This is a genomic window from Geodermatophilus poikilotrophus (assembly GCF_900111455.1).
Taxonomy (GTDB): domain Bacteria; phylum Actinomycetota; class Actinomycetes; order Mycobacteriales; family Geodermatophilaceae; genus Geodermatophilus; species Geodermatophilus poikilotrophus.
Genome location: NZ_FOIE01000002.1, coordinates 527,663 through 583,130, shown reverse-complemented (window position 1 = coordinate 583,130; position 55,468 = coordinate 527,663). Strand labels below are relative to the sequence as shown.

Sequence of the window (55,468 nt, the reverse complement as noted above, 5' to 3'; positions counted from 1 at the left end):
GACGGCCGTCGCCGCCTCCTCCACGGCGGCACGCCAGCTCGTGGAGACGCACGGGTCGCCGTCCTCGGGGGCGAGCCGGCCACCGGTGACGTGGAAGACGTCGCCCCGGGGTACCGGCCGCAGCGTCCGGCCGCCCGCGCGGAGGAGCATGAGCGCGCTGGTGGCGCTCGCCGCCGTCTGGGCCAGCCCCAGGAGGAGCTCCGACGAGGAGTCCGACCACGTGGTCAGGTTGATGCTCCCGGCCAGCTCGCCGGTCACCGGCTCGAGCACGGGCGCGGCCGCGCACGTGTAGCCCCGCAGATCGGCGCAGTAGTGCTCCGCTGCGCGCACCAGGGTGGGCGCCCGGTCGGCGAGGGACAGCCCGAGCCCGTTGGTCCCGGCGTTGCGCTCGTTGTAGGAGAACCCCGGCGCCAGGTGCACGCGGTCGAGCGACCGCCGGATGTCGGGGTCGTCGCCGAGCCGGGCCAGGACGAGGCCCGTGGAGTCGGCCACCATGAGGCTGACCGGTTCGTTCGGGATCGTCGCCTGCAGGTCGGTGAGGACCCGGTGCGCGCACTCGTACAGCAGGGACCCGGTGTCCAGCGAGCCGGTGAAGACGGGGATGACCTCGTCCGGGGGGACGCCGTAGTGCTGACTGCGGTGCCAGGACGCCCGCACGCGCGGCGCCGCGGCCAGCCCGGCCGGCCGGTCGGTCAGCGCGGCCGGCGGCGCCGGGGAGTCGAGTGAGCGCCCGTCCACGACGACCTCCCGACCTCTGTGGCCTGCGCCACACGCAATGTACGCGCCGATCGGGGCGGGTCGGCGTCCCAAAGTGAGACAACGACCGCCTACTCACCACCCGTCGGGCTGCCTAGCGTCGGCCGAGCAGGGTGACTGCCCTCACACCGAGCTGACGGAGGCCGGCATGTACCGCAAGGACGGCGAGAGCTACTACGTCGTGGACTCCCACATCGCCCTGTGGGACGCGCGCCCGGAGAACCAGCGCAACGTCCACGGCAAGCAGTTCATCGACTGCTTCTACGACTACCACCGCAACCTCAGCCCGGAGTCCGAGACCTGGGGCTACGAGGAGTATCTGTACCAGGGCGGCGAGCGGCTGATGCGCGACGTGTTCGTCGACGGGATCGTCGACCACGCGATCTTCCAGCCGGCCCGGCTCGCGGAGTTCTACCACCGGGGCTTCGGGCAGACCGAGGAGGCGTTCGCGCTCGCCCAGGCCCACCCGGACAAGCTCACCTACAACCACTACTGGGACCCGCGCGACGGCGAGAACGGCCTGGACCAGCTCCGCGCCAACGCCGAGCGGATGCAGCTCAAGGGCGTGAAGCTCTACACCGCCGACTGGCACGGCGAGTCCCGCGGGTGGAAGCTCACCGACCCGATGGCCTACCGCTACTTCGAGCTCTGCCGTGAGCTGGGCATCAGGAACGTCCACGTCCACAAGGGCCCGACGATCCGCCCGCTGGACCGGGACGCCTTCGACGTCGCCGACGTCGACCACGCGGCCACCGACTTCACCGACCTGAACTTCGTGGTCGAGCACTGCGGGCTGCCGCGCCTGGAGGACTTCTGCTGGATCGCCACCCAGGAGCCCAACGTGTACGCCGGCCTGGCGGTGGCCATGCCGTTCATCCACACCCGGCCCCGCTACTTCGCGCAGATCATGGGCGAGCTCACCTACTGGCTCGGCGAGGACCGCATCCTCTTCTCCAGCGACTACGCGCTGTGGACGCCGAAGTGGTTGGTCGAGCGCTTCGTGGACTTCCAGATCCCCGAGGACATGACCGAGTACGCCCCGCTCACCACCGCGCTGAAGAAGAAGGTGCTCGGCCTCAACGCCGCCCGGCTCTACGACCTGCCGGTGCCGGCCGAGCTGCAGCTGCCCGACGCCGACGAGACCGCGACCGGCCCGCGCGAGCCCGCGGCGGCCGACCTCGCCTCGGTCTGAGGAGGGACGCCGATGACCGCCGTCCTCCCCGACCTGGCCGTGACCGAGGCCGAGGTCCGTGCAGCGCTGGGCACCGTCGTCGACCCCGAGCTGGACGAGCCGATCACCGACGTCGGCTTCGTCCGCTCGGTGTCGGTCGAGGGTCGTGCCGTCGAGGTGCACCTGCGGCTGCCCACCTCGTTCTGCGCGCCCAACTTCGCCTGGCTGATGGTCTCCGACGCGCACGGCGCGGTGTCCGCCGTCCCCGGGGTGGAGTCCGTGGTGGTCGAGCTCGACGACCACCACGACTCCGACCTGATCAACCGCGGCATGGCAGCCGGGCTGGGCTACCGGGGGACCTTCGGGCACGAGGCCGAGGACTCCCTCGACGAGCTGCGGGCGACCTTCCAGCGCAAGGCGCACACCGCGGCGATGGAGCGGGCGGTCACGGCGCTGCTCCGCACCGACCCGGCGGTGGACGTCGCGGCGCTCACCCTCGGCGACCTGCCGGCGGGGGAGCGCACCACCGACGCGCTGCTGCGCCGGCGGGCGACCCTCGGCCTGCCCGTGCACGACGCCGCACCGGTGCTCGTGCACGACGACGGCACCCGACCCGCCCCTGCGCAGGCGGAGCTGGTGCTGCGCCGGGCTCGCTCGGTGCGCATCTCCGTCGACGGCAACGCGCACTTCTGCCGGGGTCTGCTCACCACCCGCTACCCCGGGTCGGAGGCCGACCAGGCCCCGCGACCCGAGGACCGCCCCCTGCTCCCGCTCACCGTCTCGAAGGGAACCCACCCGTGAAGGCCGTACGCGTGCACGAGTACCACGCCGACCCCTCGATCGACGACGTCCCCGAACCGCAGGTCCAGGGTCCGCTCGACGTCGTGGTCAGGATCGGCGGCGCCGGGGTCTGCCGCACCGACCTGCACATCCTCGAGGGCCAGTGGGCCGAGCTGCAGAACCCGGACCTGCCCTACGTGATCGGGCACGAGAACGCCGGGTGGGTGCACGAGGTCGGGGAGGGGGTCACCAACGTCGCCGTCGGCGACACCGTGATCCTGCACCCGCAGCCCAGCTGCGGGCTGTGCACGGCCTGTCGCGCCGGCCGGGACATGCAGTGCGACAACGCCTTCTTCCCCGGGCTGTCGAACGACGACGGCGGCATGGCCGAGTACCTGCGCACCACCGCCCGTGCCTGCGTGAAGCTCGACCCGTCGACCAACCCCGCCGACGTCGCCGCACTCGCCGACGCCGGCATCACCGCCTACCACGCCGTGCGCAAGGCCCTGCCGCTGCTGCACCCGGGCACGACGGCGGTCGTGCAGGGCGCCGGCGGTCTCGGCCACATCGGCATCCAGTGCCTGGCCGCGCTGTCGGGCACCCGGATCGTCGTCGTCGACCGCAACCCCGACGCGCTGGAGCTCGCCCGGCAGATCGGCGCGGACGAGACCGTGGTCGCCGACGGCGACCAGGTGCAGGCGGTCCAGGACCTGACCGGCGGGGGCGCGGACGTCGTCTTCGACTTCGTCGCCGAGCAGGGCGCGGAGATGGACGGCTGGCACATGACCGGCCCGGCCGGCTCGTACTACGTCATCGGGTACGGCGGCGAGCTCCGGATCCCGACGCTGGACTTCGTCGCCGGTGAGAAGAACATCGTCGGCAACATCGTCGGCACCTACACCGACCTGGCCGAGCTGATGGTGCTCGCGCAGGCCGGGAAGGTCACCCTGCACACCCAGCAGTACCCGCTGGACCGGGCCGTGGACGCGCTCCGCGACCTCGACGCCGGCAAGGTCCGGGGCCGGGCGATCCTCGTCCCCTGACGAAGGACCCCTGCCGCCCACGGCGCGCAGGACCAGGTGCGGAGCCCGGTCCCCCGCGGACCGGGCTCCGCACCTGTCCAGCCAGGACCCCGGTCGGCCCTCCCGCGGCGCCCGTCCCGTCTGGGAGGCTCATCGAGCCGTCCCGACCCCTGAGGAGCGCTGTGTTCACCAAGGTGCTGGTCGCCAACCGAGGCGAGATCGCGGTGCGGGCCTTCCGCGCGGCCTACGAGCTGGGCGCGCAGACGGTCGCCGTCTTCCCCTGGGAGGACCGCAACTCCGTCCACCGGCTCAAGGCCGACGAGAGCTACCAGATCGGCGAGGAGGGGCACCCCGTCCGCGCCTACCTGTCGGTCGACGAGGTCGTCGGCGCGGCGCAGCGGGCCGGGGCCGACGCCGTCTACCCCGGCTACGGCTTCCTGTCGGAGAACCCGGACCTGGCCGAGGCCTGCGCGCAGGCCGGGATCACCTTCGTCGGCCCACCGGCGTCGGTGCTGGAGCTGACCGGCAACAAGGCGCGGGCGATCGCCGCGGCGCGCGACGCCGGCCTGCCGGTGCTCGCCTCGACCGAGCCCAGCGCCGACCTCGACGCCCTGCTCGCCGCCGCCGAGCAGCTGCCCTTCCCGGTGTTCGTCAAGGCGGTGGCCGGCGGCGGCGGGCGCGGCATGCGCCGGGTGGAGGACCCGGCGGAGCTGGCCGGCGCGGTGCAGGCGGCGATGCGGGAGGCGGAGTCGGCGTTCGGCGACGCGACGGTCTTCCTCGAGCAGGCGGTCGTGGAGCCCCGGCACATCGAGGTGCAGATCCTGGCCGACGGGCAGGGGAACGTGGTGCACCTGTTCGAGCGGGACTGCTCGGTGCAGCGCCGGCACCAGAAGGTCGTCGAGCTCGCCCCGGCGCCGAACCTGGACCCCGCGCTGCGCGAGCGGATCTGCGCCGACGCCGTCGCCTTCGCCCGGGCCATCGGCTACGTCAACGCCGGCACGGTGGAGTTCCTCCTCGACCGGGAGGGCCGGCACGTCTTCATCGAGATGAACCCGCGGATCCAGGTCGAGCACACGGTCACCGAGGAGGTCACCGACGTCGACCTGGTGCAGAGCCAGCTGCGCATCGCCTCGGGGGAGACCCTCGCCGACCTGGGCCTGTCGCAGGACACCATCCGGCTGCGGGGTGCCGCGCTGCAGTGCCGGATCACCACCGAGGACCCGGCCAACGGCTTCCGCCCGGACACCGGCCGGATCACCGCCTACCGCTCCCCGGGCGGCGCCGGCATCCGGCTGGACGGCGGCTCGGCGCTGGGCGCGGAGGTCGGCGCGCACTTCGACTCGATGCTGGTGAAGCTGACCTGCCGCGGCCGGGACTTCGGCATCGCGGTGGCCCGGGCGCGCCGGGCGGTCGCCGAGTTCCGCATCCGCGGCGTGGCCACGAACATCCCGTTCCTGCAGGCGCTGCTCGACGACCCGGACTTCCAGGCCGGGCGGGTCACCACCTCCTTCATCGAGCAGCGTCCCCAGTTGCTCACCGCCCGGAGCTCCGCGGACCGCGGCACCCGACTGCTCACCTACCTGGCCGACGTCACGGTGAACCGGCCGCACGGGGAGCGCCCGCACCTGGTCGACCCGGTCCAGAAGCTGCCGCACCTCGACCTGCGCACGCCGCCGCCCGACGGCTCCCGCCAGCGGCTGCTCGCCACCGGCCCGGAGGCCTTCGCCGCCGAGCTGCGCGCGCAGACCGCGCTGGCGGTCACCGACACCACCTTCCGCGACGCCCACCAGTCGCTGCTGGCCACCCGGGTGCGCACCAAGGACCTGCTTGCCGTCGCCGGGCACGTGGCGCGCACCGTCCCGCAGCTGTTCAGCCTGGAGGCCTGGGGCGGGGCCACCTACGACGTCGCCCTGCGCTTCCTGCACGAGGACCCGTGGGACCGGCTGGCCGCGCTGCGCGAGGCCGTGCCCAACCTCTGCCTGCAGATGCTGCTGCGCGGCCGCAACACCGTCGGCTACACGCCCTACCCCGAGGCGGTCACCGACGCCTTCGTCCGCGAGGCCGCCGCCACCGGCATCGACGTCTTCCGGGTGTTCGACGCGCTCAACGACGTCGCCCAGATGCGCCCGGCGATCGACGCGGTCCGGGAGACCGGGACGGCGGTCGCCGAGGTGGCGCTGTGCTACACCGGCGACCTCTCCGACCCCGGCGAGGACCTCTACACGCTGGACTACTACCTGCGGCTGGCCGAGCAGATCGTCGACGCCGGCGCGCACGTGCTGGCGATCAAGGACATGGCCGGCCTGCTGCGCCCACCGGCGGCCGCGACGCTGGTGACCGCCCTGCGCGAGCGCTTCGACCTGCCGGTGCACCTGCACACCCACGACACCGCAGGCGGCCAGCTCGCCACGCTGCTGGCGGCCTGGAACGCCGGGGTCGACGCCGTGGACGGCGCGGTCGCCTCCATGGCCGGCACCACGAGCCAGCCGCCGCTGTCGGCGATCGTCGCGGCCACCGATGCCACCGAGCGGGCCACCGGCCTGGACCTCGGCGCGGTCAACGACCTGGAGCCGTACTGGGAGGCCGTCCGACGGGTCTACGCGCCGTTCGAGTCCGGCCTGGCCGCGCCCACGGGACGGGTCTACCGGCACGAGATCCCCGGCGGGCAGCTGTCCAACCTGCGCCAGCAGGCAATCGCGCTGGGACTGGGGCAGCGGTTCGAGGAGGTCGAGGACGCCTACGCGGCGGCCGACCGGCTGCTGGGCCGGCTGGTCAAGGTCACCCCGTCGTCCAAGGTGGTCGGGGACCTGGCGCTGCAGCTCGTCGGTTCCGGCGTCACCGTCGAGGACTTCGCCGCCGAACCCGGGAAGTACGACCTGCCCGACTCGGTGATCGGCTTCCTGCGCGGCGAGCTGGGCGACCCGCCCGGCGGCTGGCCCGAGCCGTTCCGCAGCCGTGCGCTGGAGGGCCGCCGTCCGGCCGAGCCGCCGGCGGAGCTGTCGGCGGAGGACGAGCGCGGGCTGGCCGAGCAGCCCCGGCAGACCCTCAACCGGTTGCTCTTCCCGGGACCCACGCGCGAGTACGAGGCGCACGTCGACTCCTACGGCGACGTCTCGGTGCTGCCGACCAAGGAGTTCCTCTACGGGCTGCGCCCCGGCGACGAGCACGCCGTCGACCTGGAGCCCGGGGTCACCCTGCTCGTGGGGGTGGAGGCCGTCTCCGACGCCGACGAGCGCGGCATGCGCACGGTCATGTGCACCCTCAACGGCCAGCTGCGACCGGTCTCGGTGCGCGACCGCTCGGTCGACGCACAGGTCAAGGCCGCCGAGAAGGCCGACCGCAGCGACCCCGGCCAGGTCGCCGCACCGTTCGCCGGCGTGGTCACCCTGCAGGTCGGCGAGGGCGACACCGTCGAGGCCGGGCAGCCGATCGCCACGATCGAGGCGATGAAGATGGAGGCCTCGATCACCGCGCCGGTCGCCGGCACGGTCAAGCGGCTGGCCATCAGCGGCGTCCAGCAGGTGGAGGGCGGTGACCTGCTGGTCGTCCTGTCCTGAAAGCGGACCCCCCTGCCCCCGCTACTCGCAGGCGCGCGGCGGGACCCTGCCGGGGGCCGCCTCTCCTCCCCACCCTCGCAGGCTCCGAGAACCGGGACGCCCACCGCGGCGCCGCGTCGCCCGGCCGCGACGGTGTGTGAGTGCCGGCCCGGGTGTCGCGGTCCGGGCGGACCCGGTCGTTCAGTTCGGTCCGGGGTTGGGCAGGCAGGCAGAGCGCAGCCGTGCGCGCCCGACCGGTCCGCACGCGCAGCGTGGACCGCCGCGGCCCGGCCCTCCGGGGCCGCCGGGAGGGGGCGGGAGCCAGGCAGCAGCACGGGACGGAGCGCGGTGTGACCACGGCCGACGGGGGACGACAGACCCTGAGCGGCCGCTACGAACTGCAGCAGCTCATCGCCACGGGCGGGATGGGGCAGGTCTGGCGCGGTCGGGACACGATGCTGAACCGGCCGGTCGCGGTGAAGGTGCTGCGCAGCGAGTACGCCGACGACCAGACCTTCCTCGCCCGGTTCCGCGCCGAGGCCCGGCACACCGCGGCCCTGAGCCACCCGAACATCGCCACCGTCCTCGACTACGGGGAGGCGACGGCGGAGGACACCGGCGAGAACGTCGCCTTCCTCGTGATGGAGCTGGTCGACGGCGCGCCGCTGTCGACGCTGCTCGCCGAGGAGGGGCCGCTGGACCCCGATGCCGCCCTCTCGGTGCTGTCCCAGGCCGCCGCCGGGCTGGCGGAGGCGCACCGCGCCGGCGTCGTCCACCGTGACGTCAAACCCGGCAACATCCTGGTCCGCTCCGACGGCAGCGTGAAGCTCACCGACTTCGGCATCGCCTGCTCGGCCGGGAGCGTGCCGCTGACCGGCACCGGCCAGGTCATCGGCACCCCGCAGTACATGTCGCCCGAGCAGGCCGCCGGGGAGCGGGTCAGCCCGGCCAGCGACGTCTACGCGCTCGGCCTGGTCGGCTACGAGTCGCTGACCGGACACGCCGCCTTCGCCGGCACCAACCCGGTGAACGTGGCGCTCAAGCACGTGTACGAGGACCCCGACCCGCTGCCCGACGAGGTCCCATCCGACGTCCGGCACCTCATCGACGCCGCGCTGGCCAAGGACCCGCAGCAGCGCCTGCCCGACGGCGACGCGTTCCTGCACGCCATCGAGGAGACCGTCCACGGCCCGTCCGGCACCGCGCCGCCGACCCGGCCGATCGCCCCGGCCGCCGTCGCCGCGGCCACACCACCGGCGGCGCACAGGGTGGCGGCCGGCGCGCCGCCGCGTCCCCACGACGACGACCGCGGCTCCCGCCGCCGGCCGCTGCTGCTGGTGCTGGCCGTGCTCGCGGTCCTGCTGCTCGGCGGCGGCGTGGTCGCGCTGGTCGGTGGGCTCGGCGACGACGACAGCACGGCTGTCGCGCCGTCGACGGCTGTCGCGCCGCCGTCGGCTGTCGCGCCGTCGTCGGCCGTCGCGCCGTCGTCGGTGGACCCGGGTCTCGTGCTGACCGCCGCGGAGTACGTGGGGCGTCCGGTCGAGGAGGTCGCCGCCGAGCTGACCGGGCTGGGGCTGACCGTGGGCCAGCAGGCGCAGGTCGACCCGGGCGCCACGCCGGGCACCGTCACCGCGCTCGACCCGGCCGGCACCGAGATCCGGCCGGGGGACCGGGTGGAGGTCCTCGTGGCGGCGCCGCCCACCGCCCCCGAAGAGGAGCCCGCGCCCGCCGGGGACGCACCGGTGACGACCCCTGAGGACGCACCTCCCGCCCAGGACCCCGCCCCGGCCGAGGACGCCGCTCCGGCGGAGAGCTCCGCCCCGGCGGGGGAGTCCTCCTCGACGGAGGACCCTGCTCCGGCGGAGGGGTCCACGTCGGCGGAGACGCCGGCTCCGCCGTCCGGGAACACCACCACGACAGCGCCCGAGCCGTCATCGGAGCCGTCATCGGAGCCGACCTCGCCGACGGACAGCAGCGAGGCACCGCTGCCCCCGGAGGAGCCCGCGCCCACCGACGACAGCACGGACACCGCTACGCCGAGCACCTCGTCGGAGACCGAGCCGGGCGCGGACACCGGCACGCCGAGCAGCTCGCCCGGGAACGGTCCGGCGGCCGGGGACGGCGCCGGCGACAGCACGGTCCCGGAGTCGACCGGCGCCGGCTCGTCGAGCGCCGGCCCGACCAGCTGACCGGCGTCAGGCGACCAGCACCACGACCAGCGTACGCGGGCCGTGCACGCCCTCGACCCGCTGCAGCTCGATGTCGCTGGTCGCGGACGGGCCGCTGACCATCGTCAGCGGGGCGTTCGGGTCCAGCCGCGGCAGCGCCTCCGGGACGCCGCCGACGACCTGCCCGGCCTCGACCACGCAGACCAGGCAGTCGGGCAGCAGCGAGATCGCCCGCCGGCCGGACAGCGGGCCGCCGTCCAGGACCAGCGTGCCGGTCTCCCCGATCGCCACCGCGATCCCGGTCAGCGTCGCGGCGAACGCGGCCAGCTCGACAGCGGGGCGGCCGTCGTCCTCGCGGGCGCCGTCCGGCCGCCAGCCGGTCGGCACCCCGGGGGCGACGACGACGGAGCCGGGGTCCCAGCCGGCGCCCAGCCCGGTGTCGAGGGCGGCGGCCACGGTGGCCCCGATCTGCTCCGGTCCACAGCGCAGCACGGAGGCCTTGTAGTCCTCGAGCCGGTCGACGAGGACGTCGAGGAGCTGCTCGGCCGGGCGGTCGTCGGTGGTGCGGTAGTCGCGGGGGACCACCACCTCCGGCCGGTGCTCGCCCAGCGCGGTGCGGATCCGGCCGAGCACCTCCTCGCGGGCGGTGGTCACGACCGGCCTCCGTGCTCCCGCGCCCAGGCCTGGGTGAAGGTCTCCCGTGGCGGGGTGGGCAGGTCGCGGCTCCGCGTCCAGCTCGAGGCCGGTGGTGGCAGCACCGGCGGCATCGTCGGCTTCCCGCGGGCGAGGAACCGGCCCAGGCCCGCGGCCCGCTGGGTCAGTCGCCACAGCCACGGGTGCGACATCGCCGTGGCCAGCGCCCTGAATGTGGCCGCCTCGGGGGTCGTCCTCTCCTGCGCCTCGACGTGCTCGGCGCGCAGGTGCACCAGGATCGAGGGGATGTCGATCGCCACCGGGCACGCGTCGTAGCAGGCGCCGCACAGCGACGAGGCGTACGGCAGCGAGGCGTTGTCCTCGACCCCGGTCAGCTGCGGGGAGAGGACGGCGCCGATCGGGCCCGGGTACACCGAGCCGTAGGAGTGCCCGCCGGTGCGCTCGTACACCGGGCAGACGTTGAGGCAGGCCGAGCAGCGGATGCAGTGCAGCGCCTCGCGGCCCACCTCGTCGGCGAGCACCGCCGTCCGCCCGTTGTCGAGCAGCACCAGGTGGAACTCCTGCGGGCCGTCGCCGGGCGTGACGCCGGTCCACATCGACGTGTACGGGTTCATCCGCTCCCCGGTGGAGGAACGGGGCAGCAGCTGCAGGAACACCTCGAGGTCGCGCCAGGTCGGCACCAGCTTCTCGATGCCCATGACGGTGATCAGCGTCTGCGGCAGGGTCAGGCACATCCGGCCGTTGCCCTCGCTCTCGACGACGGCGAGGGTGCCGGTCTCGGCGACGGCGAAGTTGGCGCCGCTGATGGCCACCCGGGCGCGCAGGAACCGCTCGCGCAGGTGGGTGCGGGCGGCCATGGCCAGCCGGCGCGGCTCGTCGGGGAGCTCGCGGTCGGCGTCGGGGCCCTGGAACTGCGGCATGGTGCGCAGGAAGATCTCCCGGATCTCGGCGCGGTTCTTGTGGATCGCCGGCACCAGGATGTGGCTGGGCGCGTCGTCCCCGAGCTGCACGATCAGCTCGGCGAGGTCGGTCTCGTGCGCCGTGATGCCGGCGTCCTCGAGCGCCTCGTTGAGGCCGATCTCCTGGGTGGCCATCGACTTGACCTTGACCACCTCGTCGGCGCCGGTGGCCTGCACCAGCCGGGTGACGATCGCGTTGGCCTCGTCGGCGTCACGGGCCCAGTGCACCGTGCCGCCGCGGGCGGTGACCTGCTCCTCGAGCTGCACCAGCAGCTCGTCGAGCCGCGCCATGGTGGCGGTCTTCAGGGCCTTGCCGGCCTGGCGCAGCTGCTCCCAGTCGGGCACCTCGCCGACGACCTTGGCCCGCTTGGCGCGGATGGTGCTCGTCGCGTGCCCGAGGTTGGCCCGCAGCTGGCCGTCGCGCAGCGCGTCGCGGGCGGCCTCCGGGAAGGAACGGTCGCCGCGCAGGTGGCCGACCCCGCGGGGTGCGGTGGGCAGGCCGAGGAACGTCGTCCCGGACCGGGGCGCTCCCGGGGCCAGGGAGGTCTGGTCGGTGTGCAGGTCCTGGGGGGTGGTGGTCATGCCGACACCGCCGGTCGGGTGGTCTGCTGCGGGCTCACGGCGTCCTCCGTCGAGGCCAGGATCTCGGCCAGGTGCACGGTGCGCGTCCCCGACCGCAGCCGGGAGAGCCCACCGCCGATGTGCATGAGGCAGGAGGCGTCACCGGCGGTGCACACCTCCGCGTGGGTGGACAGCACGTTGGCCATCTTGTCGGTCAGCATCGCCGTCGAGGTGTCGGCGTTCTTCAGCGAGAAGGTGCCGCCGAAGCCGCAGCACTGCTCGGCGGCCGGCAGCTCGACGAGCGTCAGCCCGCGGACGGCCCGGAGCAGCTGCAGCGGCCGGTCGCCCACCCTGAGCAGCCGCAGCGAGTGGCAGGTCGGGTGGTAGGTGACCCGGTGCGGGTAGTAGGCGCCGACGTCGGTCACCCCGAGGACGTCGACGAGGAACTGCGAGAGCTCGTAGGTCCGCCCGGCCAGCGCCTCGGCCTCGGCGGCGAGCTCCTCCTCGCCGGCCCGGCGCAGCACCATGGCCTGTTGGTGGTGGATCGAGGCCACGCACGACCCGGACGGCGACACGACCGCCTCGGCGCCGGCGAAGGCCCGCACGTGGTTGGCCACGATCGGCACCGCCTCGCGCCGGTAGCCGGTGTTGACGTGCATCTGCCCGCAGCAGGCCTGTCCCGCCGGGACGACGACCTCGTGGCCCAGCCGCTCGAGCAGCCTCGCCGTGGCCATCGCGACCTGCGGCGCCACCGTGTCCACCAGACACGTGGCGAACAGCGCCACCCTCATGCCGCTCCCTCCCGGTCGGCCGCGACGTCGCGGCGCACCGTGCTCGACTCGTCCCGCCGCTCCGCCGCCTGCCCGCAGAGTCCTGCCGTGGCCGGCAGCGGCGGCGACGTCGATGTCGTCATACCCCACGAGAGCGGGGTCGGGGGGCACCGGGACCCCGCTCTCGTGCCGTCGTCTGCAGCGGGCGCCCTCGCCGGGTCAGTCGCGGTGGCGCCGGCGCTCGATCGCCTCGAGCACCGTCTTGCGCCCCTTGCCGAGGTCGCGCTCGGCCCGCTCGGCGCGGTCGAGCTGGGAGTCCCCGGACATCTGCCCGACCCGCCTGCGCGCCTCGGCCGCGTCGACGTCGACCAGTTCGGCGGCCTTGCGGGCCTCCCGAGCCGCGTCGGTGTTGGCGACGTGCTGGTCCTCGCCGCTCTTCTTCCGGCGGTCGGTGGCCCGCTTCTCCTGGTCGCTCAGCAGCTGCCAGGCGGCGTCGGGGAGGTAGCGCGACGTGCCGTCGGGTCCACGGGCGCGGTCGCCGCCGTCGGCGGTGTGCCACTCCTGCTCGGTCCACTCCTGCAGGTGCTCCTGCGACGCCGTGCGCTCGCCCTCGTGCCGGTAACCGCCGCCGTGCGCCTCGTACTCGCGGGTGAGCAGCTGGCTCTTGCGGGCGCTCCACTGCCCGGGTCGCCCGCCGCGGTCGCCCGCCTTGATCTCCTCCTTGAGCCGCTCGCGCAGCTCCGGGTCCGTGTAGTCGTCCGCGTAGTCCTCCGCCGACTTCCCGCTCATGGGCGCCGGGGTACCCCCGGTGCAGCCGGTCCACCCACGCCGCCGGGACCGGTGGGTGCCGGCGGACACCCGCGGGTGCCCGGATCAGGTGCGGACGGGCTACCGCCCCTGGCAGCAGCGGCTCGCCGTCGTCCCCGACGGGGACCTGTTCACGGCACTGCGCGAGGGGACGGCGTCGGTGGTCACCGACACCATCGAGACGTTCTCCGAGACCGGGATCCGGCTGACCGCGGGGGAGGAGCTCGAGGCGGACGTCGTCGTCACCGGCTTCGATCTGAGCCTCTCCGGCGGGGTCGCGTTCACGGTCGACGGCGAGCCGGTCGACTTCCCCGGACGCGTCACCTGGCGCGGCGTCATGATCAGCGGTGTGCCGAACATGGCCTACGTGTTCGGCTACTCCCGCAACAGCTGGACGCTGCGGGCCGACCTGGTCAGCGAGTTCGTGTGCCGGCTGCTGGCGCACATGGAGGAGCAGGGCGCCACGACGGTCGCCCCACCCTGCGCCCCGAGGACGCGGACATGCCGTTGCGGCCGTAGGCCGACCAGCAGAACGTCAACGCCGGCTAGTCGTGCGCTCGATGCACCTCGTGTTCAAGCAGGATGACCGCGAGCCGTGGACCCACCTGCTGGAGTACGCGCGGGAGCGGACGACGCTGCCCGCCGTCGATCTCGACGGCAAGTCCTTGCTCTACAACTGAGCCGGGCCAGCGATCCACCGGCGGGACGCCTCGCGTCCCGCCGTCCACCCTCATGCCGAGACGTCAGGAGATCCCCGTGCCGGTCGACCCGCACATCGCAGCGATGCTCACCATGATGCAACAGGCGGGCCTGCCGCCCATGTACGAGGGGAGCCCCGAGGCGGGGCGCGCCCTGTACCTGCAGCTCACCCACGGTGCCCGCACCCCGGAGCAGCTCGTCCCCGTGGCGGGCACCGAGGACCGCACCGTCCCCGGCGCCCAGGGTGAGCTCCGGGCGCGGGTGTACCGGCCCGAGGGTGAGGGCCCCTTCCCGACCGTCGTCTTCCTCCACGGTGGCGGCTGGGTGATCGGCGACCTGGACACCCACGACAACATGGCCCGCAACGTCTGCCGCGGTGCCCGGGCGGTCGTCGTCGCGGTCGACTACCGGCTGGCGCCCGAGCACCCGTTCCCCGCCGCGGCCGAGGACGCGGTGGCCGCGGCCCGCTGGGTGGCCCAGCACCGCGCTGAGCTCGGCGGGGACGACCGGCTCGCGGTCGCCGGCGACAGCGCCGGCGGCAACCTCGCCGCCGTGGTGGCCCAGCAGCTGACCGCTGACGGCACCCCGCTGGTCGGCCAGTTCCTCATCTACCCCGCCGTCGACGCCGAGGGCGAGTACCCCTCCCGCGTGGAGAACGCCAAGGGCTACTTCCTCGAGAAGGACACCATGGACTGGTTCTACGGCCACTACGCCGGGGCCTGGGAGGACGCGAGGGACGCCCGCTTGTCCCCGCTGCACGGCGCCGACCTCTCCGTCCTGCCCCCGGCCGTCATCGTCACGGCGGAGTACGACCCGCTGCGCGACGAGGGCGAGGCCTACGGAGCAGCGCTGCAGGCCGCCGGCGTCCGGGCCGACGTGCAGCGCTACGACGGCATGATCCACGGCTTCTTCGACATGGGGACGGTCTCGCCCGCCGCACAGGCCGCCGTCGACGAGAGCTGCGCGCGCTTCGGGGACCTCATCCGAGGTTGAACCGGCGGAGGTGCCGGCCGTGACCGGTCCCGACCGGCGGACCTGCCGGTCGGGGCCGGGCACGGTGTCGCGAGGGGCACTGCGACGCCGGCTCGCGGTCAGTCGGTGCCGGCGCCGGAGTCCCGGCCGGTCAGCACGCGGGTGACCGCGGGGGAGGGGCGCAGCTCCACCGGCCGGCCGGCGAGCTCGGCGGTCTCGACGTGGTCGAGCAGCAGCTCGCACCCGGGCTCGGACAGCGCGGTGACCGAGCGGGCGTCGATGCGGTCGATCCGCGCGGGCTCGCGGCCGTAGCACCGCCAGAACGCGTCGACGGCGGCGGCGTCGACCGCGCCGGCGAGGCAGAGCAGCCGACCGCCGGTGGTGTTGAGCAGCCGGACGACGCCGCGCCGGGTCGCCGGGCTCTCGGGGGTCTGCGGGCTCACCGCCCCAGTGTGCGGCGAACCCGGCCGGCCCGGCACCGCGCAGCCTGACCCCGGCGCCCGGGTGCCGGTCGCGGAGGATGGACGCGTGGAGAACCGCGTCGACGTCGCAGACCCCGGGACGGCGGAGCGCTTCGGCGCCGAGGTCGAGGCGGCCGCCCGCAGGCTCGCCGGGGTGGCCGAGCGGACGCCGCTGCAGCGCAGCGCACGGCTGTCCGGCGCCACCGGCGCCGACGTCTGGGTCAAGCGGGAGGACCTGCAGGTCGGCCGCTCCTACAAGATCCGCGGCGCCTACAACACGATCAGCCAGCTCGACGCCACCCGGCAGGCCGCCGGCGTGGTGTGCGCCAGCGCCGGCAACCACGGGCAGGGGGTCGCCTATGCCTGCCGGGCGCTGGGCGTGCACGGCTCGGTCGTCGTCCCCGGGACGACGCCGCGCCAGAAGCGGGACCGCATCGCCGCGCTCGGCGGGGAGACGGTCGACCTGGTCGTCACCGGCGACTCCTACGACGAGGCCGCGGCCGCCGCGCTGACCCTCGCGCGGGACACGGGGGCGACCCTGGTGCCCGCGTTCGACGCCGTCCCCACCGTGGTCGGCCAGGCGACCGTCGCCCTGGAGCTCCTCGAGCAGCTGCCCACGCCGCCGGACGTCGTCGTCCTCCCCGTCGGCGGCGGTGGCCTGCTGGCCGGCTGCGCGACCTGGCTGCGGCGGCACAGCCCCGCGACCCGCGTCGTCGGGGTCGAGCCGGCCGGGGCGGCGAGCATGGCCGCGGCGCTGGCCGCCGGGACGCCGGTGGAGCTGCCGCAGCTGGACACCTTCGTCGACGGCGCCGCGGTCCGCCGGGTCGGCGACGTGACCTTCCCGCTGGTGCGCGACGCGGGTGCCGAGCTGGTCGCGGTGCCCGAGGGCCAGATCTGCACCGAGATGCTCGACCTCTACCAGGTGGACGGCGTGATCGCCGAGCCCGCGGGGGCGCTGGCGACCGCCGCGCTCACCGGTGGGCTGGTGCCCGTCGGGCCGGGGCAGACGGTGGTCTGCCTGCTGTCGGGCGGCAACAACGACGTGAGCCGCTACGGCGAGGTGGTCGAGCGCTCGCTGGTGCACCGCGGCCTCAAGCACTACTTCCTCATCGAGTTCCCGCAGGAGCCCGGTGCGCTGCGCCGCTTCCTCGACGAGGTCCTCGGCCCGGACGACGACATCGTGCTGTTCGAGTACGTCAAGCGCGACAACCGGGAGACCGGGGCCGCGCTCACCGGCATCGAGCTCGGCAGCGCGGCGGACTTCCCGGCGCTGCTGGCGCGGATCGAGGCCAGCCCGCTGCGCATCCAGCACGTCGCCCCCGGGACGACGGCCTACCGCTTCCTCGTCTGAGGCCCCGTGGGGACCGCGGTGACCACCCGCCCGCTCACCGCCGACGACGGCGAGCTGCTGCGGACGGCGACCCTGGCGAACGTGAACTGGACGGGGGAACCGCGGTTCACCGCCCGCCACGTCGAGCGGACCCCCGAGCTGCGCCACTACTGCGAGTTCCGGCCGGAGCGCGGCGACCTCGGGTTCGTGGCCGAGACCCGGGGCCTGGCGGTGGGCGTGGTCTGGGCGCTGTTCCTCCCCGGCGACGACCCGGGCTACGGGTTCGTGGCGGACGGCGTCCCGGAGCTCAGCCTCTCCGTGTGGTCCGGCCACCGCGGGCGGGGGATCGGCGGCGGGCTGCTTAGCCAGGCGCTCGAGGAGGCCCGCCGGCGGGGGCTGACACGGGTCGGCCTCAGCGTCGAGGCCGGGAACCCGTCCGTGCGCCTCTACCGCTCGGCCGGGTTCTCCCCGGTGCCGGGTGCCGCCGACGGGACCATGGCCGTCGACCTGTGAGCCGCGGTCAGCTCCAGTCCATGCGTGCGGCCAGGGTGTGCAGCCGCTCGCCGAGGACCGGGTCGAGGGAGGCGGCCCAGGCCACCCGGCCGCGCCGGTCGTCCTGCCCTCCCCGCCGCGCACGGCGCACCGCAGCGACGTGAGCGGCACCCGTGCGGCTCACCGGGTGGCGCGGTTTCCGCCTGCACGCGCACCCGCAGGTCCGTCGGGTGGGGGCCCTCCGCCGCGCGGCCGGCTCCCACGCGGCCCCGGGCGCGCGTCGCGGCGCCGGCCGCCGACGAGCCCGCGATCTCCAGGGAGGGCACGGCGCACTGACAGCTCCGTCACAGGTTCCGGGTCGAGCATCTCCTCGACGGCTGGAAACCCCGGCCGCGGATCGAGGAGACAACCGTGCGCAAGAAGTTGGTCGTCGCCGCCGCAGCCGGCGCTCTCACGCTCACCGGGCTGGCCGTGGCCGTCCCCGCTGTCGCCCAGACCGAGGACACGGACGGCGCGTCGACGTCCGTCGTGGACCGGATCAAGGACGCGCTCTCCGGCCTGGTCGACGACGGGTCGATCAGCCAGGAGCAGGCCGACGAAGTGGCCACCACGCTCGGCGATTCCGGCTTCGGCGGCCACTGGGGTCACGGCGGCTGGCACGGTGTGGAGGCCGCCGCCGAGGCCCTGGGCATGACCGAGGACGAGCTGCGCACCGCGCTGCAGGCCGAGGGGGCCACGCTCGCGAAGGTCGCCGAGGGGAAGGGCGTCGCAGTGGACACCGTCGTCGACGCGCTGGTCACCGCCCAGCGCGAGGGCATCGCCAAGGCCGTCGAGAGCGGGATGCCCCAGGACGTGGCCGACGAGCGGCTGGCCGACGTGGAGCAGCGGGTCACCGAGTGGGTCAACTCGACGCACGAGGACCGCCCGTGGGGCGGCCACGGTGGGTGGTGGGGCGGCCCCGACAACGACTGACCCCTCGCGCAGCAGCGGCGCCGTCCCCGGCCGGGGCGGCGCCGCTGTGCTGTCCCCCGGGGCGGGCGGGCTGGACGGCGCCGCCGGGCGGAGGTTAGCCTCGCCTTACCCGTCGGACGGCGGGAACGAGGCGATGGAGGTCCGGGTGGGGCTGCGACTGCCGGTCGGGGACGTGACCGTGCTGCTGGGCCCGGCTGCGGCCCGTCGCCGGGTGATGGCGGCGCTGGACGACGACAGCGGTCGGTGCGCCTCCGGCCACGCCGCCGTGCGGGTGCACCGCGTCGCGGCAGCGGCGGACGACGACGTGGACCGGCGCATCGAGGCGATTGAGTCCGTGCGCGCGCAGGGGGCCACCATCGTGCTCGTCGACCGGCTCACCGAGGGGCTGGCCGCACCCGACCGTCGCGCTGTCCTCGCGGCACTGCGCCCGGTGGCCACCGGTGGCCGCGCCGTCCTGGTGGACGACGACGACCCGGTCGCGGCGCTGGCCGTGGCCGACGGTGCGCTGCGCGCCGACCCGGCCGGCGGGCTGACGGCCGAGTCGGTGGGGGACCTGGACTACCTGGCCTCGTAGCCGGAGGACCCCGCTGCCCCCGTGAGGACCCTCCCGCCCCCGGCACCCGCGGGCTCGCGGCGGGCCCCTGCAGGAGGGCCGATCGGGGGCTCGCAGCGGGCCCCCGCAGCCGGGCCGTTCCCTCAGGTCACCTGGCTTCGTAGGTGAGGCAGTCGGCGGCGTCGGTGCCCGGCCCGACGCGCACGCCCGGGGCGTGGCACTCCAGCTTGTCGTTGTGCACGCAGTCGGCGCGGTGGCAGGCGCCGACCATCCCGTTGCGGTCGAGACCGCCGCGGAAGCTGATCTCCACGAAGGTGCCGCAGTGGGCGTGGTCGCCGCCCACCGTGATCGCGCCCGCGTGACAGTTGTGCTCGGCGTTGTACGAGCAGCTGCTGACGGCGCAGTCCTGAACCTGGGGCATGTCCTGCAGAGAGGTCATGCCCCAGGTTGGCAGATCCCCGGGTACCCCGCCAGCAAGCTGAGGCTCGCCTAACGCCCAGGTCAGGGGCCTGTGAGCGGAACTCGAACGGGCGCATCCCACAGCGATCCCACAGCCGGTCCACCGCCGTCTCCGAGCCGTCGCGGGGACCATGGGGAGCGCAGACACGGAGGAGGTGACCGCACGTGGTGGTGCACACCGGCGCGGCCGCCACCGGGGCCGGACGGGTTCCCGGGGGTGCGGCACCGCACGGCGTCCTGGTGGTCGTCGGCGGGCTCCCGGGCAGCGGCAAGACGACGCTGCTGCGCCGGCTGGTGGCCGAGCGGGCGCCCGAGGTCGTCGGCCTGGACTCCGAGGACGTCGCCGCGCGGGTGGAGGCGGCGGGCGTGCGCCTCCCGTACCGCCTGGTCCGGCCGCTGGTGCACGCCTGGCACCGGGTCCGGGTGCTCCGCGTCGTCTCCGGGTCCGCGCCGGTCGTCGTCCTCACCGACCCCTGGACCCGGCCGTGGTGGCGGTCCGCCGTGCTGCACGCCGCGCGGCGTGCCGGGCGCTCGGTGCGGCTGGTGCTGCTGGACGCCTCACGGGAGCTCGCCGAGAGCGGGCAGGTCGCCCGCGGGCGGTCCGTCCCGGCGCGGTCGATGCGCCGGCACGCCACCCGCTGGGGTTCCCTGCTGCAGACCGTCGCGGGGCCGGCCGGAGGAGCCGGGATGGATCCGGTGACCGTCGTGGACCGGCCGCGGGCCGACCGCCTCACCCTCGCCGACGTCCTCGGCGGGCCTGAGGCCTGAGGCCTCACCGTCCCGGCGACGGGGGAGCGGCGTCCAGCCAGCCGACGACGAGGACGTGCGGCAGCGTCAGCGCGGCCAGCAGCGGCAGGTCGGTGGCCACGAAGGCAGGCCACCCACCGGCGGCCGACCACAGCAGCCCCAGCACGCCGAGAACGGCGGCCGTCGGCAGTGCGGCCCGGACCGCGAAGCGGCGCAGCGGCCGGCCGATCCGGCCGGCCGCCAGGTCGGCGGTGCTGCCGGGGTCCTCGGCGACCACGCGGGCCACGTGCCGCACGGAGTGCCAGCAGCCGAAGTAGACGCCGAAGGCGGCCAGCGGCGGGACGACGAGCACCAGGACGACCAGAGCGGACAGTTCGGCCGCCTCCAGCCGGTGCCGCCGCCGCACCAGCTCCGCCGCCAGGAGCGCCGCGGCCGGTAGCACGACCGCGAGCACCGCCGTCCGCACGCCCGGCGGGAGGGTCCCGTCGGAGCCGGGGACGACGGCCGCGACGACCGCCTCCGTCCCCGCCGTTCCACGGGTCAGGGGCACGAGCAGCACGACGGCTCCGACCACGAGGGCCGCGGTCGCCCGGCGCCGCACCGGGCGACCGGCGCGCAGGTCGGCGAAGGCGGTCTCCCCGGTGCCGAAGTGCCAGGCGGAGACGACGACGAACAGCAGCAGCGCCGGGCCCGGCCACGCGCGGAAGGCCAGCCACGCCCCGCCGGCCAGCGCGGCGTAGCCGGCGGCGAAGACGGCCACCCGGGGGAGCGACCAACGCAGCCGCGTGGCGGGTACCAGGTGGTCGACCGCGCCGTGCGGCAGGCCGAGCAGCAGTCCGGCGACGAGCACGACCCACGCGATGTCGCCCCACCCGCCGGGGACGGCGAGCTCGACCAGGAGGACGGCGACCACCGCCGCGCCCGAGACCGCCGTCGCGGCCCGGGCCGGGGCGGCGAACGGCGTCGCCGACCGCGCTCCCGCGTCGAGCAGCGTCACTGGTCCCTCCAGGGGTCGGTGGACCGCGGCACCGCGCGTTCGGTGCGCGTTCCGCGGGGGAGGCGGACGCCGCGGGTCCTGGTGCGGCGGCCGTCCGACGTCCCGGGGCCGGCCGCCGAGCCGGACCGGCCCGTACCCGAGCGGGTCGGGCGCAACCACCCGACGGGCCGGGTGGTGCCGGGAGGCGGTGGGTAGGGGCGCGGCCGTGGAAGACCTGCTCGTGGAGGCGCTCGGCGTCCTCGTCCCCATCGTGGAGGCGTGCGGCGCCGCGGTGATCGTCGTCGGGGCGCTGTGGGCCTTCGTGCGGTTCGTCGTCGTCGGCCTGCGCGAGCGCGACGCCCGCGCCTTCGTCCCCGTCCGGCTCAGCCTGGGCCGCTTCCTGGCGCTGGGTCTGGAGTTCCAGCTGGCCAGCGACGTGCTGCGGACGGCGGTGGCGCCCAGCTTCCGCGAGCTCGGCCAGCTCGCCGCGGTGGCGGCCATCCGGACGGCGCTGAACTACTTCCTCGCCAAGGAGATCGCCGAGGAGCGTCGCCAGCTGGCCGAGGAGCGGGCCGAGGAGGGCACCGGGACACGGCAGGCGCGGGACACGTGACCGCCGTGCTGCAGGAGGTCGCCGGGACGCTGGCGCTGCTCGTGACCGCGGCTGCGCTGCTGGCCGGCCTGGTGGGGTTGGTCGCGACCCGCCGTCCGGCCGCGGCGCTGCCGGTGTTCCTGGACCTGCTCGTCGCGGCCGGCCTGCTGCGGCTGGTCGGCGAACCGAGCTGGCAGGCGCTCGCCACCGCCGCGTCGATCGTCGTGCTCCGCCGGCTGATCGGGTTCGGCCTGCGCACCGGCGGACGGACCTGGGTCTCGATGCGGCCGGACCGCTCGGCCCGGGCGCCGGACCTGCGCCGGCTGCTCCGACCGGCCTGGCGGGCCTGAGCCCGGATCCGCCCGCTGCTGTTCCGCTACTCACGGCGAGGGCGCGCCTGGGGGCGTTGACGGCCGGGGACCGCGCCCGGTTGGTTTCTTGAACCGGGTGTCGGACGGAGATGCCCCGGGCCAGGGGGAGCGCGGTATGCCGGCGTGGACGGTGCAGATCAGGGAGGACACGGACGAGCGGGTGGAGGCCGGGATGATGGCCACCGATGCGGGAGCGCTCATCGCGTTCTCGGAGGAGGGGCTGGTGCTGCGCGCCTGGGCCCCCGGGTACTGGCAGACCGTTCGCCGCCTCGAGGAGGCCGAGGGGCTGTGCAGTGGCGAGGTCGGCGCCCGGGACGACGTCCTGAGCCTGCTCCCTCGCGGTTGAGGTCCTCTCGTCGGCGCGATCGCCCGGGTCGACGACGCCCCCGGCGGAGGCGCCGACGACGTCGCCCGGGTCCCGGCCGAGCAGCGGCCCGACGGCGGGCTGGCGCGGGTGACCCGGCCGGACGCGACAGCCTGGTCGCCCCGATGGACCGGTTCCTGCTCACCGCCGGCAGCGACCCTGCCGCCGGGGAGGAGGCGCGTCCGGCCGGGCCCGAGGGAGGGGCGGTCGTAGGGTCGCCGCCGTGGTTCCTCCCGTCGTCGCCCCGTCCTGGCTGCGCGCGCACCGCCGCGAGGTCGTGCTGGCCGACGTGCGCTGGTACCTCGACGGCCGGTCCGGTCGCGCCGCCTACGACGCCGGGCACCTGCCGGGCGCGGTCTTCGTCGACCTCGACCGGTGGCTGGCCGCGCCCGCCGCCCCCGGCGCCGGACGTCACCCGCTACCCGAGCCGGAGGTCTTCGCCGAGGGCATGGCCAGGCTGGGCATCGGCGACGCCGATCCCGTGGTGGCCTACGACGACGCCGGCGGGGTCGTCGCGGCCCGCCTCGTCTGGATGCTGCGCGTGACCGGGCACGAGGCGGCCCTGCTCGACGGCGGGGTGGCCGCCTGGGACGGACCGCTGGAGCAGGCCGCGCCCGAACCGGCGCCGGCGGTGTTCACCCCCCGCCCGTGGCCGGCCGCGCGGCTGGCGGGGGTCGAGGACGTCCTCGACCCGGCGGCGGTGGTGATCGACGCCCGCGATCCCGACCGGTACCGCGGCGACCGGGAGCCGGTCGACCCGCGGGCCGGGCACGTGCCCGGGGCGGTCAACGTGCCAACCCGGGCCACCCTGGACGGCAGCGGCCGCTTCCGCCCGGTCGAGGAGCTGCGCCGGACGTTCGCCGCGGCCGGGGTGACCGCCGACAGCGACGTCGTGTCCTACTGCGGCTCCGGCGTCACGGCCTGCCACGACCTGCTCGCCCTGGAGCTCGCCGGGCTGCCGCAGGGACGGCTCTACGCCGGGTCGTGGTCCCAGTACAGCGCCGACCCGGACCGGCCGGTGGCCGTGGGGGACCGGCCGTCCTGACCGGGGCCGCTCACGGCCGGGGCGGCGAGCGTGGTCTCCGTGCGCCGAGCAGGTCGCCGCCGACCGCTGCCCGCGGCCGGCCCCGCGGCGCGGCCGGGCTCATCCCCCGGGGGACCGGTGCCCGGGCGTCCCGACTGGCCGCCGGACGGCGGGTCGGTCAGGGTCGGGGGACGCCGGGGAGCCGATCCGGTGGACGGACGGCGGTCGCCCCGCCACCCGCGAGCGCGAGGAGGTCCTGCGATGCGGGCCATGGTCTACCGGGGTCCCTACAAGGTGCGGGTCGAGGACAAGGACGTCCCCGCCATCGAGCACCCCAACGACGCGATCGTGCGGGTCACGCTGGCCGCCATCTGCGGCTCGGACCTGCACCTCTACCACGGCCTCATGCCGGACACCCGGATCGGGCACACCTTCGGCCACGAGTTCATCGGCGTCGTCGAGCAGGTCGGGTCCTCGGTCCAGAACCTGCAGGTCGGCGACCGGGTGATGGTGCCGTTCAACGTCTTCTGCGGGTCGTGCTGGTTCTGCGCCCGCGGCCTGTACTCCAACTGCCACAACGTCAACCCCAACGCGACGGCGGTCGGCGGCATCTACGGCTACTCCCACACCACCGGGGGCTACGACGGCGGGCAGTCGCAGTACGTCCGCGTGCCCTTCGCCGACGTCGGCCCCGCGAAGATCCCCGACTGGATGCACGACGAGGACGCCGTCGTCCTCACCGACGCCGCGGCGACCGGCTACTTCGGCGCCCAGCTCGGCGAGATCGCCGAGGGGGACACCGTCGTCGTGCTCGGGGCCGGGCCCGTCGGCCTGGTGGCCGCGCAGTCGGCGTGGCTGATGGGCGCCGGGCGGGTGATCGTCGTCGACCACCTGCAGGAGCGGCTGGAGAAGGCCCGGACGATGGCCCACGCCGAGACGCTGGACTACGACGAGTACGACGACGTCGTGGTCGAGATGAAGAAGCAGACCGACTATCTGGGCGCCGACGTCGTCATCGAGGCGGTGGGCGCGGAGGCCGACGGCAACTTCCTGCAGCAGGTCACCGGCACCAAGCTGAAGGTGCAGGGCGGGTCACCGGTCGCGCTCAACTGGGCCATCGACGGCGTCCGCAAGGGCGGCACGATCTCGGTCGTCGGCGCCTACGGGCCGATCCCCAACGCGGTGAAGTTCGGCGACGCGCTCAACAAGGGGCTCACCCTGCGGATGAACCAGACGCCGGTGAAGCGCCAGTGGCCGCGGATGTTCGAGCACGTCCGCAACGGCCACCTGACGCCGCGCGAGGTGGTGACGCACCGCTTCCCGCTGGAGCACATCGCGGAGGCCTACCACGTGTTCTCCAGCAAGCTCGACGGCTGCATCAAGCCGCTCATCCTGCCCGACGCGGCCTGAGGAGGACGACCGTGACCCACCCCGACGTCCCCAGCGCCTACCTCCGGGACAAGCGCACCCCGCCCCCGAGCCGGGAGGAGCTGCGCGCCCGCATCCCCGGCTGGGGGGCCGACCTCGACCCCGCCGACCGGCCGTCGCACCCGAAGCTGCAGTACCCGGCCGACACCGGCGCCCACTGGGACTTCCCGGAGCGGCAGCCCGGCGGCGAGGGTCGCGAGCACTCGGTCGAGCACGCCTTCGTCACGCCGGTGTTCGGCACCGCCCAGCCGCTCAGCGGTCTGTCCGGGGCGATCCGGCGGTTCGCCTACACCCGCTTCAGCGAGGGCCGGCTGGCGCACTGGATGCTGCTGATCGTCGGTGACCGGGTCGACGCCTGGGGCAGCCACCTGCGGTCGTTCGTCTCGCTGCGCCCCGACATGCCGGCCACCGGCCTGAGGACGGAGTTCACCCGCGGCGGGCTGCGGTCGCGGCGCGGGCGCAGCGACGTCCGGCACCAGCTCCTCGACCCGGTCATCGTCGCCGGGCCGTGGGTGGCCGTTGCGGCCGCGACCTGGACCGGCGTCCGCCGGCTGGTGCGGGCCCTGCGCGGCTGATCCCTGGCCGCCCGCGGACGGACCGGTGCCGCTCCCCATCGACGCGCCCCGGCCACGGGGGTGGAATGGGGGAGCACGGCTCGCTCGACACCGTCCCGGACCGGGGGGACGCCGCTCATGACGCACGTCGGGGTGCCCCGTCCACGCGATGGGCCCACAGGTGGGCACCAGGCCGCCCTGACCGCGTCCCCGCGCGCGGCCGCCCACGTGTTCGGCGCCGGCCCGGCGGTCATCGGGCACCGCGGCCTGGGCTGCGGGGTCGTCCGCGGCCACCGTGAGAACACCCTCGGGTCCTTCACTGCGGCGGCCGCGCTGGGGATGACCTGGCTGGAGGCCGACGTCCGGCGGACGGCGGACGACGTCCTGGTGGTGGCCCACGACCAGACGTTCCCCGACGGCGTCCGCGTGTCCGACGTCAGCGCGGTGGAGGCCGACCGGCGCGGTGTGCTCCGGCTGCACACCCTCTTGGAGCAGCTGCCACCCGACGTGGGGCTGGACGTGGACCTCAAGTCCGCGATCGACGACAGCCTGCGCCCGCCGTCGCGCACGACCGCGGCCCTGCTCGGTCCCGTCGTCGCGGCCGAGGCGGGCCGCCGCCCGTTGCTCGTCACCTCCTTCGACCCTCCGGCGCTGGGCACGCTGCGCGCCCAGGCGCCCTCGCTGCCGTTGGGCTGGCTCACCTGGCACCACTTCCCCCTGGACGCCGCGGTGGCCGCCTGCGCGCACATGGACGTCGACGTGCTCGGGCTGCACGTCGGGTCACTCGCCGACCGCGGTCGCGGGACGGTCGGCCCGGCCACCGTGGCCGGCACGCTGCCGTTCGTCCACGGCGCCGGGCGCCGCCTCATGGTCTGGTGCCCGGACGCGCACCTGGCGGGCGCGCTGCTCGAGGCGGGCGCCGACGCCGTGGTGGTGGACGGGGTCCCGACCGTCCTCGAGCTCCTCGGGCCCCAGGACGCCCGGACACGGGTGCCGCGAACGGTCGACGTCGGGCGGTCCAGCGGGGACGCGTAGCGCCGAACGTGCGCGGCGGTCGTGCGCTCCGTGCTGACCTGGGCGACCACTGCCTGCCATCCCGCTCGTGGTGCCGGATCGGGGGAACCGGCTCCCGGCCGACTCCGTGCCCGTGCCCCGGGGCACGTCGCTGCCCAGCGACGTCGGCACTCGGTGGCGTGGGCCCCTCGAGCTGCACGGGCGCTGCAACCAGCGACCTCTCAGGTGGCGTCCAGCTGCGGGACGGGGGCGGCATCGTCCGCAGCGACATCCGCCCCAGCTCCGGGGAGTACAGCGGCCCCCGCCGAGGGCGTGCCGATGACCCTGGAGCTGACCGTCCGCGACCTGGCGAACGGTGGGGTCCCCTTCGAGGGCGTCGCGGTCTACGTCTGGCACTGCACCCGTGAGGGCGGCTACTCGCTGTACTACGCCGGCATCGAGGACCAGAACCACCTGCGCGGCGTGCAGGTCGCCGACGCCGGTGGTGTCGTCCGCTACACCAGCGTGTTCCCGGCCTGCTACGACGGGCGCTGGCCGCACGTCCACCTCGAGGTCTACCCGGACCAGGCCGGCATCACCGATGCCACGAACGCCCTCGCCACCTCCCAGGTCGCGCTGCCCCAGGACGTCTGCGAGGCGGTCTACGCGACCCCGGCTACGAGGCGCCGGTGGGCAACCTGTCGCGGGTCAGCCTCACCGGCGACAACGTCTTCGGGGACGACGGCGGCGCCGGCCAGCTGGCCACCGTCACCGGCGACGTCAGCAGCGGGTACACCGTGCGCCTCGCGGTCGGCGTCGACACCTCCACGACCCCGACCGGCGGCGGCTCGGGCGGTGACGGCGCGCCCTCCGGCGCCCCCGGTGGCCCGCCGACCGGGAGCGGCCCTGCGGGCACCCCGTCGACCGGTGCGCCCCCGGCTCCGCCGTCCTGCTGAGTCCGTGACGGCGGGGTCCTTTCGTCCCTGGAGGGCCATCGGCGCCCGGCGGACCATGGCCAGCGGACGACCTGACCGGACGAGGGGGCGCCATGACCACCTCGGCGTTGCGACCCGAGCTGGACGATGTGCGCACCCGCGGGACAGGCACCGTGACCGGGCGTCGCTGGACGACGTAGGAACGGCCCGGTGGGCGCCCGGGGTCTTCGCAGCGGGCCACCGGCTGGTGAGACCTCGGGCTGCAGACGACCGTCGAGCTGTGGAGGAGGGCGAGGTGCACGCGGTCATCCGGCACTACAGGGGCGAGTCGCAGCTCTTCGACGAGCTGGAGCGGCGGACCGATGACGTCGAGCGGGTGATCCGGGGTGTTCCCGGGTTCACCAGCTACCACCTGGTGAGGACAGCGGACGGCGGCTTCAGCGTCGGCGTCTTCGAGGACGAGTCCGGGGCGGCCGAGTCCACGCGCGTGGCGGGGGACTGGGTCAGGCAGAACCTGCCCGACTTGACGGTGAGCCCGCCCGAGGTCATCGAGGGGAGGGTGATCCTGCACTTGGGCAGGTGACCCGGCGGACGAGCGAGCGCACCTCCGGCGGGTACGTGCCGATGCGGCGGCGACCGTCCGGCTGGGAGAGGGTGGACACCGCGGGCTGAGGGGGAGGGGCACGGATGAGGACGGTCGCGATCGCCTGCCAGGGCGGCGGCAGCCACACGGCGTTCACCGGCGGCGTGCTGCAGCGCCTGCTGGCCGACGACGACCACCGGGTCGTGGCGCTGTCCGGCACCTCCGGTGGCGCGGTCTGCGCACTGCTGGCCTGGTACGGCCTGCTGACCGGCGGCGCGGTCGAGGCCGGCCGGCTGCTGGAGCGCTTCTGGGAGGCCAACGCGGCCACCACGCTGAGCGGGAAGCTGGCCAACGCCTGGCTGGTCGGTCTGGCCCGGCTGGAGGGGCGGGTGTCCCTGCCGACGGTGAGCCCCTACCTCTACCCGGACGTCGCCGGTCCCGCCTTCACCGACCTGCTGACCGACCACGTGGACGTCGACCGGCTGGCCCGGCTGCAGGAGTCCCCGCCGGAGGACCAGCCGCTGCTGCTCGTCGGCGCGGTCGACGTCCTCAGCGGCGACTTCCGGGCCTTCTCCAGCCGGCGGGGCGAGATCACCGTCAACGCCGTGCTGGCCTCGGCCGCCGTCCCGCTGCTCTTCCGCGCCGTCGAGGAGCGGGGCCGCCTCTACTGGGACGGGCTGTTCAGCCAGAACCCGCCGGTGCGCGAGCTGCCCGACGCCGGCCCGGAGGAGATCTGGGTGGTCCGGATCAACCCGCGCGCGCGGGCCACCGAGCCGAGGTCGGTCGGCGACATCGCGGACCGGCGCAACGAGCTGGCCGGCAACCTGTCGCTCGGGCAGGAGCTGTACGGCATCCGCAAGGTCAACGACTGGGTCGACCGGCTCGGCCCCCCGTACCGGCGCATCGAGGTCCGGGAGATCACCCTGGACCTCGACCTCGACCTGCCCAGCAAGCTCGACCGCAGCCCCGCCTTCCTCCGCCGGCTGTTCGACGCGGGGCGGGAGCAGGCGGACGCCTTCCTGGCCGGGCTCCCCGGCTGATCCAGGCCACCGTGGGGACGGCCGCACGAGTCCGCCGACGCCCATCTGCCCGCCGCTGACGAGGTCCCGGAGAGCCCTCGTCGGCGATGTCCTCGACGAGGCGATCCGGCTGCAGCTCGATGGCCACGGGCGGTCGCGCTCGGGCCCAGTCCGCCCGGGTCGACCGGGCTCTGTGACCCCGGGTGGCGACGTCCAGCCGGCGCGGCCCGATCGCCGACCGCGTTCCGTCAGGGCGGTGGCTGGGTCGTCCCGGTCGGACCGTGGTGACGCCGTGGTGATGCTCCCGTGACGTCCTCCGCCTAGTGTGCCGGACCACACGGCCCGGGCCGCAGCTCACCGAAGGTCCTCCTCGCCACTGCGTTTCAGCCCGCCGGTCCTCCGGCGTCAGGGAGGCGATCTCATGCCCACCGGTCCCATGCCCAGGGAGATGCACCCAGCCTTCGAGGCCGCCTTCAACCGTCGGGACCTCGACGGCCTCATGGCCCTGTACGCGCCGGACGCCGCCATGCCCCGAGCAGACGGCTCGGTGGCCACCGGCCTCGACGCCGTCCGGCAGGAGTTGTCGGACGTCCTCGGGACGAACGGTCAGATGCGCCTGCGCACCCGGTACGTGTACGAGGCAGGCGATCTGGCCGCGCTCAGCTGCGAGTGGACGCTCACGGCCGGCGACCAGACGATGTCGGCCGTGTCCGCCGAGGTCGCCCGGCGCCAGCCCGACGGCGGCTGGCTCCTGGTCTTCGACCACCCGTTCGCGAACCTGGAACCGGAGCAGGCGGCTGCGGTCGGGCCAGCAGCAGCATCGAGCGGCCGCTGACACCGCGGCAGGAGCGTGGCCCTCTGCTCGCGCACGAGCGTCTGGTCGGAGTCGGACGGCGCCGGGGTCCGTCGGCCGTGCTCAGCGGGCGGCGAGCGCGGCGCCCATCCGCTCGACGACCTCGGTCAGCACCGGCCGGGGTGTCGCGACGTTCAGCCGGACGGCGCCCTCGCCCGCGGCGCCGCACAGCATCCCGTCGGTCAGGGCCACCCCGGCCCGCTCGAGGAAGAACGCGCCGGGCCGGGCCAGGCCCAGCTCCCGGCAGTCCAGCCAGGCCAGGTAGGTGCCCTCGGGCGGGGTGTACCGGACGCCGGGCAGGTGCTCGGCGACCAGCCCGGCCAGCAGCCGGCGGTTGCCGTCCAGGTAGGCCAGGACGTCGTCCAGCCAGCCGGCGCCCGCGGTGTAGGCGGCGGTGTTCGCCACGACGCCGAGGGTCGAGGCGCCGTGCTCGGCGTGCAGCCCCACCCGGGCCCAGAGGTCGGCATCGGCGGAGTTCGACAGGACCAGCTGCGCGCACTTGAGCCCCGGCAGGTTCCACGCCTTGGACGCCGAGGTCGCGCTGACCGCGTGCCCGGCCGGGACCTCGCCCAGGGAGGCGTAGGGCACGTGCCGGTGTCCCTCGTACACCAGCGGCGCGTGGATCTCGTCGGAGAACACCCGCCCGCCGTGCCGGTCCACCACCTCGGCGACCGCCGTCATCTCCGCGGGCTCCAGCACCCGCCCGATCGGGTTGTGCGGGTTGCAGAGCACGAGCAGGTGCCCGCCGGCCCGGAACGCGGCGTCCAGCGCGTCGAGGTCGTAGACGTACCGGTCGCCGTCCAGCGCCATCGGCACCTGGACGACCTCGCGGCCCAGCGCCGGCGGCAGCGTGAGGAAGGGCATGTACGCCGGCGTCGGCAGGATGACCGGGCTGCCCGGCCGGGAGAAGTGCTCGATCGCCGCGGCCAGCCCGGCGAGGACGTCGGCCACGGGGCGCACCCGCTCCGGTGGCACCGCCCAGCCGTACCGGTGGGCCGACCACGCCGCGTACGCCTCCGACACGCCCTGCATCAGCGCCGGCGGCAGGTAGCCGAAGGCCGCGGCGTCCACCGCCGCGTGCAGCGCCTCGGTGACGGCCGGGGCGGTGCCGAAGTCCATCTCCGCGACGAAGGAGCCGATCGCCTCGGGGTACAGCGACCACTTGAGGCTGCCGCGGCGCCGCAGCTCCGCGACGGACAGGTCGTCGAACACGGGGTCAGGCACGGGGGGCCCGGGCGAGCAGCTGGGCCAGGTGCAGCCCGTCGCGGCCGGCGAGCTGGTCGAGCTGGGTGCGGCAGGAGAACCCGTCCGCGAGGACGACGGCGTCCGGCCCCGCGGCCCGGACGGCGGGCAGCAGCTGGTGCTCGGCGATCGCCACCGACACCTCGTGGTGCCCGCGCTCGACGCCCCAGTTGCCGGCCAGCCCGCAGCAGCCGCCGACCCGGGTGACCGTGGCGCCGGCCTCGCGCAGCAGCCGCTCGTCGGTCGCCCAGCCCAGGACGGCGTGGTGGTGGCAGTGCGGCTGGGCGACGACCTCCACCCCGGCCAGGGACGGCGGCGCCCAGCCAGGCGTCTCGCGCAGCAGCTCGGCCAGCGTGCGGGTGCCCGCGGCGACCCGTTCCGCGGCCGGCCCGCCCACCAGCTCCAAGGCCTCGTGCCGCAGCACCGCGGTGCAGGAGGGCTCCACGCCGACCACCGGGATGCCGTCGTCCACCAGCGGGGCGAGCAGCTCGACGGTGCGGCCCAGGGTGCGGCGGGCGGCATCCAGCTGGCCGGTGGTGATCCAGGTCAGCCCGCAGCACGCCTCGGCCGGGGGCACCTGCACCCGGTAGCCGGCGTCCTCCAGCACAGCTGCCGTGGCGAGGGCGACCTCGGGATCGAAGTGGTCGGTGAACGAGTCCACCCAGAGCGCGACCGGCGGCCCGTCCCCGGCCGGCGTGGGCCGCTCCGCCCACGTCTCCCGGAAGGTGCGGTCGGCGAAGGCGGGCAGCGAGCGGCGCTGGTCCACGCCGGCGCCCCACTTGGCCAGCCGGCCGCCCAGGCGCGACCGCGTGACCGCGTTGGCCAGCCGGGGCACGCGGGCGGCCACGTCGGCCCAGCGCGGCAGCCAGCCCAGCGTGTAGTGGGAGCGCGGGCGCAGCCGGCGGCGGTAGCTCTGGTGCAGCACCTCGGCCTTGTAGGAGGCCATGTCCACGCCGGTCGGGCAGTCGCGCGAGCAGCCCTTGCAGGACAGGCACAGGTCGAGGGCCTCGTGCACCTCCGGCGAGCGCCAGTCCCGCACCGGCCCGCCCGGGGCGAGCATCTCCTGCAGCACGCGCGCCCGGCCGCGGGTGGTGTCCTTCTCCTCGCGCGTCGCGGGCCAGGACGGGCACATCACCCCACCGCCTGCCTGCAGGTCGGCCCGGCACTTGCCGACCCCGGTGCAGCGGTGCACCGCGGCGGAGAAGTCGCCGCCGTCGTGCCGGTAGGCCAGCGCGAGATCCGTCGTCCTCCGCGGTGCCGCGGCCACCCGGATGTCGTCCTCAACCCGCGCCGGGCGCACCAGGACGCCGGGGTTGAGCACGTCGGCCGGGTCGAACAGGCCCTTGACCCGCTCGAACAGGCCCAGCACGTGCGGGGAGTACATGGACGACAGCAGCTCGCTGCGCGCCCGGCCGTCGCCGTGCTCGCCGGAGACCGAGCCGCCGTAGCGGGCGACCAGCGCGGCGGCGTCCGTCACGAAGGCCCGGTAGGCCTCGCGGCCCCGGTCCTCGCCGCGTCCGAGCGGGAAGTCGATCCGCACGTGCACGCAGCCGTCGCCGAAGTGGCCGTATGGCACCCCCTGCAGCCCGTGCTGGTCCAGCAGCGCCTCGAACTCGCGCAGGTAGGCGCCGAGCTGCTCGACCGGCACCGCGGCGTCCTCCCAGCCGGCGTGCGCGGGGCGCCCGTCGGAGGTGCGGGCGGCCAGGCCCGCGCCGTCCTCGCGGATCCGCCAGATCGCCGCGGCCTCCGCCACGTCGGTGACGACCAGGGAGTCCAGCGCGCCGGCGTCGGCGAGCACGCCCTTCGCCTTGGCCTCGACCTCGGCGACGCTGTCGCCGGTCAGCTCGACGATCAGCCACCCGTCGCCGCGGGGCAGGTCGGGCACCACCGCCGCGGGGACGTCGCGCAGCCGCTGCACGATCCGCTGGTCGAGCCCCTCGACGGCGGTCGGCTCGTGCGGCAGCAACCCGGGGGTGGCGTCGGCGGCCTCGGCCATCGACCGGTAGCCGAGCACCACGAGGCCGCGGTACGGCGCGTCGGTGACCAGCCGGACGGTCGCGCTCAGCACCACCGCGAGCGTGCCCTCGCTGCCCACGAGCGCCCGAGCGACGTCGAAGCCGCGCTCGGGCAGCAGGTGCTCCAGCGAGTAGCCCGACACCTGCCGGCCGAAGCGGCCGAGCTCGGTGCGGATGGCCGCCAGCTCGCCGTCCACCAGGTCCCGCAGCCGGTCGAGCACCCCGCCGGAGGAGGCGCCGTCCGGCCCGAGCCGCAGTCGCTCGCCGGCGCCGGTGACGACGTCGAGGCCGACCACGTTGTCCGACGTCCGGCCGTAGCCCAGAGCGCGCGACCCGCAGGCGTTGTTGCCGATCATCCCGCCGATCGTGCAGCGGTTGTGCGTGCTCGGGTCGGGGCCGAAGCGCAGCCCGTGCGGCCGGGCCGCGGTCTGCAGCGCCGCCTGCACGACGCCGGGGTCGACGGTCGCCGTCCGCGATCCGGCGTCGACCGCGTGCACCCGGGACAGGTACCGGCTGGTGTCGAGGACGACCCCGGGGCCGACCGCGTTGCCGGCGATCGAGGTGCCCGCGCCCCGGGCGGTGAACGGCACACCGAGCTCCCGGCAGACGGCGAGGGTGGCCTCGATCTCGTCGGGGTGCCGCGGGCGCACCACGGCGCGGGGGAGCACCCGGTACAGCGAGCCGTCGGAGGAGTACAGCGCCCGGGCCAGGCCGGAGTCGTCGACGTCGCCGACCCCTGCGCGGCGCAGCGCCGCCGTCAGGTCGGTCGCCACGTCCGGTGCCAGCGTCATCAGCGTTCCCTCGTCGGCGTCGGTGCTGGATCGCCGCGCCGTTCCCGCAGGAGCCGGTGCGCCGTCCTCCCTTCTACACCCCGCTGCCGACGTGCACCCGTCCGACGTCCTGGACCCGGTACGACGGCGGACCCTCGAGCTGCTCGCGGACGGCGAGCGGTCGGCCAGGGGGATCGCCGCCGTCGTGAGCGCGAGTTCGGCGCCTCCTGTCGGGACGTCGGCCCCTGGCCCGGTCGGCCGCCGGCCACCAGCCTGGACGGGTGGCCTTCGACGTCGAGCGGCTGCTGCAGCTGTGGTCGGACCCCCTGCCCGCGGACGACGGTGCTGCGGCCGACGCCTTCCGCGAGCTGTACGCCGACCCGGTGACCGTCAACGGCACGCCGATGTCGCCGTCGGACTTCGTCGACCGGGCGCGGGCGGTGCAGCACACCTTCTCCCCGGTACGACGCGAGGTGCTGTCCGTCGTTGAGGAGGGGGACCGGGTGGCCGTCGCGTTCCGCATGGGCGGCCGGCAGGTCGGCACGTGGACGACGTCCGCCGGGCCGGTCCCGGCCACCGGGCGGGAGCTCTGGCTGCGGGTGATCGACGTGCTCACGGTCGTCGACGGCCGGATCGCCGAGATCGTCATGGTGGCCGACGAGCTCGGGGTCCTCGTCGGCCTGGACGCCGTCCGGCTGCGCACCCCCGCCGACGCGGTGACCGGCGACTGAGCCGGCCGGTGTCCCCGAGCCGCCCGCGTCCGGCTTGACGCACGACGGGCACCGGGCCAGGGTCGCCTGGCGACGACGGACCCAGCCGGCGACGACCACCGCCGCTGCGCGGCCACACCGGGCTCTGGGGTCCCACCGAGGAGGGGGAGTCCGTGGAGGTCGACGTGATCGTCGAGGTCCCCAAGGGATCGCGGAACAAGTACGAGTACGACCAGCGGCTCGGCCGGATCCGGCTCGACCGGATGCTCTTCACCGCGACGGGTTATCCGGGTGACTACGGGTTCGTACCCGGGACGCTGGCCGAGGACGGCGACCCCATCGACGCCCTCCTGCTCCTCGCCGAGCCCACCTTCCCCGGCTGCCTCGTCCGCGCCCGGGTCATCGCCGTGTTCTGGGTGCACGACAAGCGCGGCCCGGACGCCAAGCTGCTGTGCGTCCCCGCGACCGACCCGCGGCAGCTGCACCTGCAGGAGCTGGAGGACGTGGCGATGCACCAGATCGCCGAGATCTGGCACTTCTTCGAGATCTACGAGGCCCTGGCACCGGACAAGTCGGCGGAGACCCGCGGCTGGGAGGGCCGCCGGAAGGCGATCGAGGCGCTGGAGGACGCCCGCCGCAGGTACGCCGACCAGCGCTCCACAGCGACCGGCACCGAGGGCTGAGCGGACTCAGGTCCGGGCGACCGCTCGTGCCAGGGCGGCGATGTGCGCCGATGCAGGCCGCGGCTCGATGCCGAGGGCCCGCAGCCCGTCGGCGCCGACCTCCTCGCCCACGTCCCGGTACAGCGCGATGCCCAGGACCGAGGCGAGCTCCGGCCGACGCCGGCGCAGAGCCCGGGCGCCGAACGCGAGCGCCCGGCGGGGGACGACGATCCGGCGCATGCGCACGCCCAGCGCGCGCTCGAAGGCGTCGACGACCTCGTGCCGGGTCAGCGCCTCCGGTCCGCCGAGGTCCAGCGCCTCGGGCGGGTCCTCCATCGTCGCCAGCCGTACGCAGGCCTCGGCGACGTCGTCCGCGGCGACGTACGGCACCGGCGTGCGGCCGCGACCGTGGACGACGGCCAGCCGCTTCTCCGGCCGGATGCCGGACTCCGGGCCGAGCCAGGTCTCCTGGAACGCAGCCGGCCGGACGAGCACCGACCGCATGGTCGAGGCCTGCAGCAACCGTTCGGTGGCCCGCTTGGCGGCGAAGAGGGGCACCAGGTCCACCATCGCGTCGGTCATGCCCTGCGAGGAGACGAACACGAACCGCTCGACGCCGGCCGCCTCGGCCGCCCGGACCAGCGCCGCGTTCCCGTCGCGGTCGACCCGCTCGATGGAGACGTCCCTCGCCCCGGCCGTGCTGCGTCCGAGGCCGTTGGCGGTGGTGACGACCGTCCGCGCGCCGGCCAGCGCCCGGTCGAGACCGGCCGGGTCGGTGAGGTCCCCGACGCTGAGCTCGACACCCAGGGCCCGCAGGGCGGTGGTGTCGCTGTGCGGCCGGACCAGCGCCCGGAACGGGATCCGCCGCTCGGTCAGCCGGGCGGCGATCCGGCCGCCCAGGTCGCCGGTCCCGCCACAGAGGACGATCTCGCTCACGGCTCCTCCCGGGTGGTGCGAACCCAGGGGGACACGGTCACCGACCGCCGTCAACGCCGCGTCACCTCCGCCGGCGCCTCGGGCCTCGGGCACCCGGACGGCGCTGCACGGCTGTCGCGGCGACGTCGTCCCCCCGTCACCGGACACGAGGTGCCGGGGCCCGGTCCGGGACGCCGCTGCCTCTGCTCCGTGACCACCCCGGTCGGCAGGGTGATGCCGAGCCGCGTGTCCGCACCGCCGCGGGTGACACGCGGGTCCGCGCGGGGTCCCGGCGCCCGGGTCGTCGATCCTCGGTCGCCATGACGGGCTGGCACGCACTCCTCGGAGCCGAGATCCCGATCGTCACGGCCGTGACCCGGCTGGACTTCCTGAGCCGGCGGGACAGTGCGGCGGCGGTGCAGCGTCCGGATGCCGGGCCCTCGTACTCCTGGACCGACCACCTGCGCGGGCAGGTCGAACCGCTGGACCTCGAGGAGTCCCTGGAGCTGCTGCACCTCGGCGTCGGCGTCGCCCGGCGGGCCTACGACGCGCAGCACCGGGGCATCCACGCCGCGCGCCGCGCCGGCGCGTCGTGGGAGCAGATCGGGGGCGTGCTCGGCACCACGGCCCTCACCGCCTGGAACGGCCACCAGCGGTGGATCGAGGAGCAGGTCGAGCTCTTCGACCTCACCGGACGGGACGGGCTGGACGACGTCGGCGCGGTCGAGGCGCTGGAGCTGGCCGGCCAGCGCCCGGTGGGGTTGGGCCACGTGAAGCGGGTCGCGGCACCCGAGGTGGCGCCCGACTAGTCCTCGAGCACCCATGCGGCGCTGTCCCGCGGGACGGCGACCGTGCCTCCAGACCCGGGGCGACTCCGGCCGAGCTGTGTCCCGCGTCACGATCTGGACACGCACAGGTGTGGCGCGCCGTGTGACGGGAGTGACTGGCGGGACTCTCGTGCTGCGGCCCACCACGGACGGCGTAGGGGCCAAGCTGAGCGAGGAGTTGAGTTCGGCGATGTTCGAACCTGGTCAGTGCTCCGGAGGCAACCACCCGGCCCCGAAGGCCGGCGGGTCCTGCCCCTGCGGGATGGTCACCCGCATCCCCGCCCCCGGGCGGCCCGCTGCCGGGCCCCCGCCCGAGGTCCTGGCGCTGCTCGCGCAGTGCTTCGACGACGGGTCGGCGTCCCTCGACGCGGCGACCGCCGGACTGCTCCGCGAGCGGGCCGACCGGCTGCTGAGCGCGCTCACCACGGCCGGCCTGGTGATCAGCGCGGGGGCGGTCGACCGGCTGGCGGCCTGAGCCGTCCGCCGGGACGTCGGACGACCGGGCCGGAGGGAGCGGCCGTGGGCCGCTCCCGCCCGCCCGGTGACGTGCTGGAACGGCCCCTGTCCAGGGCCCACCTCGAGCGTGCGAAGGGTGGGGAGGACGGGGGCCGTTCCTCAGTCCTCGAGCACCCAGACGGCGCTGTCCGGCGGGAGCGCCACGGTGCCGCCGGAGCGGCGGACGGCTGCGGTCGAGGCGATCAGCACCTGGCCGGGGCAGCCGGCGAGCACCGTCTCGCTGCCCATGTTGACCACGCAGCGCACCGCCTCACCGCCGCCGACCGAGCGGATGGTCAGCACGTCGCCGCGGGTGGTCACCGTCGCCGAGCCGGAGGAGAAGGCCGGGTGCGCCTTGCGCAGCGCCAGCGCACGGCGGTGCAGGGTCAGCGTCGAGCCGCCCTGCCCGGTCTGCACCGAGACCGCGTAGCGGCCCCAGTCGGCGGGGATGGGCAGCCACGGCTCGGCCGCACCCTCGGGGGAGAAGCCGACGCCCTCGGTGGGGTTCCACGGCATCGGCACGCGGCAGCCGTCGCGGCCGGCGCGGGCGCCGCCGCTGCGGTGGAAGATCGGGTCCTGCTTGGCCTCGTCGGGCACCTGCGCCTGCGGCAGGCCCAGCTCGTCGCCCGCGTACAGGTAGGCCGAGCCGGGCAGCGCCAGGGTCAGCAGCGCCGCGGCGCGGGCCCGGGCGGCGCCGACCTCGCCGCCGCCGAAGCGGGTGACCTGCCGCTCCTTGTCGTGGTTGCCCAGCACCCACGACACCGGCGCGCCCACCCGGCCGTAGGCGTCCAGCGCGCCGGCGATCGCCTCGGCGAACGGCGCGACCGCCCATGGCGACTTCAGCAGCCGGAACGACAGCGACTGGTGCAGCTCGTCGGGCCGGGAGTACAGCGCGACCTGCTCGAGGTCGGCCAGGCAGACCTCGCCGACCAGCATCGTGTCGGGGTACTCGTCGCAGATCGACCGCCAGCGGCGCCACACGTCGTGCACCTCGGGCTGGTTCCAGGTCATCGCCTGCTCGGGGCCGTGGCCGAACAGCGTGGGGGCGTAGGCGCCCGGGTTGTCCCGCAGGCCGGCGTCCTTGTAGAGCCCGTAGGCGACGTCGACGCGGAAGCCGCTGACGCCGCGGTCCAGCCAGAAGCGCAGGGTCCGCTCGAAGTCCTCGGCCACGACGGGGTCGCGCCAGTTGAGGTCGGGCTGCTCCGGGGCGAACAGGTGCAGGTACCAGCGCCCGTCCGGGGTGCGCGACCAGGCCGGCCCGCCGAACAGCGACTGCCAGTTGTTCGGCGGCTCCTCCGACGCCGGCGCGAAGTGGTACCGCGAGGCCTCGGGGGAGTCCGGGTCGGCCAGCGCCGCCCGGAACCAGGGGTGCTGGTCCGAGGTGTGGTTGGGGACGACGTCCAGCACGACCTTCAGGCCGAGCCGGCGGGCGTCGTCCACCAGCGCCTCGAGGTCGGACACGTCGCCGTAGTCGGGGTCGACCGCCCGGTAGTCGACGACGTCGTAGCCGCCGTCCGCGCCGCCCGAGGGGTAGTGCGGGTTGATCCACACCGCGTCGACGCCGAGCCAGGAGAGGTACGGCAGCCGCTGCCGCAGCCCGCGCAGGTCACCGATGCCGTCGCCGTCGCTGTCGGCGAAGGAGCGCAGGTACACCTGGTAGACGACCGCGTCCCGCCACCAGGGGGCGGGCGCGGCTGCCGGAACGACCCGGCGCCGGGGCTGGGTCCTCGCGAGGGAGAGGCGGCGTGCCATGCCGCCACCATCGGCTGATCCGGAGCCGAGGTTGTGCAGCAGATCCCACGAACTGGGGAGGCGGCGCTGGCACAACCCGCCAACGGGCCAGTTCGCCTGTGACGCCCGGTGCGGATGTGCCGGGACGGGCGCCACGGGACGCGCGGGCGGGTCGGTCCGGGTCGCGTGCGCGGGCCACCGGCCGGGTACGGACCGACGCACCGTTGGAGGGAGGACACCGTGGAGCCTGATCCCCGGCCCGGTGAGGACGACGTCGACCGCGACGACGCGCAGGCGCTGACCCGGGCGACCGGCGGGGGCGGGAGCGACGAGCCCGACGCGTCGAGCACCACGGGCACCGGCGAGTCCGCTGGGTTCGTCGGGCGGGTGGCCGGTCAGGACGTCGGCTACGCGGAGGAGACGGGAGCCGAGCGCCGGGCCGCCGCCCAGCAGGACGACTAGGCCGTGTTGATCGAGTCTGATTGATCCAGATCAGGGTGGCGGCGAGGCAGAGGGGCGGCGCAGTAGCTGCGGAAGAGTTCGTCGGAGCGCGTCGCGATCCCGTTGCCACACCTAGGCCTGCTCGGCGCCCCAGCGTCCGAGCGCGACGATCGCCTCGCGCAAGGCAAGCCCGCGATCGGTCAGCGCGTAGGCCCGGGTGTTGTGCCGGAGCGGCAGACGGGTCAGTACGCCGGCCGCTTCGAGCTCGCGCAGGCGGGTCGCGAGCATGTTCGTCGGCACTCCGAGGTCGCGCTGCAGATCGCCGTAGCGCTGCGGCCCGTCGAGCAGCCGCTCCACGACCAGCAGGGCCCACCGTGCTCCGACGATGTCGAGGGCCGCGGCGAGGTCGCTCACGCGGTCGGATCGGCGTCCGGCTTCATCCAGAACGGCGAGTAGTGGTAACCGTCGGGGTCGTCGAACTGGCGCTGGTACATGAAGGGGTAGTCGTCGGTGTCACCGATCCGCCCGCCGGCGGCGCCGGCGCGCTCGGTGAGCTCGTCGACCGCCTCGCGGCTGCCGAGGTCGAACGAGACCGTGACCTTCGAGGGCGTGTGGGGTCCGCCGACCAGCTCCTCGACGCCGCCGACGCTCGCGTACATCTCGCGGCTGCCGAGCATGACGTACTGCTCGGGCGCGATCGCGAAGCACGACACGTTGTGATCGGACATCTCGGCGTTGAGGGTCCAGCCGAGGGCGGTGTAGAAGGCGGTCGCGCGCTCGACGCTCTCGACCGGGCAGGTGATGAAGAGGCTCATGCGGTCACACTTGCAAAATGCAAGTGCGACGTCAAGTCCCGGCCGCGCACTCACGTTGGGCCGTGTTCATCGAGAGCTTTCGTTTCCGCGCGAACCGAGCCTGGCTTCGCGCACGAGGCATCGCGGCGACGATCCCTGAGCGGGACGACCAGAAGGCGCACCGCCGCAAAGAGCCGGGCAGGCCGATCGACTTCGGCGACCAGCAGCAGGAACGCTACAAGGGCCGCAATGTCGTCGAGCGCTGCTTCAACCGGCTCAAGCAGTGGCGCGAAATCGCGATGCGCTCCGACAAGCTCCTCCGCAGCTACCGGGCCGCCGTCAGCCTCGCCGCCACCTTGATCTGGATCGAATCAGACTCGATCAACACGGCCTGGGGCCCGTCCTTCGGATCATGAGCACCCGTGACTGCTGCCGGTGCCGCTGAGCGGCCCACCTGGGGACACCGCTCGCGCGTGGCTCGACAGAGCTCTTGCTGGGTCAGTCCGTCGAGGCGGCACGGTCCGCGAGCGGGCCCGCTCCCTGCGGTCGACATGCGTCGTTCGGGACGAATAGGCTCGTCGGTCGAGTCCCCGCCGTCGGCGCCTGGCGGGGAGTCGGGAACAACCGGCTCAGGGAGGGCGCAGATGAGCACCGAATCCGCCACGGCCCTCGTCCGCCAGGTCGTCGACGACTGGAACAAGGCAGATCTGGACGCCCTCGACGAACACCTGGACCCCTCTACGTACGTCAACCGCGATCCCAACAACCCCGAGGTGACCGACTTCGCCAGCTACAAGCGCTGGGCAGCCGCGGCCCGGGCCGCCTTCCCGGATCTGCACGTCACCATCGACGACCTGATCGCTGAGGGCGAGAAGGTCGCCAAGCTGTGGAGCTTCGAAGCCACCCACCAGGGCGAGTTCCTGGGCATCGCCCCGACCGGCAAGCGCATAACCTGGAGCGGGATCACGATCTACCGCGTGTCCGGGGATCGGGTGGTCGAGTGCACCTGGAGGACCGATGCGCTCGGACTCCTGCAACAGCTCGGCGCCATCCCAGCCGCGCGGTAGTGCACTGCCTGCCTGTCGCACCGGCACATCGCGGACCAGGTCGGCACGCGCCGTTCGGGCCAGGGCTCGTCTCCTGATCCCGTAGCCAGATCACGATCGAGGACGAGTACGCCGCCGAAGACGGTGTCGTGCTCGTCGTAGCGGGTGAGGGTGTAGCCGGCGGCGATCAGCGCCGGTACCCACAGCCGGCGGTCGGTCTCGATGCCGACGACCACCTGCGACGGCCCGGCGTCCTCGGCCAGATGCTCGGTGATCGGAGCGTGCAGCGCCGCCAGCCCGTCAGCCCCTCCACCCATCGGCCACAGGACCTCACCCAGGTGTGCTGCCGAGGCCGTCCCCGAGCCGCTCTCGGTCCCATGGCGGCCCACTGGGGGTCAGCCGAGGTGGCGGTAGGAGCCAGGTGAGCCACCTCCGCGGCGGGCGGTCGTTCCCCGTATCCCTGTACCGGAAGCGGGGCAGGAGCCGCGTCTCAGGCTGGAGCCGGGACGGCGCCCAGCTGCACCATCAGACCCAGGAAATCTGCGGTCGTCCAACGCTCGACCACCTGGTCGCCACGAAACCGCATGATCGTGATGCCCTGGAAGACGTAGAGCCGGCCCGTGGCGGGCACGCCCATGAAGTCGCCGCGGTGCTGACCCGACACGGCGAACCGGCAGCTGTACAGGTCGCCGTCGACGAGATGCTCGTAGAAGTCCAGCTGCGGGTCGGGGCGCCCCGGTGCCCCCATGGCCGACCAGAACTGCTGGTAGAAGCCAGCCACGGACGTCTTGTCCATCGGATTCGGCTCCACACCGTGGAACTGCAGGTCCTCGGCGTACAGCTCGAGGTAGCCGGGCAGGTCCCCGGCGTTCCACCGCTGCCGTGCCCGTTCGACCTGTTCGACCCGTTCGGCGGGAGTGGTCACAACTCCTCCTGCGCGACGCGACCTCGCAGCCCCTCGGAGGACCCTGGCAGCCGAGCCTCGGCCGCCCCCAGAGCCCTTCGTCCCGCCAGGCCCTGCAGCCGCCTCCAGGGACATGGGTGGCGGCGCGCGTGATCCGTAGGACAGGCCCCCAGCAGCCCCTCCCCCGGGCTGGCCGCGTCCAGAGGCTCGCCGCGAGGCCTCGTCCCGGGCCCCGCCCTGAGCTCGCGACGGGTGGGGAGGACGGGTCCTTCCACGGTGAGGACGGGGTCCTCCCTCAGTCCTGACGGCGCCGCCGGATCTTCGACCCGAGCCAGGTGAGCGGGTCGTACCTGCGGTCCACGACCCGCTCCTTGAGCGGGATGATCCCGTTGTCGGTGAGGTGGATTCCCTCGGGGCACACCTCGGAGCAGCACTTGGTGATGTTGCAGTAGCCGAGGCCGAACTCCCGCTGAGCGGCGTCCCGCCGGTCGACGACGTCGAGCGGGTGCATGTCGAGCTCCGCGAGCCGGATGAGGAAGCGCGGCCCGGCGAAGACGGCCTTGTTCTCCTCGTGGTCCCGGATGACGTGGCAGGTGTCCTGGCACAGCCAGCACTCGATGCACTTCCGGAACTCCTGCGGCCGGTCGACGTCCACCTGCTGCATCCGGTGGTTGCCGTCGGGGTCCCGGGGGCGGGGGGTGAACGCCGGGACCTGGGCGGCCTTCTCGTAGTTGTACGAGACGTCGGTGACCAGGTCGCGGATGACCGGGAAGGTCCGCAGCGGGGTGACCGTCACCGTCTCGTCCTCGGCGAACGTGTTCATCCGGGTCAGGCACATCAGGCGCGGCCGCCCGTTGACCTCCGCGCTGCAGGACCCGCACTTGCCGGCCTTGCAGTTCCACCGGACGGCCAGGTCGCCGGCCTGGGTGGCCTGCAGGCGGTGGATGACGTCGAGGACGACCTCGCCCTCGTTCACCGGGACGGTGAAGGTCTGCAACTCCCCGCCGGAGGCGTCGCCGCGCCAGACGCGGAAGGTGGCGTCGTAGCCGCCGCGGCTCCCTCCCGGACCCTCGTCGACCGCGCGGGTGCTCGGTTCCCCCGGCTCGGTCACGGCTGCTCCTCGAAGACCTCGGCCAGCTCCGGTGGCATCTCCGGCAGCGGCTGCCGGGCCACGGTGACCCCGCCGTCCGGCGTCCGGGTGCAGACCAGGTTGAGGCGCCCCCACGCCTGGTCGGTGGCGGGGAAGTCGTCGCGGGTGTGCCCGCCACGGCTCTCCTGGCGGGCGAGCGCGGCCCGGGCGATGCACTCGCTGACCGCCAGGAGGTGCGGGAGGTCGAGCGCCAGGTGCCAGCCGGGGTTGTACTGCCGGTGCCCCTCCACGGACAGCGCCGCCACGCGTTCCCGCAGCGCGGCGATCCGCTCCAGCGCGCGTTCCATCTCCGGGGCGGTGCGGATGATCCCGACGAGGTCGTGCATCGTCTGCTGCAGTTCGGACTGCACCGCGTAGGGGTTCTCGCCCCCCTCCCGCTCGAACGGCTCGAGGGCCGCACGCGCCGCCTCGGCCAGCGCCTCCTCGCGGAGGGCGACCAGGCCGGCCCGTTTCCCCGCGTGCTCGGCGGCGGCGGCACCGGCGCGCCGGCCGAAGACCAGCAGGTCCGACAACGAGTTGCCGCCCAGCCGGTTGGACCCGTGCATGCCGCCGGCGACCTCGCCCGCCGCGAACAGCCCGGCGACCGACGCCTCGGCGGTGTCCGGGTCGACCTGGACACCGCCCATCACGTAGTGGCAGGTGGGGCCGACCTCCATGGGCTCGGCCGTGATGTCGACGTCGGCCAGTTCCTTGAACTGGTGGTACATCGACGGCAGCCGCCGGCGGACGTAATCGGCGGGGCGCCGGCTGGCGATGTCGAGGAACACCCCGCCGTGCGGGGAGCCGCGCCCGGCCTTGACCTCGCTGTTGATCGCCCGGGCGACCTCGTCACGGGGCAGCAGCTCGGGCGGGCGCCGGTTGTTCTTCTTGTCGTCGTACCAGCGGTCGGCCTCGTCCTCGGTCTCCGCCGTCTCCTTGCGGAAGAAGTCGGGGATGTAGTCGAACATGAACCGGTTGCCGGCCGAGTTCCGCAGGACGCCGCCGTCGCCCCGGACGCTCTCGGTCACGAGGATCCCGCGCACCGACGGGGGCCACACCATCCCGGTGGGGTGGAACTGGACGAACTCCATGTTCACCAGGCCGGCGCCGGCCTGGAGCGCCAGGGAGTGCCCGTCGCCGGTGTACTCCCACGAGTTCGAGGTGACCTTGTAGGCCTTGCCGATCCCACCGGTGGCCAGCACGACCGACGGCGCCTCCCACGCGACGAACCGCCCCGACTCGCGCCAGTAGCCGAACGCGCCGGTGATGCCCTCGGCGTCGGTGAGCAGCCGGGTGACCGTGCACTCCATGTAGACGTCCACCCCGAGGGCGACCGTGCGCTGCTGCAGGGTGCGGATCAGCTCCAGCCCCGTGCGGTCGCCGACGTGGGCCAGCCGGGCGTAGCGGTGGCCGCCGAAGTCGCGCTGGCTGATCAGCCCGTCGGGGGTGCGGTCGAACAGCGCGCCCCAGTCCTCGAGCTCGCGCACGCGGTCGGGCGCCTCCTGAGCGTGGAGCTGGGCCATCCGCCAGTGGTTGAGCATCTTCCCGCCGCGCATGGTGTCCCGGAAGTGCACCCGCCAGTCGTCCTCGGGGTAGGCGTTGCCCATCGCCGCGGCGATGCCGCCCTCGGCCATGACGGTGTGCGCCTTGCCGAGCAGGGACTTGCAGACGACGGCCGTGCGCGCCCCGGCCTCGTGCGCGGCGATCGCGGCCCGCAGGCCCGCGCCGCCGGCTCCGACGACGACGACGTCGTAGCTGTGCCTCTCGAAGTCCATCAGAAGAACCTCAGGTCGCTGATCGTGCCGGTGGCGAGCAGGAAGACGTAGAAGTCGGCGAACGCGACGGTGAACAGCGAGATCCAGGCGTACTGCATGTGCCGGGCGTTCAGCTTCGACACCGCCGTCCACGCCTTGTAGCGCAGGGGGTGCTTCGAGAAGGTGTTCAACCGGCCGCCGACGATGTGGCGGCAGGAGTGGCAGGAGATCGAGTACAGGAACAGCATCACCGCGTTGACCAGCAGGATCACCGTGCCCAGACCCATGTGGCCCCACTCGCCGGTCTCGTCGCGGAACCCGCGGAAGGCCTCGTAGAAGAGGATCACGTTGAACAGCAGGGCGGCGTACAGGAAGTACCGGTGGACGTTCTGCCCGACGAGGGGGAACCGGGTCTCACCGGTGTAGCGGCGGTGCGGCTCGGCGACCGCGCACGCCGGCGGGGCCAGCCAGAACGACCGGTAGTAGGCCTTGCGGTAGTAGTAGCAGGTCAGCCGGATGCCCAGCGGCAGCACGAGGATGTAGATGGCCGGGGAGATCCAGGCCGGGCCGGTGAAGAACTCGGGGAAGCTGTCGCCCTCGCACCGCGTCGTGATGCACGGCGAGTAGAACGGCGAGATGTAGGGCGAGGCGTAGTAGTGCGCGTTCTGGAACGCCCGGAACGTCGAGTACGCGATGAACAGCAGCAGGACGACGACGGTGACCAGCGGCTGCACCCACCACCGGTCCGTCCGCAGCGTCCGGGCCGCGATGGCCGCACGCCCCGAGGCCGGCCCTCCGCCGCCGCGTCGCGGGGAGGCCGCCCCGGTCCCGCGCGGCGCGGTCGTCGTCACCGGAAGGTGCGGCTCGACCCGCCGGGTCCCGGGTCGTAGCCGTCGTCCCACACGACGGCCGACGGGCTCGGGACGTCGAGGGCCGTGCGCGCCCCGCCGCACAGCAGGGCGAGGTCGTCGCGCAGCCGGGCGACGTCGATCCTGAGCCGGCGCGCGTCCACGGTGTCCCCGAAGTGCCGGGCGAGCGGGGTGCACGCGTTCTCCAGCGCGTCGACGGCCCGGCGGGCCGCCGCCACGTCCTGCTCCAGGGACATCGCTGCCTCCAGGTGCCGGTTCCACCGCCGCCGAGGCGGTTCGCGCAGTCGACCACGGGAGCCCCGGCCCGCGGAAGCACTTCCGCAGCGGTGGGCGGCGGCACGGCGGGGCCCGGACCGCCCGGGCGGCGCGCTCGTCGGCACGGGTCGGTCGGACACGCCTAGCATCGGCGCCCGTGCGGCCCTTCCTCCTGCTGGCCTCGCGGCCCGAGGACGAGGCCGCGGACGACGAGTACGCCGCCTTCCTCCGCGCCACCGGTCTCGACGAGTCCGGGCTGCGGCGCATCCGGCTGGAGGCCGGGCCGCTGCCGCGGCTGGACCTCGACGACTACGCCGGGGTGCTCCTCGGCGGGGGGCCGTTCAACTCCAGCGACCCGGCCGAGGGCAAGTCCGCCGTCCAGCGGCGGGTCGAGGCGGAGCTGTCGGCCCTGCTGGACGAGGTCGTCGCCCGGGACCTGCCCTTCCTCGGCGCCTGCTACGGCATCGGCACCCTCGGCGTGCACCAGGGCGGGGTGGTCGACCGCACCCACGGCGAGCCGGTCTCCTGCGTGCCGGTGTCGCTGACCGACGCCGGCCGGGCCGACCCGCTCCTCGCGGGCATGCCGGAGGTGTTCGACGCGCTGGTCGGTCACAAGGAGGCCTGCCGGGTGCTGCCACCCTCGGCGGCGCTGCTGGCGACGTCGGCCGGCTGCCCCGTGCAGATGTTCCGGGTCGGGCGCAACGTCTACGCCACCCAGTTCCACCCCGAGCTCGACGTCGCCGGCGTCGTCACCCGGGTCCGGGTCTACCAGCACGCCGGCTACTTCCCGCCCGCGGAGATGGAGGACCTCATCGCCCGGGTCAGCCAGGCGGTGGTCACCGAGCCCAGCCGGGTCCTCGCCAACTTCGTCGCCCGGTACGGCTGAGCCGGTGGCCCGGGGACCGGTCCTGCCGGACGGCGGCCTGCGGATGGGGACCCCGCAGGGCCGCTGGGTGCTGCTGGCGACCGTGCTCGGGTCGAGCCTGGCGATGCTGGACGCCACCGTCGTCAACGTGGCGCTGGAGCGGATCGGCACGGAGTTCGACGCCGGCTTCACCGGCCTGCAGTGGACCGTCAACGCCTACACGCTCACCCTCGCCTCGCTGATCCTGATGGGCGGTTCGCTCGGCGACCGCTTCGGCCGGCGGCGGGTGTTCGTCGTCGGCACGGTCTGGTTCGCGGCGGCGTCCCTGCTGTGCGGCCTGGCGCCCGACGTGGGGACGCTGGTCGCCGCGCGGGCGCTGCAGGGCGTCGGGGGCGCCCTGCTGACCCCGGGCAGCCTGGCGCTGATCTCGGCGTCCTTCTCCGGCGCCGACCGGGCCGCGGCCGTCGGCGCCTGGTCCGGGCTGGGCGGGGTGGCCGGTGCGGTCGGGCCGTTCGTCGGGGGCTGGCTGGTCGGCGTCGAGTGGCGCCTGGTCTTCCTGCTCAACCTCCCGCTGGCCGCGGTCGTCGTGGCCGTGGCGGTGCGTCACGTGCCGGAGTCGCGCGACCCGGAGGCGGCGCGCTCACTGGACTGGCGGGGGACGGCGCTCGTCGTCGCCGGCCTGGGTGCACTCACGTACGGCCTCACCGCGGCGGGCGAGCCCGGGCGCGGCCCCGGCGTCTGGGGCTGGGTCGCCGCGGGGCTGGTCGCGCTGGCCGCCTTCACCGTCGTCCAGCGGCGCTCCCCGGCGCCGCTGGTGCCCCCGGCGCTGTTCGCCTCCCGGCAGTTCACCGCCGCGAACGCCGTCACGCTGCTCGTCTACGCCCCACTCGGGGTGGTCTTCGTGCTGCTGGTGCTGCACCTGCAGGTGGTCGCCGGGTTCGCCCCGCTGCCGGCCGGCACCGCCGTGCTCCCGGTGACCGCGCTGATGCTGCTGTTCTCCGCGCGCGTCGGCGCGCTGGCCCAGCGGGTCGGCCCCCGGCCGCTGCTGACCGGTGGCCCGCTGGTCGCCGCCGCGGGGGTGCTGCTGATGGCGCGGATCGGCCCGGACGCCGGCTACCTCACCGACGTGCTCCCCGCGACGGCGGTGTTCGGCGTGGGGCTCACGCTGCTGGTCGCGCCGCTGACCGCGACGGTCCTGGACTCCGCGCCCGACCGGCTGGCCGGCGTCGCCTCCGGGGTGAACAACGCCGTGGCCCGCGCCGCCGGCCTGCTGGCCGTCGCGGTCGTGCCGGCCGCGGTGGGGCTCGGCGGGGTCGGGGTCGGCGACCCGGCCGCGTTCGGCGCCGGCTTCCGCACGGCGATGCTCGCCTGCGCCGGCCTGCTGCTCGCCGGCGCGCTCGTCGCCGCGGCGCTGGTGCGCCGGCCGCTGGGGACGCGGGAGCCGCAGCGGCGGCTGCCGATCGAGGAGTGTCTGCACTGCGGCGTCACCGGGCCGCAGGTGCACCCGGCCGCGATGGGGGAGGGGACGCGATGAGCACCAGCGTCAGCCGGCAGTCCACGCCGGGCGGGTGGGGTCTGCTCGCCCGGGTGGCCCCGCTGCGGCAGCGGCTGCGCACCGAGGCCGGGGGTGCCGGGCTGCTGCTCGCCGCCACCGTCATCGCGCTGCTGTGGGTCAACTCGCCGTGGGGCGGCAGCTACGAGACCTTCTGGCACACCGAGTTCGCCGTCCGCTTCGCCGGCGCCGAGCTCGCCCTGGACCTGCAGCACTGGGTCAACGACGGCCTGATGGTGTTCTTCTTCTTCGTCGTCGGGCTGGAGATTAAGCGCGAGCTGGTGATGGGCGAGCTCACCGACCGGCGGCGGGCCGCGGTGCCCGCGCTGGCCGCCGTCACCGGCCTGGCGGTGCCGGCGCTGGTCTACGTCGCGTTCACCCTCGGCGACGAGGCGGCCTCGGCGTGGGGCGTGGTGATCTCCACCGACACCGCGTTCCTGCTCGGCGTGCTCGCGCTCGTCGGGCCGGCCTGCCCGGCGCAGCTGCGGCTGTTCCTGCTCACCCTGGCCATCGCCGACGACGTCGGGGCGCTGACCGTGATCGCGCTCTTCTACACCGAGGACCTCGCCGTGGGCCCGCTGGTGCTGGCGGTGCTGGGGCTGGCGTTCATGATCGGCCTGCGCTACCTCAACGTGTGGCGCGGACCGGCCTACCTGGTCCTGGGCCTCGCGGTGTGGGTGGCGATGTACCTCTCCGGCGTCCACCCCACCCTCGCCGGGGTGGTGATCGCGCTGTTCACCCCGGCCTATCCGGCCCGCCGGGACGAGGTGGCGGACGCCGCCCGGCTGACCCGGGCCTACCAGCAGTCGCCCAACCCAGAGTTCGCCCGTGCCGCGCGGCTGTCGATCGACCGGTCGGTGTCGGCCAGCGAGCGGCTGCAGCAGCTCTGGCAGCCGTGGACCAGCTTCGTGATCGTCCCGGTGTTCGCCCTCGCCAACGCCGGCGTCCCGCTCACCGGCGAGACGCTGCGCGCTGCGGCCACCTCGCCGGTCACCCTCGGGGTCGTCGCCGGCCTGGTGCTCGGCAAGCTCCTCGGCATCCTGCTCGGCACCGGCCTCGCGGTCCGGCTGCGCCTCGGCGAGCTGGCCCCGGGACTGACCTGGCTGCAGCTCGGCGGCGGCGCGGCGCTGTCGGGGATCGGGTTCACCATCTCGCTGTTCATCGTCGACCTGGCCTTCGACGACGAGGCACGGGCCGACCAGGCGCGGGTCGGCGTCCTGGTCGCGTCGGTGCTAGCGGCGCTGCTGGGCTGGGCGCTGTTCCGGCTGGCCGACCGTCGTCGTCCACCCGGCGCCGGGGGGCGCCCGGTGCTGCTCGACCCGCCGGTCGACGTCGACCGCGACCACGTCCGGGGGCCGGCCGACGCGCCGCTGACCCTCGTCGAGTACGGCGACTTCGAGTGCCCGTTCTGCGGCCGGGCCACTGGGACGGTCGAGGAGCTGCGCGAGCGGTTCGGGGACCGGCTGCGCTACGTCTTCCGGCACGTGCCGCTGGTCGACGTCCACCCGCACGCGCGGCTGGCCGCCGAGGCCGCCGAGGCGGCCGACGCGCAGGGCCGGTTCTGGGAGATGCACGACCGGCTGTTCGCCGGTCAGGACCGGCTGATGCCGACCGACCTGCTGGAGCACGCCGCGGCAGCCGGGCTCGACGTGTCCCGCTTCGCCCGGGACCTGGGGTCGAGCCGGTTCGCCCGCCGGGTCGAGGAGGACGTCGAGTCGGCCGAGGTCAGCGGCGTCACCGGGACCCCGACCTTCTTCGTCAACGGCCGGCGGCACACCGGCCCGTTCGACGCCGACAGCCTCGCCGCGGCGCTGCTCGCCGACGGAGCGGAGGACGGGCTGCCGCCGTCCGGCGACGACGGCCTGACCGGGCTGGTGCTGCCGGCGCTCGGACAACGGCGCGGTGAGCCCCGCCCGGAGGCGGACGACGTCCCCGCGGACGTGCCGGCCGACCTGCCCGAGACCCCCGACCGGGACGGCGCCTTCCCGCGGCTGACCGACGAGCAGGTCGCCCTGGTCGAGCGCTCCGCCACCCGGCTGCGCTGCGCGCCGGGGGACACCCTCTTCCGCGAGGGCGACGCCGGGTACGCCTTCCACGTCGTCGTCTCCGGGACCGTCGCGGTCGTGGAGGACCACGGCCGGACCGGCCAGCGGGTCATCTCGGTGCACGGGCGGCACCGCTTCCTCGGGGAGCTCGACCTGTTCAGCGGCCAGCCGGTGTCGCTGACCGCGCTGGTGCTGCAGCCGGCCGAGGTGCTGCGTGTCGAGCGCGAGCAGCTGCGGGCCGTCTTCACCGCCGACCCGGCGCTCAAGGAGCTGGTGCTGCGGGCCTTCCTGCTGCGCCGCTCGATGCTGCTCGAGCTCGCGGCCGACCTGCGCATCGTCGGCCGGGGCGGCTCGCCGGACAGCCGGCGCCTGCAGGAGCTGGCGCGCAGCCGCCGGCTGTCGGCCGGCTTCGTCGACCTGGACGCCGGCGGTGACGGCGCCGCGGTGCTCACCGAGCTGGGGGTCACCGAGGACGACCTGCCCGTCGTGGTGTGGCGGCGCGGCGGAGTGCTGCGCAACCCGACCGACGACGAGGTGCTGGCGGCCGTCGAGGCCCTGGACTGACCCCTCGGAGGTTCCACGGGTGCGTCACCGACACGGCAGGCGGCCGTCGTCCGCCGGTCGCGGGGAACGGCCAGCGTCCGCGCCGTGCGCGTCATCGGCCATCGCGGCACCCACCGGCCCCCTGCTCACCGAGAACACCCTCCCGGCCGTGGTCGCCGCCCTCGAGGCCGGCGCCGACGGGGTGGAGGTCGACGTGCGGGCCACCGCGGCCGGGGGCCGACCGGGTCGTCACGTCCTCCTTCGACACGGTCAGTGCCCGGACCCTCGCCGGGCACGGCACCGTCGGCGGCGCGGTGATCCTCCAACCGTGGCAGGACCCCCGCCGGATGGCCGGGTGGGCTCGGCGCTGCGGCCTCACCGAGCTGCACCTGTCTGTGGAGCACGTCCGCCGCGACCCGGCCGTGGTCGCCGACCCTGCACGCGGTGGGGCCCGCACCCACGCCACCGCGGGGTCGAGCGCCTGAGGGGGTCAGGCGGGCACGGGCTCGGCGTGGTCGTCGTCCAGGAGGTGCGGGCCCAGGCGCAGCCGGGTCAGCACCTGCTGCAGGTCGGGGGAGGCGCCGCTCAGCGTCATCCGCCGGTCGTGCCGCAGGAGGCGGCGGTAAGCCGCGCCGATCGCCCGCAGGCCGGTGTGGTCGGTCACGGTGAGCGCGGTGACGTCGAGCATCCAGCGCCGCTGCTCGGTGAGCAGCAGGCCGGACACCGCGGAGTGCAGGATCCGGGCCGTGCGGGAGTCCAGCCGGCCGATCAGCCGCAGGTGACCGCCGGCGACGTCGACCTCGGCGAGGAGGGGCGGGCGGAGGAGCTCACCGACCGGGGAGGGCGGCGGGAGGGACAAGCGATCACCTCGGGGGGCGAGCACGAGGCGTGGGGGCCGGCGGCCGTGCTGCGGGTCGAGCGGAGGGCCGGCGTCTGAACCCGCGGTCAGCCTATACGGAACAGTCCCGTCTCGGCAAAGCGGTGGTGCCGCGTGCGGTCGACCCCTCACCGGCAGCAGGGCAGTCGGGCCGCGGCGTGTCGGTGCGACTGCCCGCTGGGCGCACCGTCGTACGGCCGTCCCCGTGTGCACCGGCGCTGGCCCAGCGGACGGGCAGCGCCTCCGCCCCGCGGTGGGCGGGTGCCGGCGCGTCGGTCACCCGAGGGCGCAACAGCGCGCATTCACCTCGTCCCCGCCGGCTCGTGGCGGGCGATGGGGGACCGTGGATCCCCGACGGCCAACCGCACGGACCACCCGCACGTGGCCTTCCGGCCGGCCTGACGGACGAGAGCCTCCCCGCCCGGTCGGGCGGGGAGGCTCTCGCCGGGCCCGCTCTAGTCGGTGGCCGGCGGCAGCAGCCGCGGCATGAACACCTCGTCGATCGGACGCGGGCCGACGTACTGCCGGCAGGTGCACGGCACCCACTGGTGCCCCGTCCAGCGGCCCCGCTTGTCGTGCACGTCGCGCCGCAGCTCGGCGTAGCAGGTGTTGGTCTCGGTGTCGTGCTGGCTCAGCGTGTGGCCGCACCCGCACAGCGGCGCCGGGGGCGCCGGCGGGGGGGCGGGCCGTCGGCGGCTCAGCCGCCCGCCGAGGAAACCGGCCGCGAGCAGCGCCGCACCGACCAGCAGGGTGACAGGTTCCACCGGCGTGCTCCTCCCGTTCGCGGCACCCACGACGGTAGCGCGCGGGAGCGCGGAGGTCGGCCGATGTGCTGCCCGTGGTCAGCCCTGCTGCTTGCCCCTGCCGCTGACCGCGTCCCGGAGGTGGTCGATGAGGCTGGCGACCGGCCCGGCGACCGCGCGGACGGCGCCCTCGTTCGGCGTCAACGGGTGCGGGCGGGTCGGCGCCATCGCCTTGACCCGCTCGACGTCCTGGGCCATCTCCACCAGCTGCTCGCGGGAGAACGACGCCCGCAGCTCGGTGAACATCCGGCTCTCCTCGTGCTCGACGTGGTGCCGGATCTCCCGGATGAGCGTCGCCACCTCGGTGTCGAACTGCAGGTCGTCGGGCTCCATGCGCTCGAGCCGCTTCATGGTCTCCTCGGCCTCGGCGTGCTCGTGCTTGGAGTGCTCGGCCTCCTCGCGGTCCACCTGCTCCTCGACACGCGGGTAGACCCGGGTCTCCTCGGCCACGGAGTGCTTGACGAGGCCGATGGTCACCTCGTCGACCAGCTCCCGCTTGCGCCGCAGGACGTCCGGGCCGGTCTGCCCGAACAGGCCCTCGAGCTCGGTGAAGATGCGGTCGAACTCCCGGTGGTCGGCGCTGAGCAGGTCGACCACGTCACGCTGGCTGTCGGTCTGGGTCACGGCTGGCTCCTGTCGGTCGGGGGACGCCCGCAGGGTTCCCCGACCGGGTGAAGCACACACCCGCCCATGCCGCCAGTCGTGACCTGTTCGTGTTGTTTTCGCCGGTGTGAGGCAGGGCACAACCTGATCGTGCAGTCCTATGCAGTGGGGTTCGCCCGCCCGGACCGCTGGTCCCCGGGGAGGCCGACCGAGCAGAGCAGACCGTGGCACGCCGTCGAGGCGCACCGGCCGCCGAGCGAGCTGGACGGCGAGGTGGAGCTCGCCGTCTGCGGGGCGATCGTGCAGGTGTGGGGGTCGCAGGACTGGCGGCGGGTCGGCGTCGGCCGGACCGCGTGCCCGGAGTGCCGTGAGCTGACGTCGGCGGCCCGGCCGCTCAGCCGGGCCGGCTGAGCGGCCGCGCCACCCGCCCGACCCGTCAGCGGCGCTCGGGCCGCCGCCCGCTGATCGCCGACAGCCCGGTGATCTCCCGGCCCACGATCAGCGCCTGCACCGAATCGGTGCCCTCGAACGTGAAGACGGCCTCCATGTCGGCGTGGTGGCGGGCCACGTGGTGGTCGATGAGGATGCCGTCGCCGCCGAGGATGTCGCGGGCGTCGGCGACGATGGCCCGGGCCTTGGCGGCGTGGTTCATCTTGGCCAGCGAGGCCATCGCGGCGGTCATCCGGCCGGCGTCGGCGAGCTTGGACAGCCGCCAGCACATCAGCTGCATCGCCGTGATCTCGGCGAGCATCCGCGCCAGCTTGTCCTGGACCAGCTGGTAGCCGGCGATCGGCTGGCCGAACTGCTCCCGGCGCAGCGCGTGCGCGAGCGCCAGCTCGTAGGAGGCGGTGGCCAGCCCGAGCGCCCGCCAGGCGACGGTGTACCGGGTGCGGTCGAGGACCTGGGAGACGTCCTTGAAGGAGTGGCAGTTGGCCAGCCGGTTCTCCGCCGGCACCCGGACGTCGGAGAGCGTGATCTCGGCCTGCCACACCGCACGCAGCGCCGTCTTGCCGGTCATCACCCGGGCCTCGTAGCCCGGCGTGCCCTTGTCGACGACGTAGCCGCCGACGGCGCCGTCCTCCCCGCGGGCCCAGATGAGCACGTGGTCGGCGATGGTGCCGTTGCCGATCCACTTCTTCTGGCCGTTGAGCACGTAGGAGTCGCCGTCGCGGCGCACGGAGGTCTCCAGGCCGACGGCGTCCGAGCCGTGCGCGGGCTCGGTGAGACCGAAGGCGCCGACCTTCTCCAGCCTGGCCATCGCCGGCAGGAAGCGCTCCCGCTGCTCCTCGTCGCCCAGCATCGCGATGGACTGCATCGCCAGGAAGCTGTGCACGCCGTTGAAGGTGCCCACGCTGCCGTCGGCGCGGGCCAGCTCCGCGGCGACCAGACCGGCCGACACGTTGCTCATCCCCGGGCAGCCGTAGCCCTCGATGGTGCCGCCGGCGATCCCCAGCTCGGCGAGCTTGGGCACCAGCTCGAAGGGGAACTCGGCACGCTCCCAGTACTCGTTGATGCGCGGGGTGACCTCCTTCTCGCAGAAGGCGCGCACCCTGTCGCGGATCTCGACCTCCTCCGGCTCGAGGAGCTCCTCCAGGTCGTAGAAGTCGGGGCTCGGCTCGCTCATGTGACCGACGCTACGCCGACTCGGCTGCACCGCCCGGCCGTAGAGCCGGCGGCTCTCCCCGGCCCACTGCCCGGCTGAGCACGGGCCGAGGGGACCACCGTGGCTGAGCAGAGGGACGTCGTCGACGCGGTCCGGGCCGGGCGCAACGCGGCTGCTGGGGGTGCTGCAGGGCCCCGAGGTCCGGACCCGCCCCCGCGTTGCTCAGCACCCCGGCCGGCCGAACCGCGGCGCTGCACCAGCTCACCGGCGAGGGGGTGGCCGGGCTCCGCTCCACCGCGGCGCACCGGCCGGCCCTGCGACGCCTCGGTCTCCGGGGCTAGCGGGGGAGCGCCGACGTGTCGGGGACCGTGCTGTCCGGGGTGGTCCCGGCGGAGGGTGTGCTGCTGGCGGACGGGACCGTGCTGTCCGGGGTGGTGCCGGCGGAGGGTGTGCTGCT

Annotated in this window: 58 protein-coding genes and 1 pseudogene (1 of these 59 only partly in view); 35 read left to right on the top strand and 24 right to left on the bottom strand. The window is 74.8% G+C overall.

Features of this window, described 5'->3' with window-relative positions:
• Nucleotides 1–738, bottom strand: partial view of a helix-turn-helix domain-containing protein gene (locus tag BMW27_RS07195; protein WP_245743349.1) — the 5' end (the start) only. It extends 753 nt beyond the left edge of the window; the window shows 738 of its 1,491 coding nt (coding positions 1–738); it begins with the start codon at nucleotides 736–738; its stop codon lies off the left edge, out of view.
• Between the two features lie 166 nt (nucleotides 739–904).
• Between BMW27_RS07195 and BMW27_RS07190 the strand changes: the two genes are divergently transcribed.
• The 5 genes from BMW27_RS07190 (at nucleotide 905) to BMW27_RS07170 (ending at nucleotide 9,454) form a co-directional block, all read left to right on the top strand.
• On the top strand, nucleotides 905–1,948 hold the full coding sequence (locus BMW27_RS07190; protein ID WP_091441206.1) for an amidohydrolase family protein: 1,044 nt from the start codon (nucleotides 905–907) through the stop codon (nucleotides 1,946–1,948).
• A 12-nt stretch (nucleotides 1,949–1,960) separates the two neighbouring features.
• Nucleotides 1,961–2,728 (top strand): metal-sulfur cluster assembly factor, encoded by a 768-nt coding sequence (locus BMW27_RS07185; protein ID WP_091441203.1) that lies wholly within the window; start codon nucleotides 1,961–1,963, stop codon nucleotides 2,726–2,728.
• Nucleotides 2,725–3,750: an NAD(P)-dependent alcohol dehydrogenase gene (locus BMW27_RS07180; RefSeq protein WP_091441199.1), complete on the top strand. Its 1,026-nt coding sequence runs from the start codon at nucleotides 2,725–2,727 to the stop codon at nucleotides 3,748–3,750. Before BMW27_RS07185 ends, BMW27_RS07180 begins: the two co-directional genes overlap by 4 nt.
• A 161-nt stretch (nucleotides 3,751–3,911) precedes the next feature.
• A complete protein-coding gene (locus tag BMW27_RS07175; RefSeq protein WP_091441194.1) occupies nucleotides 3,912–7,286 on the top strand; it encodes a pyruvate carboxylase in 3,375 nt (1,124 codons plus the stop codon).
• Between the two features lie 329 nt (nucleotides 7,287–7,615).
• On the top strand, nucleotides 7,616–9,454 hold the full coding sequence (locus tag BMW27_RS07170; RefSeq protein WP_245743348.1) for a serine/threonine-protein kinase: 1,839 nt from the start codon (nucleotides 7,616–7,618) through the stop codon (nucleotides 9,452–9,454).
• A gap of 6 nt (nucleotides 9,455–9,460) precedes the next feature.
• Here BMW27_RS07170 and BMW27_RS07165 read toward each other — a convergent pair whose 3' ends face one another.
• From BMW27_RS07165 to BMW27_RS07150, 4 genes are all read right to left on the bottom strand, one after another.
• Nucleotides 9,461–10,087 (bottom strand): LutC/YkgG family protein, encoded by a 627-nt coding sequence (locus BMW27_RS07165; RefSeq protein ID WP_091441190.1) that lies wholly within the window; start codon nucleotides 10,085–10,087, stop codon nucleotides 9,461–9,463.
• Nucleotides 10,084–11,628 carry a LutB/LldF family L-lactate oxidation iron-sulfur protein gene (locus BMW27_RS07160; protein WP_217638059.1) on the bottom strand — a complete coding sequence of 515 codons (1,545 nt, stop codon included), beginning with the start codon at nucleotides 11,626–11,628 and terminating at the stop codon, nucleotides 10,084–10,086. The genes BMW27_RS07165 and BMW27_RS07160 overlap by 4 nt, the downstream gene beginning before the upstream one ends.
• Nucleotides 11,625–12,398: a (Fe-S)-binding protein gene (locus BMW27_RS07155; protein ID WP_091441187.1), complete on the bottom strand. Its 774-nt coding sequence runs from the start codon at nucleotides 12,396–12,398 to the stop codon at nucleotides 11,625–11,627. The genes BMW27_RS07160 and BMW27_RS07155 overlap by 4 nt, the downstream gene beginning before the upstream one ends.
• A gap of 198 nt (nucleotides 12,399–12,596) precedes the next feature.
• Nucleotides 12,597–13,166 (bottom strand): hypothetical protein, encoded by a 570-nt coding sequence (locus BMW27_RS07150; RefSeq protein WP_091441184.1) that lies wholly within the window; start codon nucleotides 13,164–13,166, stop codon nucleotides 12,597–12,599.
• 88 nt (nucleotides 13,167–13,254) lie between these two features.
• Between BMW27_RS07150 and BMW27_RS07145 the strand changes: the two genes are divergently transcribed.
• The gene (locus tag BMW27_RS07145) at nucleotides 13,255–13,770 is read left to right on the top strand and encodes an NAD(P)/FAD-dependent oxidoreductase (protein WP_245743347.1); all 516 of its coding nucleotides are present in this window, start codon (nucleotides 13,255–13,257) and stop codon (nucleotides 13,768–13,770) included.
• Between the two features lie 170 nt (nucleotides 13,771–13,940).
• Nucleotides 13,941–14,876, top strand: coding sequence for an alpha/beta hydrolase (locus BMW27_RS07140; protein ID WP_091441180.1), 936 nt, complete (start codon nucleotides 13,941–13,943; stop codon nucleotides 14,874–14,876).
• Nucleotides 14,877–14,974: 98 nt separating this feature from the next.
• Here BMW27_RS07140 and BMW27_RS07135 read toward each other — a convergent pair whose 3' ends face one another.
• Nucleotides 14,975–15,298, bottom strand: a complete 324-nt coding sequence (locus BMW27_RS07135) for a hypothetical protein (protein ID WP_091441176.1) — start codon at nucleotides 15,296–15,298, stop codon at nucleotides 14,975–14,977.
• Nucleotides 15,299–15,383: 85 nt separating this feature from the next.
• Between BMW27_RS07135 and ilvA the strand changes: the two genes are divergently transcribed.
• Nucleotides 15,384–16,667 (top strand): threonine ammonia-lyase IlvA, encoded by a 1,284-nt coding sequence (gene ilvA, locus BMW27_RS07130; RefSeq protein WP_091441173.1) that lies wholly within the window; start codon nucleotides 15,384–15,386, stop codon nucleotides 16,665–16,667.
• Between the two features lie 18 nt (nucleotides 16,668–16,685).
• Nucleotides 16,686–17,159 carry a GNAT family N-acetyltransferase gene (locus BMW27_RS07125; RefSeq protein WP_245743346.1) on the top strand — a complete coding sequence of 158 codons (474 nt, stop codon included), beginning with the start codon at nucleotides 16,686–16,688 and terminating at the stop codon, nucleotides 17,157–17,159.
• Between the two features lie 7 nt (nucleotides 17,160–17,166).
• Here BMW27_RS07125 and BMW27_RS24290 read toward each other — a convergent pair whose 3' ends face one another.
• Nucleotides 17,167–17,289 carry a hypothetical protein gene (locus BMW27_RS24290; RefSeq protein WP_281244744.1) on the bottom strand — a complete coding sequence of 41 codons (123 nt, stop codon included), beginning with the start codon at nucleotides 17,287–17,289 and terminating at the stop codon, nucleotides 17,167–17,169.
• 260 nt (nucleotides 17,290–17,549) lie between these two features.
• Here BMW27_RS24290 and BMW27_RS07120 point away from each other — a divergent pair, with 260 nt between their 5' ends.
• A complete protein-coding gene (locus BMW27_RS07120) occupies nucleotides 17,550–18,110 on the top strand; it encodes a hypothetical protein (RefSeq protein ID WP_091441165.1) in 561 nt (186 codons plus the stop codon).
• A 145-nt stretch (nucleotides 18,111–18,255) separates the two neighbouring features.
• A complete protein-coding gene (locus BMW27_RS07115; RefSeq protein WP_245743345.1) occupies nucleotides 18,256–18,684 on the top strand; it encodes a hypothetical protein in 429 nt (142 codons plus the stop codon).
• Nucleotides 18,685–18,811: 127 nt separating this feature from the next.
• Here the strand turns inward: BMW27_RS07115 and BMW27_RS07110 are convergent, their stop codons facing one another.
• Nucleotides 18,812–19,102 (bottom strand): DUF1540 domain-containing protein, encoded by a 291-nt coding sequence (locus tag BMW27_RS07110; protein WP_091441157.1) that lies wholly within the window; start codon nucleotides 19,100–19,102, stop codon nucleotides 18,812–18,814.
• Nucleotides 19,103–19,287: 185 nt separating this feature from the next.
• On the opposite strand from BMW27_RS07110, the gene BMW27_RS07105 reads away from it, so the two are divergent.
• A complete protein-coding gene (locus tag BMW27_RS07105) occupies nucleotides 19,288–19,890 on the top strand; it encodes an ATP-binding protein (RefSeq protein ID WP_091441153.1) in 603 nt (200 codons plus the stop codon).
• A gap of 4 nt (nucleotides 19,891–19,894) precedes the next feature.
• Here BMW27_RS07105 and BMW27_RS07100 read toward each other — a convergent pair whose 3' ends face one another.
• Nucleotides 19,895–20,866, bottom strand: a complete 972-nt coding sequence (locus tag BMW27_RS07100; RefSeq protein WP_175486403.1) for a Brp/Blh family beta-carotene 15,15'-dioxygenase — start codon at nucleotides 20,864–20,866, stop codon at nucleotides 19,895–19,897.
• 205 nt (nucleotides 20,867–21,071) lie between these two features.
• Between BMW27_RS07100 and BMW27_RS07095 the strand changes: the two genes are divergently transcribed.
• The 11 genes from BMW27_RS07095 (at nucleotide 21,072) to BMW27_RS07045 (ending at nucleotide 29,543) form a co-directional block, all read left to right on the top strand.
• The gene (locus BMW27_RS07095) at nucleotides 21,072–21,458 is read left to right on the top strand and encodes a DUF1622 domain-containing protein (RefSeq protein WP_091441147.1); all 387 of its coding nucleotides are present in this window, start codon (nucleotides 21,072–21,074) and stop codon (nucleotides 21,456–21,458) included.
• On the top strand, nucleotides 21,455–21,787 hold the full coding sequence (locus BMW27_RS07090) for a DUF1622 domain-containing protein (RefSeq protein WP_217638058.1): 333 nt from the start codon (nucleotides 21,455–21,457) through the stop codon (nucleotides 21,785–21,787). The genes BMW27_RS07095 and BMW27_RS07090 overlap by 4 nt, the downstream gene beginning before the upstream one ends.
• Nucleotides 21,788–21,923: 136 nt before the next feature.
• The gene (locus BMW27_RS07085) at nucleotides 21,924–22,154 is read left to right on the top strand and encodes a hypothetical protein (protein WP_091441144.1); all 231 of its coding nucleotides are present in this window, start codon (nucleotides 21,924–21,926) and stop codon (nucleotides 22,152–22,154) included.
• A 241-nt stretch (nucleotides 22,155–22,395) separates the two neighbouring features.
• Nucleotides 22,396–23,217, top strand: a complete 822-nt coding sequence (locus BMW27_RS07080; RefSeq protein ID WP_091441141.1) for a sulfurtransferase — start codon at nucleotides 22,396–22,398, stop codon at nucleotides 23,215–23,217.
• A 240-nt stretch (nucleotides 23,218–23,457) separates the two neighbouring features.
• Nucleotides 23,458–24,606, top strand: a complete 1,149-nt coding sequence (locus BMW27_RS07075; RefSeq protein WP_091441138.1) for a zinc-dependent alcohol dehydrogenase — start codon at nucleotides 23,458–23,460, stop codon at nucleotides 24,604–24,606.
• Nucleotides 24,607–24,617: 11 nt separating this feature from the next.
• On the top strand, nucleotides 24,618–25,199 hold the full coding sequence (locus BMW27_RS07070; protein WP_091441135.1) for a hypothetical protein: 582 nt from the start codon (nucleotides 24,618–24,620) through the stop codon (nucleotides 25,197–25,199).
• 117 nt (nucleotides 25,200–25,316) lie between these two features.
• Entirely contained in the window at nucleotides 25,317–26,213 is an 897-nt protein-coding gene (locus tag BMW27_RS07065) for a glycerophosphodiester phosphodiesterase (RefSeq protein ID WP_091441132.1), read from the top strand.
• Nucleotides 26,214–26,860: 647 nt separating this feature from the next.
• Nucleotides 26,861–27,127, top strand: coding sequence for a hypothetical protein (locus BMW27_RS23650; protein ID WP_217638057.1), 267 nt, complete (start codon nucleotides 26,861–26,863; stop codon nucleotides 27,125–27,127).
• A 274-nt stretch (nucleotides 27,128–27,401) separates the two neighbouring features.
• Nucleotides 27,402–27,689, top strand: a complete 288-nt coding sequence (locus tag BMW27_RS07055; protein ID WP_091441535.1) for a hypothetical protein — start codon at nucleotides 27,402–27,404, stop codon at nucleotides 27,687–27,689.
• Nucleotides 27,690–27,793: 104 nt separating this feature from the next.
• The gene (locus tag BMW27_RS07050) at nucleotides 27,794–28,729 is read left to right on the top strand and encodes a patatin-like phospholipase family protein (RefSeq protein WP_091441129.1); all 936 of its coding nucleotides are present in this window, start codon (nucleotides 27,794–27,796) and stop codon (nucleotides 28,727–28,729) included.
• Nucleotides 28,730–29,129: 400 nt separating this feature from the next.
• Nucleotides 29,130–29,543, top strand: coding sequence for a YybH family protein (locus tag BMW27_RS07045; protein WP_091441127.1), 414 nt, complete (start codon nucleotides 29,130–29,132; stop codon nucleotides 29,541–29,543).
• An 81-nt stretch (nucleotides 29,544–29,624) separates the two neighbouring features.
• On the opposite strand, the gene BMW27_RS07040 is transcribed toward BMW27_RS07045, so the two are convergent.
• Together BMW27_RS07040 and BMW27_RS07035 are read right to left on the bottom strand one after the other, a co-directional pair.
• Nucleotides 29,625–30,785 (bottom strand): MalY/PatB family protein, encoded by a 1,161-nt coding sequence (locus BMW27_RS07040; RefSeq protein WP_091441124.1) that lies wholly within the window; start codon nucleotides 30,783–30,785, stop codon nucleotides 29,625–29,627.
• Nucleotides 30,778–33,609 carry an FAD-binding and (Fe-S)-binding domain-containing protein gene (locus BMW27_RS07035; protein ID WP_091441121.1) on the bottom strand — a complete coding sequence of 944 codons (2,832 nt, stop codon included), beginning with the start codon at nucleotides 33,607–33,609 and terminating at the stop codon, nucleotides 30,778–30,780. Before BMW27_RS07035 ends, BMW27_RS07040 begins: the two co-directional genes overlap by 8 nt.
• A 260-nt stretch (nucleotides 33,610–33,869) precedes the next feature.
• Between BMW27_RS07035 and BMW27_RS07030 the strand changes: the two genes are divergently transcribed.
• Nucleotides 33,870–34,319: an ester cyclase gene (locus BMW27_RS07030; RefSeq protein WP_091441117.1), complete on the top strand. Its 450-nt coding sequence runs from the start codon at nucleotides 33,870–33,872 to the stop codon at nucleotides 34,317–34,319.
• Nucleotides 34,320–34,471: 152 nt separating this feature from the next.
• On the top strand, nucleotides 34,472–34,981 hold the full coding sequence (locus BMW27_RS07025; RefSeq protein ID WP_091441115.1) for an inorganic diphosphatase: 510 nt from the start codon (nucleotides 34,472–34,474) through the stop codon (nucleotides 34,979–34,981).
• A 6-nt stretch (nucleotides 34,982–34,987) separates the two neighbouring features.
• On the opposite strand, the gene BMW27_RS07020 is transcribed toward BMW27_RS07025, so the two are convergent.
• Nucleotides 34,988–35,896, bottom strand: a complete 909-nt coding sequence (locus BMW27_RS07020; protein WP_175486402.1) for an SDR family oxidoreductase — start codon at nucleotides 35,894–35,896, stop codon at nucleotides 34,988–34,990.
• A gap of 299 nt (nucleotides 35,897–36,195) precedes the next feature.
• Between BMW27_RS07020 and BMW27_RS07015 the strand changes: the two genes are divergently transcribed.
• Nucleotides 36,196–36,684, top strand: coding sequence for a hypothetical protein (locus BMW27_RS07015; protein WP_091441108.1), 489 nt, complete (start codon nucleotides 36,196–36,198; stop codon nucleotides 36,682–36,684).
• Nucleotides 36,685–36,892: 208 nt separating this feature from the next.
• Nucleotides 36,893–37,177 (top strand): hypothetical protein, encoded by a 285-nt coding sequence (locus BMW27_RS07010; RefSeq protein ID WP_091441104.1) that lies wholly within the window; start codon nucleotides 36,893–36,895, stop codon nucleotides 37,175–37,177.
• A gap of 140 nt (nucleotides 37,178–37,317) precedes the next feature.
• On the opposite strand, the gene BMW27_RS07005 is transcribed toward BMW27_RS07010, so the two are convergent.
• Entirely contained in the window at nucleotides 37,318–38,949 is a 1,632-nt protein-coding gene (locus BMW27_RS07005; RefSeq protein ID WP_091441101.1) for a glycoside hydrolase family 13 protein, read from the bottom strand.
• 219 nt (nucleotides 38,950–39,168) lie between these two features.
• Between BMW27_RS07005 and BMW27_RS07000 the strand changes: the two genes are divergently transcribed.
• A complete protein-coding gene (locus tag BMW27_RS07000; RefSeq protein WP_091441098.1) occupies nucleotides 39,169–39,390 on the top strand; it encodes a hypothetical protein in 222 nt (73 codons plus the stop codon).
• A gap of 111 nt (nucleotides 39,391–39,501) precedes the next feature.
• On the opposite strand, the gene BMW27_RS06995 is transcribed toward BMW27_RS07000, so the two are convergent.
• Nucleotides 39,502–39,783 (bottom strand): winged helix-turn-helix transcriptional regulator, encoded by a 282-nt coding sequence (locus tag BMW27_RS06995; RefSeq protein ID WP_091441096.1) that lies wholly within the window; start codon nucleotides 39,781–39,783, stop codon nucleotides 39,502–39,504.
• Entirely contained in the window at nucleotides 39,780–40,184 is a 405-nt protein-coding gene (locus BMW27_RS06990) for a VOC family protein (RefSeq protein ID WP_091441093.1), read from the bottom strand. Before BMW27_RS06990 ends, BMW27_RS06995 begins: the two co-directional genes overlap by 4 nt.
• Nucleotides 40,185–40,201: 17 nt before the next feature.
• Here BMW27_RS06990 and BMW27_RS06985 point away from each other — a divergent pair, with 17 nt between their 5' ends.
• Nucleotides 40,202–40,579 (top strand): transposase, encoded by a 378-nt coding sequence (locus tag BMW27_RS06985; RefSeq protein ID WP_091441090.1) that lies wholly within the window; start codon nucleotides 40,202–40,204, stop codon nucleotides 40,577–40,579.
• Nucleotides 40,580–40,807: 228 nt separating this feature from the next.
• Nucleotides 40,808–41,230, top strand: a complete 423-nt coding sequence (locus BMW27_RS06980; protein ID WP_175486400.1) for an ester cyclase — start codon at nucleotides 40,808–40,810, stop codon at nucleotides 41,228–41,230.
• Between the two features lie 469 nt (nucleotides 41,231–41,699).
• Here the strand turns inward: BMW27_RS06980 and BMW27_RS06975 are convergent, their stop codons facing one another.
• The 5 genes from BMW27_RS06975 to BMW27_RS06955 form a co-directional block, all read right to left on the bottom strand.
• Nucleotides 41,700–42,134 (bottom strand): ester cyclase, encoded by a 435-nt coding sequence (locus tag BMW27_RS06975; RefSeq protein WP_175486399.1) that lies wholly within the window; start codon nucleotides 42,132–42,134, stop codon nucleotides 41,700–41,702.
• 274 nt (nucleotides 42,135–42,408) lie between these two features.
• Nucleotides 42,409–43,224: a succinate dehydrogenase/fumarate reductase iron-sulfur subunit gene (locus BMW27_RS06970; protein ID WP_091441081.1), complete on the bottom strand. Its 816-nt coding sequence runs from the start codon at nucleotides 43,222–43,224 to the stop codon at nucleotides 42,409–42,411.
• The gene (locus tag BMW27_RS06965) at nucleotides 43,221–45,017 is read right to left on the bottom strand and encodes a fumarate reductase/succinate dehydrogenase flavoprotein subunit (RefSeq protein ID WP_175486398.1); all 1,797 of its coding nucleotides are present in this window, start codon (nucleotides 45,015–45,017) and stop codon (nucleotides 43,221–43,223) included. The genes BMW27_RS06970 and BMW27_RS06965 overlap by 4 nt, the downstream gene beginning before the upstream one ends.
• The gene (locus BMW27_RS06960; protein ID WP_245743344.1) at nucleotides 45,017–45,730 is read right to left on the bottom strand and encodes a hypothetical protein; all 714 of its coding nucleotides are present in this window, start codon (nucleotides 45,728–45,730) and stop codon (nucleotides 45,017–45,019) included. Before BMW27_RS06960 ends, BMW27_RS06965 begins: the two co-directional genes overlap by 1 nt.
• 113 nt (nucleotides 45,731–45,843) lie before the next feature.
• Nucleotides 45,844–46,101: a hypothetical protein gene (locus BMW27_RS06955; RefSeq protein ID WP_091441074.1), complete on the bottom strand. Its 258-nt coding sequence runs from the start codon at nucleotides 46,099–46,101 to the stop codon at nucleotides 45,844–45,846.
• Nucleotides 46,102–46,277: 176 nt separating this feature from the next.
• On the opposite strand from BMW27_RS06955, the gene BMW27_RS06950 reads away from it, so the two are divergent.
• The 4 genes and pseudogenes from BMW27_RS06950 to BMW27_RS24550 all read left to right on the top strand — a co-directional run.
• A complete protein-coding gene (locus BMW27_RS06950; protein ID WP_091441071.1) occupies nucleotides 46,278–47,006 on the top strand; it encodes a glutamine amidotransferase in 729 nt (242 codons plus the stop codon).
• A 4-nt stretch (nucleotides 47,007–47,010) separates the two neighbouring features.
• Nucleotides 47,011–48,519, top strand: coding sequence for an MFS transporter (locus BMW27_RS06945; protein ID WP_217638056.1), 1,509 nt, complete (start codon nucleotides 47,011–47,013; stop codon nucleotides 48,517–48,519).
• Nucleotides 48,516–51,146 carry a Na+/H+ antiporter NhaA gene (gene nhaA, locus BMW27_RS06940; protein WP_091441067.1) on the top strand — a complete coding sequence of 877 codons (2,631 nt, stop codon included), beginning with the start codon at nucleotides 48,516–48,518 and terminating at the stop codon, nucleotides 51,144–51,146. The genes BMW27_RS06945 and nhaA overlap by 4 nt, the downstream gene beginning before the upstream one ends.
• A 19-nt stretch (nucleotides 51,147–51,165) precedes the next feature.
• Nucleotides 51,166–51,342, top strand: a pseudogene (locus BMW27_RS24550) (glycerophosphodiester phosphodiesterase family protein); the annotation flags it as partial.
• A 273-nt stretch (nucleotides 51,343–51,615) separates the two neighbouring features.
• On the opposite strand, the gene BMW27_RS23270 reads toward BMW27_RS24550, so the two are convergent.
• The 3 genes from BMW27_RS23270 to BMW27_RS06920 all read right to left on the bottom strand — a co-directional run bounded on the left by BMW27_RS23270 (nucleotide 51,616) and on the right by BMW27_RS06920 (nucleotide 53,429).
• A complete protein-coding gene (locus BMW27_RS23270; protein WP_175486397.1) occupies nucleotides 51,616–51,984 on the bottom strand; it encodes an STAS domain-containing protein in 369 nt (122 codons plus the stop codon).
• 473 nt (nucleotides 51,985–52,457) lie between these two features.
• Nucleotides 52,458–52,766 carry a hypothetical protein gene (locus BMW27_RS06925; protein ID WP_091441057.1) on the bottom strand — a complete coding sequence of 103 codons (309 nt, stop codon included), beginning with the start codon at nucleotides 52,764–52,766 and terminating at the stop codon, nucleotides 52,458–52,460.
• A gap of 78 nt (nucleotides 52,767–52,844) precedes the next feature.
• Entirely contained in the window at nucleotides 52,845–53,429 is a 585-nt protein-coding gene (locus BMW27_RS06920) for a hemerythrin domain-containing protein (RefSeq protein ID WP_175486396.1), read from the bottom strand.
• Nucleotides 53,430–53,558: 129 nt separating this feature from the next.
• On the opposite strand from BMW27_RS06920, the gene BMW27_RS06915 reads away from it, so the two are divergent.
• Nucleotides 53,559–53,819, top strand: coding sequence for a hypothetical protein (locus BMW27_RS06915; protein WP_091441527.1), 261 nt, complete (start codon nucleotides 53,559–53,561; stop codon nucleotides 53,817–53,819).
• Between the two features lie 25 nt (nucleotides 53,820–53,844).
• Here BMW27_RS06915 and BMW27_RS06910 read toward each other — a convergent pair whose 3' ends face one another.
• Nucleotides 53,845–55,032: an acyl-CoA dehydrogenase family protein gene (locus BMW27_RS06910; RefSeq protein WP_091441050.1), complete on the bottom strand. Its 1,188-nt coding sequence runs from the start codon at nucleotides 55,030–55,032 to the stop codon at nucleotides 53,845–53,847.
• Nucleotides 55,033–55,468 lie beyond the last annotated feature (436 nt).

What these genes read in the sequence shown, in the direction of transcription:
- BMW27_RS07045 (WP_091441127.1), top strand. Translation starts at nt 29,130, where the DNA reads ATGCCCACCGGTCCCATGCCCAGGGAGATGCACCCAGCCTTCGAGGCC.
- BMW27_RS06985 (WP_091441090.1), top strand. Translation starts at nt 40,202, where the DNA reads ATGCAAGTGCGACGTCAAGTCCCGGCCGCGCACTCACGTTGGGCCGTG.
- nhaA (WP_091441067.1), top strand. Translation starts at nt 48,516, where the DNA reads ATGAGCACCAGCGTCAGCCGGCAGTCCACGCCGGGCGGGTGGGGTCTG.
- BMW27_RS07015 (WP_091441108.1), top strand. Translation starts at nt 36,196, where the DNA reads ATGACGGGCTGGCACGCACTCCTCGGAGCCGAGATCCCGATCGTCACG.
- BMW27_RS07050 (WP_091441129.1), top strand. Translation starts at nt 27,794, where the DNA reads ATGAGGACGGTCGCGATCGCCTGCCAGGGCGGCGGCAGCCACACGGCG.
- BMW27_RS07005 (WP_091441101.1), bottom strand. Translation starts at nt 38,949, where the DNA reads ATGGCACGCCGCCTCTCCCTCGCGAGGACCCAGCCCCGGCGCCGGGTC.
- BMW27_RS06990 (WP_091441093.1), bottom strand. Translation starts at nt 40,184, where the DNA reads ATGAGCCTCTTCATCACCTGCCCGGTCGAGAGCGTCGAGCGCGCGACC.
- BMW27_RS07110 (WP_091441157.1), bottom strand. Translation starts at nt 19,102, where the DNA reads ATGACCTCTCTGCAGGACATGCCCCAGGTTCAGGACTGCGCCGTCAGC.
- BMW27_RS07150 (WP_091441184.1), bottom strand. Translation starts at nt 13,166, where the DNA reads ATGAGCGGGAAGTCGGCGGAGGACTACGCGGACGACTACACGGACCCG.
- BMW27_RS07010 (WP_091441104.1), top strand. Translation starts at nt 36,893, where the DNA reads ATGTTCGAACCTGGTCAGTGCTCCGGAGGCAACCACCCGGCCCCGAAG.
- BMW27_RS06910 (WP_091441050.1), bottom strand. Translation starts at nt 55,032, where the DNA reads ATGAGCGAGCCGAGCCCCGACTTCTACGACCTGGAGGAGCTCCTCGAG.
- BMW27_RS07160 (WP_217638059.1), bottom strand. Translation starts at nt 11,628, where the DNA reads ATGACCACCACCCCCCAGGACCTGCACACCGACCAGACCTCCCTGGCC.
- BMW27_RS06955 (WP_091441074.1), bottom strand. Translation starts at nt 46,101, where the DNA reads ATGTCCCTGGAGCAGGACGTGGCGGCGGCCCGCCGGGCCGTCGACGCG.
- BMW27_RS07190 (WP_091441206.1), top strand. Translation starts at nt 905, where the DNA reads ATGTACCGCAAGGACGGCGAGAGCTACTACGTCGTGGACTCCCACATC.
- BMW27_RS07085 (WP_091441144.1), top strand. Translation starts at nt 21,924, where the DNA reads ATGCCGGCGTGGACGGTGCAGATCAGGGAGGACACGGACGAGCGGGTG.
- BMW27_RS06980 (WP_175486400.1), top strand. Translation starts at nt 40,808, where the DNA reads ATGAGCACCGAATCCGCCACGGCCCTCGTCCGCCAGGTCGTCGACGAC.
- BMW27_RS06965 (WP_175486398.1), bottom strand. Translation starts at nt 45,017, where the DNA reads ATGGACTTCGAGAGGCACAGCTACGACGTCGTCGTCGTCGGAGCCGGC.
- BMW27_RS07075 (WP_091441138.1), top strand. Translation starts at nt 23,458, where the DNA reads ATGCGGGCCATGGTCTACCGGGGTCCCTACAAGGTGCGGGTCGAGGAC.
- BMW27_RS07065 (WP_091441132.1), top strand. Translation starts at nt 25,317, where the DNA reads ATGACGCACGTCGGGGTGCCCCGTCCACGCGATGGGCCCACAGGTGGG.
- BMW27_RS07155 (WP_091441187.1), bottom strand. Translation starts at nt 12,398, where the DNA reads ATGAGGGTGGCGCTGTTCGCCACGTGTCTGGTGGACACGGTGGCGCCG.
- BMW27_RS07185 (WP_091441203.1), top strand. Translation starts at nt 1,961, where the DNA reads ATGACCGCCGTCCTCCCCGACCTGGCCGTGACCGAGGCCGAGGTCCGT.
- BMW27_RS07035 (WP_091441121.1), bottom strand. Translation starts at nt 33,609, where the DNA reads ATGACGCTGGCACCGGACGTGGCGACCGACCTGACGGCGGCGCTGCGC.